This window comes from Neorhizobium sp. DAR64872/K0K18 (assembly GCF_050500175.1).
GTDB lineage: Bacteria > Pseudomonadota > Alphaproteobacteria > Rhizobiales > Rhizobiaceae > Neorhizobium > Neorhizobium soli.
Genome location: NZ_CP191445.1, coordinates 863,401 through 921,071, shown reverse-complemented (window position 1 = coordinate 921,071; position 57,671 = coordinate 863,401). Strand labels below are relative to the sequence as shown.

52 protein-coding genes (2 of these 52 only partly in view) are annotated in these 57,671 nt (G+C 61.1%); 19 read left to right on the top strand and 33 right to left on the bottom strand.

Features of this window, described 5'->3' with window-relative positions:
• The 7 genes from ACQY1P_RS04080 to ACQY1P_RS04050 all read left to right on the top strand — a co-directional run.
• Positions 1 to 698, top strand: partial view of an ABC transporter permease gene (locus tag ACQY1P_RS04080; RefSeq protein ID WP_430253035.1) — the 3' portion only. It extends 127 nt beyond the left edge of the window; the window shows 698 of its 825 coding nt (coding positions 128-825); the start codon falls outside the window, past its left edge; it ends in the stop codon at positions 696 to 698.
• A gap of 4 nt (positions 699 to 702) precedes the next feature.
• On the top strand, positions 703 to 1,491 hold the full coding sequence (locus ACQY1P_RS04075; protein ID WP_430253033.1) for an ABC transporter permease: 789 nt from the start codon (positions 703 to 705) through the stop codon (positions 1,489 to 1,491).
• A gap of 16 nt (positions 1,492 to 1,507) precedes the next feature.
• On the top strand, positions 1,508 to 2,566 hold the full coding sequence (locus ACQY1P_RS04070) for an ABC transporter ATP-binding protein (protein WP_430253031.1): 1,059 nt from the start codon (positions 1,508 to 1,510) through the stop codon (positions 2,564 to 2,566).
• A 121-nt stretch (positions 2,567 to 2,687) separates the two neighbouring features.
• Positions 2,688 to 3,629 carry a 2-dehydro-3-deoxygalactonokinase gene (locus ACQY1P_RS04065; RefSeq protein ID WP_430253029.1) on the top strand — a complete coding sequence of 314 codons (942 nt, stop codon included), beginning with the start codon at positions 2,688 to 2,690 and terminating at the stop codon, positions 3,627 to 3,629.
• Positions 3,630 to 3,633: 4 nt separating this feature from the next.
• Positions 3,634 to 4,254 carry a 2-dehydro-3-deoxy-6-phosphogalactonate aldolase gene (locus tag ACQY1P_RS04060; protein WP_430253027.1) on the top strand — a complete coding sequence of 207 codons (621 nt, stop codon included), beginning with the start codon at positions 3,634 to 3,636 and terminating at the stop codon, positions 4,252 to 4,254.
• 80 nt (positions 4,255 to 4,334) lie between these two features.
• The gene (locus ACQY1P_RS04055) at positions 4,335 to 4,592 is read left to right on the top strand and encodes a hypothetical protein (protein WP_062576720.1); all 258 of its coding nucleotides are present in this window, start codon (positions 4,335 to 4,337) and stop codon (positions 4,590 to 4,592) included.
• 34 nt (positions 4,593 to 4,626) lie between these two features.
• Positions 4,627 to 5,796 (top strand): pyridoxal phosphate-dependent aminotransferase, encoded by a 1,170-nt coding sequence (locus tag ACQY1P_RS04050; protein ID WP_113165003.1) that lies wholly within the window; start codon positions 4,627 to 4,629, stop codon positions 5,794 to 5,796.
• 79 nt (positions 5,797 to 5,875) lie between these two features.
• Here ACQY1P_RS04050 and ACQY1P_RS04045 read toward each other — a convergent pair whose 3' ends face one another.
• From ACQY1P_RS04045 to hutI, 5 genes are all read right to left on the bottom strand, one after another.
• Entirely contained in the window at positions 5,876 to 6,379 is a 504-nt protein-coding gene (locus ACQY1P_RS04045; protein ID WP_062576716.1) for an invasion associated locus B family protein, read from the bottom strand.
• Between the two features lie 236 nt (positions 6,380 to 6,615).
• The gene (locus tag ACQY1P_RS04040) at positions 6,616 to 7,209 is read right to left on the bottom strand and encodes a HutD/Ves family protein (protein ID WP_430253025.1); all 594 of its coding nucleotides are present in this window, start codon (positions 7,207 to 7,209) and stop codon (positions 6,616 to 6,618) included.
• A 5-nt stretch (positions 7,210 to 7,214) separates the two neighbouring features.
• Positions 7,215 to 8,900 carry a urocanate hydratase gene (hutU, locus tag ACQY1P_RS04035; protein ID WP_430253023.1) on the bottom strand — a complete coding sequence of 562 codons (1,686 nt, stop codon included), beginning with the start codon at positions 8,898 to 8,900 and terminating at the stop codon, positions 7,215 to 7,217.
• 28 nt (positions 8,901 to 8,928) lie between these two features.
• On the bottom strand, positions 8,929 to 10,464 hold the full coding sequence (gene hutH / locus ACQY1P_RS04030; protein ID WP_430253021.1) for a histidine ammonia-lyase: 1,536 nt from the start codon (positions 10,462 to 10,464) through the stop codon (positions 8,929 to 8,931).
• Entirely contained in the window at positions 10,461 to 11,708 is a 1,248-nt protein-coding gene (gene hutI / locus ACQY1P_RS04025) for an imidazolonepropionase (protein ID WP_430253019.1), read from the bottom strand. The genes hutH and hutI overlap by 4 nt, the downstream gene beginning before the upstream one ends.
• 105 nt (positions 11,709 to 11,813) lie before the next feature.
• Between hutI and ACQY1P_RS04020 the strand changes: the two genes are divergently transcribed.
• The 5 genes from ACQY1P_RS04020 (at position 11,814) to ACQY1P_RS04000 (ending at position 16,436) form a co-directional block, all read left to right on the top strand.
• Complete coding sequence (locus ACQY1P_RS04020) at positions 11,814 to 13,163, top strand: formimidoylglutamate deiminase (RefSeq protein ID WP_430253017.1); 1,350 nt, start codon at positions 11,814 to 11,816, stop codon at positions 13,161 to 13,163.
• 77 nt (positions 13,164 to 13,240) lie between these two features.
• Positions 13,241 to 13,957: a histidine utilization repressor gene (gene hutC / locus ACQY1P_RS04015; RefSeq protein ID WP_430253914.1), complete on the top strand. Its 717-nt coding sequence runs from the start codon at positions 13,241 to 13,243 to the stop codon at positions 13,955 to 13,957.
• A gap of 296 nt (positions 13,958 to 14,253) precedes the next feature.
• On the top strand, positions 14,254 to 14,541 hold the full coding sequence (locus ACQY1P_RS04010) for a DUF1488 domain-containing protein (RefSeq protein ID WP_371816237.1): 288 nt from the start codon (positions 14,254 to 14,256) through the stop codon (positions 14,539 to 14,541).
• Positions 14,542 to 14,634: 93 nt separating this feature from the next.
• Positions 14,635 to 15,531, top strand: coding sequence for a transglutaminase family protein (locus ACQY1P_RS04005; protein ID WP_062458480.1), 897 nt, complete (start codon positions 14,635 to 14,637; stop codon positions 15,529 to 15,531).
• Between the two features lie 74 nt (positions 15,532 to 15,605).
• Positions 15,606 to 16,436 (top strand): transglutaminase-like domain-containing protein, encoded by an 831-nt coding sequence (locus ACQY1P_RS04000; protein WP_209898645.1) that lies wholly within the window; start codon positions 15,606 to 15,608, stop codon positions 16,434 to 16,436.
• A gap of 58 nt (positions 16,437 to 16,494) precedes the next feature.
• On the opposite strand, the gene ACQY1P_RS03995 is transcribed toward ACQY1P_RS04000, so the two are convergent.
• The 13 genes from ACQY1P_RS03995 to ACQY1P_RS03935 all read right to left on the bottom strand — a co-directional run bounded on the left by ACQY1P_RS03995 (position 16,495) and on the right by ACQY1P_RS03935 (position 32,369).
• Complete coding sequence (locus ACQY1P_RS03995) at positions 16,495 to 18,591, bottom strand: hybrid sensor histidine kinase/response regulator (protein WP_180215569.1); 2,097 nt, start codon at positions 18,589 to 18,591, stop codon at positions 16,495 to 16,497.
• The gene (locus tag ACQY1P_RS03990) at positions 18,533 to 20,041 is read right to left on the bottom strand and encodes an ATPase domain-containing protein (RefSeq protein ID WP_062458489.1); all 1,509 of its coding nucleotides are present in this window, start codon (positions 20,039 to 20,041) and stop codon (positions 18,533 to 18,535) included. Before ACQY1P_RS03990 ends, ACQY1P_RS03995 begins: the two co-directional genes overlap by 59 nt.
• A gap of 112 nt (positions 20,042 to 20,153) precedes the next feature.
• On the bottom strand, positions 20,154 to 21,554 hold the full coding sequence (locus ACQY1P_RS03985) for an FAD-dependent oxidoreductase (protein WP_430253015.1): 1,401 nt from the start codon (positions 21,552 to 21,554) through the stop codon (positions 20,154 to 20,156).
• The gene (locus ACQY1P_RS03980) at positions 21,551 to 22,165 is read right to left on the bottom strand and encodes a cysteine hydrolase family protein (RefSeq protein ID WP_430253013.1); all 615 of its coding nucleotides are present in this window, start codon (positions 22,163 to 22,165) and stop codon (positions 21,551 to 21,553) included. The genes ACQY1P_RS03985 and ACQY1P_RS03980 overlap by 4 nt, the downstream gene beginning before the upstream one ends.
• Positions 22,162 to 24,258 carry a hydantoinase/oxoprolinase family protein gene (locus tag ACQY1P_RS03975; RefSeq protein ID WP_430253912.1) on the bottom strand — a complete coding sequence of 699 codons (2,097 nt, stop codon included), beginning with the start codon at positions 24,256 to 24,258 and terminating at the stop codon, positions 22,162 to 22,164. Before ACQY1P_RS03975 ends, ACQY1P_RS03980 begins: the two co-directional genes overlap by 4 nt.
• A gap of 5 nt (positions 24,259 to 24,263) precedes the next feature.
• Positions 24,264 to 26,030 (bottom strand): hydantoinase B/oxoprolinase family protein, encoded by a 1,767-nt coding sequence (locus ACQY1P_RS03970; RefSeq protein ID WP_430253011.1) that lies wholly within the window; start codon positions 26,028 to 26,030, stop codon positions 24,264 to 24,266.
• The gene (locus tag ACQY1P_RS03965; protein ID WP_430253009.1) at positions 26,027 to 26,920 is read right to left on the bottom strand and encodes an isocitrate lyase/PEP mutase family protein; all 894 of its coding nucleotides are present in this window, start codon (positions 26,918 to 26,920) and stop codon (positions 26,027 to 26,029) included. Before ACQY1P_RS03965 ends, ACQY1P_RS03970 begins: the two co-directional genes overlap by 4 nt.
• A gap of 49 nt (positions 26,921 to 26,969) precedes the next feature.
• A complete protein-coding gene (locus tag ACQY1P_RS03960; RefSeq protein WP_430253007.1) occupies positions 26,970 to 27,671 on the bottom strand; it encodes an ABC transporter ATP-binding protein in 702 nt (233 codons plus the stop codon).
• Positions 27,664 to 28,410, bottom strand: a complete 747-nt coding sequence (locus ACQY1P_RS03955) for an ABC transporter ATP-binding protein (RefSeq protein WP_430253911.1) — start codon at positions 28,408 to 28,410, stop codon at positions 27,664 to 27,666. Before ACQY1P_RS03955 ends, ACQY1P_RS03960 begins: the two co-directional genes overlap by 8 nt.
• Before the next feature lie 11 nt (positions 28,411 to 28,421).
• Positions 28,422 to 29,396, bottom strand: coding sequence for a branched-chain amino acid ABC transporter permease (locus ACQY1P_RS03950; protein WP_430253005.1), 975 nt, complete (start codon positions 29,394 to 29,396; stop codon positions 28,422 to 28,424).
• Positions 29,393 to 30,265: a branched-chain amino acid ABC transporter permease gene (locus ACQY1P_RS03945; RefSeq protein ID WP_113165016.1), complete on the bottom strand. Its 873-nt coding sequence runs from the start codon at positions 30,263 to 30,265 to the stop codon at positions 29,393 to 29,395. Before ACQY1P_RS03945 ends, ACQY1P_RS03950 begins: the two co-directional genes overlap by 4 nt.
• 80 nt (positions 30,266 to 30,345) lie before the next feature.
• Positions 30,346 to 31,572, bottom strand: coding sequence for an ABC transporter substrate-binding protein (locus ACQY1P_RS03940; protein ID WP_430253003.1), 1,227 nt, complete (start codon positions 31,570 to 31,572; stop codon positions 30,346 to 30,348).
• A complete protein-coding gene (locus ACQY1P_RS03935; RefSeq protein ID WP_244473911.1) occupies positions 31,569 to 32,369 on the bottom strand; it encodes a GntR family transcriptional regulator in 801 nt (266 codons plus the stop codon). Before ACQY1P_RS03935 ends, ACQY1P_RS03940 begins: the two co-directional genes overlap by 4 nt.
• Positions 32,370 to 32,519: 150 nt before the next feature.
• Between ACQY1P_RS03935 and ACQY1P_RS03930 the strand changes: the two genes are divergently transcribed.
• Both ACQY1P_RS03930 and ACQY1P_RS03925 read left to right on the top strand, forming a co-directional pair.
• Positions 32,520 to 34,505 (top strand): FAD-dependent oxidoreductase, encoded by a 1,986-nt coding sequence (locus ACQY1P_RS03930; protein WP_430253001.1) that lies wholly within the window; start codon positions 32,520 to 32,522, stop codon positions 34,503 to 34,505.
• A 22-nt stretch (positions 34,506 to 34,527) separates the two neighbouring features.
• On the top strand, positions 34,528 to 35,499 hold the full coding sequence (locus tag ACQY1P_RS03925; protein ID WP_430252999.1) for an NAD-dependent epimerase/dehydratase family protein: 972 nt from the start codon (positions 34,528 to 34,530) through the stop codon (positions 35,497 to 35,499).
• 1 nt (position 35,500) lies between these two features.
• Here ACQY1P_RS03925 and ACQY1P_RS03920 read toward each other — a convergent pair whose 3' ends face one another.
• Positions 35,501 to 36,247: an SDR family NAD(P)-dependent oxidoreductase gene (locus ACQY1P_RS03920; protein WP_430252997.1), complete on the bottom strand. Its 747-nt coding sequence runs from the start codon at positions 36,245 to 36,247 to the stop codon at positions 35,501 to 35,503.
• A gap of 125 nt (positions 36,248 to 36,372) precedes the next feature.
• Between ACQY1P_RS03920 and leuC the strand changes: the two genes are divergently transcribed.
• Positions 36,373 to 37,791 (top strand): 3-isopropylmalate dehydratase large subunit, encoded by a 1,419-nt coding sequence (gene leuC / locus ACQY1P_RS03915; protein WP_430252996.1) that lies wholly within the window; start codon positions 36,373 to 36,375, stop codon positions 37,789 to 37,791.
• On the top strand, positions 37,788 to 38,408 hold the full coding sequence (leuD, locus tag ACQY1P_RS03910; protein WP_430252994.1) for a 3-isopropylmalate dehydratase small subunit: 621 nt from the start codon (positions 37,788 to 37,790) through the stop codon (positions 38,406 to 38,408). Before leuC ends, leuD begins: the two co-directional genes overlap by 4 nt.
• An 80-nt stretch (positions 38,409 to 38,488) precedes the next feature.
• Here the strand turns inward: leuD and mce are convergent, their stop codons facing one another.
• The 4 genes from mce to denD all read right to left on the bottom strand — a co-directional run bounded on the left by mce (position 38,489) and on the right by denD (position 42,988).
• Positions 38,489 to 38,890, bottom strand: a complete 402-nt coding sequence (gene mce / locus ACQY1P_RS03905; protein WP_430252992.1) for a methylmalonyl-CoA epimerase — start codon at positions 38,888 to 38,890, stop codon at positions 38,489 to 38,491.
• A gap of 6 nt (positions 38,891 to 38,896) precedes the next feature.
• Positions 38,897 to 41,041, bottom strand: a complete 2,145-nt coding sequence (gene scpA, locus ACQY1P_RS03900; protein WP_430252990.1) for a methylmalonyl-CoA mutase — start codon at positions 41,039 to 41,041, stop codon at positions 38,897 to 38,899.
• A gap of 82 nt (positions 41,042 to 41,123) precedes the next feature.
• Positions 41,124 to 42,008, bottom strand: a complete 885-nt coding sequence (locus ACQY1P_RS03895; protein WP_430252988.1) for an NAD(P)-dependent oxidoreductase — start codon at positions 42,006 to 42,008, stop codon at positions 41,124 to 41,126.
• Complete coding sequence (gene denD / locus ACQY1P_RS03890) at positions 42,005 to 42,988, bottom strand: D-erythronate dehydrogenase (RefSeq protein ID WP_430252986.1); 984 nt, start codon at positions 42,986 to 42,988, stop codon at positions 42,005 to 42,007. Before denD ends, ACQY1P_RS03895 begins: the two co-directional genes overlap by 4 nt.
• A 173-nt stretch (positions 42,989 to 43,161) precedes the next feature.
• On the opposite strand from denD, the gene ACQY1P_RS03885 reads away from it, so the two are divergent.
• Both ACQY1P_RS03885 and ACQY1P_RS03880 read left to right on the top strand, forming a co-directional pair.
• On the top strand, positions 43,162 to 44,598 hold the full coding sequence (locus tag ACQY1P_RS03885) for an FAD-binding oxidoreductase (RefSeq protein WP_113110146.1): 1,437 nt from the start codon (positions 43,162 to 43,164) through the stop codon (positions 44,596 to 44,598).
• 26 nt (positions 44,599 to 44,624) lie between these two features.
• Positions 44,625 to 45,344 (top strand): FadR/GntR family transcriptional regulator, encoded by a 720-nt coding sequence (locus ACQY1P_RS03880; RefSeq protein WP_430252984.1) that lies wholly within the window; start codon positions 44,625 to 44,627, stop codon positions 45,342 to 45,344.
• Between the two features lie 54 nt (positions 45,345 to 45,398).
• On the opposite strand, the gene ACQY1P_RS03875 is transcribed toward ACQY1P_RS03880, so the two are convergent.
• From ACQY1P_RS03875 to repA, 10 genes are all read right to left on the bottom strand, one after another.
• Positions 45,399 to 46,313, bottom strand: a complete 915-nt coding sequence (locus ACQY1P_RS03875) for a TIM barrel protein (protein WP_430252982.1) — start codon at positions 46,311 to 46,313, stop codon at positions 45,399 to 45,401.
• 14 nt (positions 46,314 to 46,327) lie between these two features.
• Positions 46,328 to 47,086 carry a glycerophosphodiester phosphodiesterase family protein gene (locus tag ACQY1P_RS03870; protein ID WP_430252980.1) on the bottom strand — a complete coding sequence of 253 codons (759 nt, stop codon included), beginning with the start codon at positions 47,084 to 47,086 and terminating at the stop codon, positions 46,328 to 46,330.
• Positions 47,087 to 47,106: 20 nt separating this feature from the next.
• A complete protein-coding gene (locus tag ACQY1P_RS03865) occupies positions 47,107 to 47,988 on the bottom strand; it encodes an ABC transporter permease (protein ID WP_430252978.1) in 882 nt (293 codons plus the stop codon).
• A gap of 14 nt (positions 47,989 to 48,002) precedes the next feature.
• Entirely contained in the window at positions 48,003 to 48,929 is a 927-nt protein-coding gene (locus tag ACQY1P_RS03860) for an ABC transporter permease (protein ID WP_062458560.1), read from the bottom strand.
• A gap of 11 nt (positions 48,930 to 48,940) precedes the next feature.
• Positions 48,941 to 49,939 carry an ABC transporter ATP-binding protein gene (locus ACQY1P_RS03855; protein WP_430252976.1) on the bottom strand — a complete coding sequence of 333 codons (999 nt, stop codon included), beginning with the start codon at positions 49,937 to 49,939 and terminating at the stop codon, positions 48,941 to 48,943.
• Positions 49,936 to 50,949: an ABC transporter ATP-binding protein gene (locus ACQY1P_RS03850; protein ID WP_430252974.1), complete on the bottom strand. Its 1,014-nt coding sequence runs from the start codon at positions 50,947 to 50,949 to the stop codon at positions 49,936 to 49,938. The genes ACQY1P_RS03855 and ACQY1P_RS03850 overlap by 4 nt, the downstream gene beginning before the upstream one ends.
• Positions 50,950 to 51,021: 72 nt before the next feature.
• Positions 51,022 to 52,656 (bottom strand): ABC transporter substrate-binding protein, encoded by a 1,635-nt coding sequence (locus tag ACQY1P_RS03845; RefSeq protein ID WP_325264336.1) that lies wholly within the window; start codon positions 52,654 to 52,656, stop codon positions 51,022 to 51,024.
• Between the two features lie 333 nt (positions 52,657 to 52,989).
• Positions 52,990 to 54,318, bottom strand: coding sequence for a plasmid replication protein RepC (repC, locus tag ACQY1P_RS03840; RefSeq protein WP_430252972.1), 1,329 nt, complete (start codon positions 54,316 to 54,318; stop codon positions 52,990 to 52,992).
• 157 nt (positions 54,319 to 54,475) lie between these two features.
• Entirely contained in the window at positions 54,476 to 55,495 is a 1,020-nt protein-coding gene (repB, locus tag ACQY1P_RS03835; protein ID WP_430252970.1) for a plasmid partitioning protein RepB, read from the bottom strand.
• Between the two features lie 3 nt (positions 55,496 to 55,498).
• On the bottom strand, positions 55,499 to 56,695 hold the full coding sequence (repA, locus tag ACQY1P_RS03830; protein ID WP_062458574.1) for a plasmid partitioning protein RepA: 1,197 nt from the start codon (positions 56,693 to 56,695) through the stop codon (positions 55,499 to 55,501).
• A gap of 385 nt (positions 56,696 to 57,080) precedes the next feature.
• Here repA and ACQY1P_RS03825 point away from each other — a divergent pair, with 385 nt between their 5' ends.
• A protein-coding gene (locus tag ACQY1P_RS03825) for an RHE_PE00001 family protein (protein ID WP_430252968.1) crosses the window boundary here: on the top strand, positions 57,081 to 57,671 show its 5' portion. It continues 498 nt past the right edge of the window; only the first 591 of its 1,089 coding nucleotides appear in the window; it begins with the start codon at positions 57,081 to 57,083; its stop codon lies beyond the right edge, outside the window.

Genomic DNA, 57,671 nt, shown 5'->3' with positions numbered 1-57,671 from the left:
ACACCGCCTTCTTCAACAGCGGCTTCCGCACCAATATCCTCTACCGTACGCTGCGTATCGCCCTCATCACCACCGCGATCTCGCTGGTCATCGGCTTTCTGACGGCTTACGTGATCGCCCGGATGCCGGGGCGGCTTAAGTCGATCGCGATCATCGCTGCGGTCTTCCCGCTTCTGACCGGCGTCGTGGTTCGCTCATTTGCCTGGCTGATCATCCTTGGCAAGAACGGAATCGTCAACGACACGCTGCTTTCGCTCGGCATCATCTCCGAGCCCTTGTCCATGCTCTACACCGAGGGATCGGTGATTGTTGCCATGGTCTATCTGTTCGTCCCACTGATGATCCTCACCCTGACCGGTGTGCTTGAGGGCATTCCGCGCGAAGTCGTCGAAGCCTCAACCTCCCTGGGTGCCACGCCGATTGCCACATTCTTCCAGGTCATCCTGCCGCTTGCGGTGCCTGGCCTCATCGTCGGCGCTGTCCTCGTCTTTACCGGCAGCTTTACCTCCTACGCAACGCCGCAACTGCTGGGCGGCGAGCAGATGATGATGATGGGAACGCTGCTCTACCAGCGCGCCATGGTCACCTTCGACTGGGTGGGCGCCTCCACCATCGCAGCGATCATGGTGGTCATCACCATCGCCGTCGTGACAATCATGAGCCGCATGGCGCGGCGCCTCAACCCGATGGCGGTATGACACGATGACCACACGCATCCATCCCGTTCTCGGCGCCTTCGCCGCCCTCGTCTTCCTTTTCCTGCTCGCGCCACTCGTCATCATCGTCGGCGCCTCGCTTTCCGACACATCCTACCTGACGTTTCCGCCGCAGGGCCTGACGCTGCGGTGGTTTGCCAATATCTTCGAGATCTCCGCCTTCCGGAACACGGCGATCACCAGCTTCCAGGTGGCAATCCTCGGAACGTCCCTGTCGCTTCTGATGGGCATTCCCGCAGCCTACGCGCTGAACCGATACCGGGTCGAACTGCCGAAATGGCTTTCCACCCTGTTCGTCCTGCCGATCCTGGTCCCGGAAATCGTGTTCGGCTTTTCGCTTCTAAAATCGATCACCATCGGCGCTGGCCTGCCGGTCTATCCGAGCCTCATTTTCGGTCATGCGCTTCTGGTTCTGCCCTATTCCGTGCGCGTCGTCGGTGCGAGCCTTGCCGCCTTCGACTTCTCCGTGGAGGAAGCGGCAATCAGCCTTGGTTGCCCGCCGCTCAAGACCTTCCTGACGGTGGTGCTGCCGAACATTCGCGCCGGCGTCATTGCCGCCTTCATCCTCGCGTTCATCACCTCGATCAACGACGTGTCCATCTCGGTGTTTCTGACCGGTCCCGGCATTTCCACGCTGCCGATCCAGATTCTCGCCCATATGGAGCAGTTCTTCGACCCCACCATCGCCTCCGTCTCCGTGCTTTTGATGCTGGTGACGGTTGGCGTGATGGCCATCGTCGAAGCCACGCTCGGCCTCACCTTCCTGACCAAGTAAGACGAGTAGAACCCTTTTGACCGTATCGCTCACCATCGAAAACCTTTCCGCCCATTACGGATCGACACAAGTGCTTAAGGACCTGTCGATCTCGGTCGCGGCCGGCGAACTCGTCTCGCTGCTCGGCTCATCCGGCTGCGGCAAGACGACGACGCTGCGGATCGTCGCAGGCTTTCTGGAGCCGACCAGCGGCCGCGTGCGGCTTGGAGATCGCGATCTCACCACGCTTCCGGCACATGCCCGCGATATCGGGCTTGTGTTCCAGAACTACGCGCTCTTTCCTCACCTGACCGTGATGGAAAACGTCGCCTTCGGTCTGAAGCAGCGCGGCATTGCCAAACCCGATCGGGCCAAGCGCGCAGGAAGCATGCTCGACCGCGTCGGCCTTTCGCACCTGGCCGACCGGCTGCCGTCGGCACTGTCAGGCGGCCAGAAGCAACGCGTGGCACTGGCCCGTGCGCTCGTCATCGAACCACCGCTCCTGATGTTCGATGAGCCGCTTTCGAACCTCGATGCCAAGTTGCGCGTGGACATGCGCGTCGAAATCCGCCAGTTGCAGAAGGCGAACGGTACGACATCGCTTTATGTCACCCACGATCAGGAAGAAGCCTTCTCGATCTCCGACCGCGTGGCGATCATGAATGCAGGCCGCATCATGCAGCTCGACACGCCCGAAGTCCTCTACCGCAAACCGGCCAACGCCTTCGTCGCCAGTTTTGTGGGCTTCGAGAACCTCATTCCGATGAAGGTGGTCTCCCGCGACGGCGCAACCGTCACAGCCGAGGCTGCCGGCGGCGCGAAACTGTCGTTCTCGCAGGATGTCTTCGGTGCGATCAAGGACGATTTCGTTCTGGCCACCCGCGCCGACGGCCTTGTCGCCCGGCGGTCCGGCGAAGGCATCCCTGCGACCCTTGGCACCCGCACCTATCTCGGCCGAGCCTACCAATACAAGTGTGTGACCGTTGCCGGCGAGATCACGGCGAATGGAGCACTGTCCGAACCATACGACCCTGGCACGAGCGCTGTTCTGGTGCCTGTACCGGAACAGTGCTGCATCCTCGATCCCGAAGCCTGAGCCTCGATTTACAAACCTCAAGCCCCTCCTCAAAAGTATGACTTTTCGCGGCACTTGCTCTCGACAAGGCAGCCCTGCCCGCGCTATCGAAGGCCAAAATGTTCGGGGAGGAAACCGAGAGATGCCAGAGCCTAAGTCGATCATTCTAGATTGGGGCACGAGTTCGCTTCGCGCCGCGCTCGTATCTGAAACGGGCGAAACGCTCGATACCCGGGATACGACAAGCGGCGGCATCCAGTTCGTCAAGGATGGAGCCTTCGAGGCCGCCCTGATGGAAACGGTCGGGGCATGGTTCGACGCGCACGGCGCAATCCCAGTCCTCGCGAGCGGCATGATCACCAGCCGCAATGGCTGGATCGAGGTGCCCTACGTCGACGCGCCCGCGGGTCTTGCGGAACTGGCAGCCGGCACGCGGCAGATCACGCTTGCCAACGGCGCCATCGTCACCTTCCTGCCCGGCATGCGCGATCCCGCGGCACAGCCGTTTCCGGACGTGATGCGCGGCGAGGAAACGCAGATCGTCGGCTTCGGGCTGGACAAGAACCGGACCCTGGTTCTGCCGGGCACCCACAGCAAATGGGCGCGGGTCGAGAACGGCCGCATCGCCGGTTTCCAGACCTATGCGACGGGTGAAATCTTCGCATTGCTGACCAAGCATTCCTTCATCGCCAAGGCATCGGAGCCGGCACCCGGCTCCGAGCCGCGCTGGGAGGCATTTGACCGGGGTGCCGGGTTTGCCGCAAGCGACGCGCGTGCCGCCGACGCATTCCTGTCTGCCGTCTTCAGCGCCCGCACGGGCGTGCTTGCCGGCGTTCTGGCGCCTGAAGATATCGGCGATTACGTTTCCGGTCTTGTCATCGGTTCGGAGTTCCGTCAGGCCCGCGCGGCAGGCTGGCTGAAACCCGGTGAAGCCATCGGCATTGTCGGCAACAACGTGCTGAACAGCCGTTACAGCCGCGTCGCGCCGCTGTTTGATCTCGAAATAGAGCCGGGCCCGACAGACGCCGCCAAGCGCGGCGTCCAGTTGATCGCCGGACAATTGCAACTGACGAATGAAGGATAGTTCGATGACGTTCCAAGACGCGCTGCAAGCCTGCAATCTGGTTGCCATTCTGCGCGGTATCACGCCTGACGAGGCCGAGCCGATTGGCGAGGCGCTGATCGAAGCCGGCTGGCGCATCATCGAAGTCCCGCTCAATTCGCCGGAGCCGCTGAAGAGCATCGAGAAACTGCAGAAGCGGTTCGGTGACAGGGCGCTGATCGGTGCGGGAACGGTGCTGACGACCGCTCAGGTCGCAGACGTTGCCTCGACGGGTGCAACTGTCATCATCTCGCCGAACGCGAACCTCTCGGTCATCGAAGCGAGCGTTTCGCGCGGCATGATCAGCCTGCCGGGCGTCGCAACGCCGTCCGAAGCCTTTGCGGCGATCGGCGCCGGTGCGACCGGCATCAAGGCCTTTCCGGCGGAGGCGATCCCGCCCATGGTCATCAAGGCCTGGCGGGCGGTTCTGCCCAAGGATATGCCGGTTCTGGCCGTTGGCGGGATTACGCCTGACAACATGAAATCCTTTATCGACGCCGGCACGAACGGCTTCGGCATCGGCGGATCGCTTTACAAGCCGGGTGACGATGTTGCGTCGGTGGCGGCCAAGGCCGAGCTATTTATCGAGGCGATGCGCCGCAGCTGATACCGAATCAACGCCATGCGCCAATCCGCGCATGGCCTTTTTCGACCAATCGGCGTAAAGCAGCGGTTCTTGAATCAGCAATGCACCGCATCCTTATGAAAATCCTTCCTGAAGAGCAGTTTTCCGAAGACGAACCGCAGTTCGAGGATGACATGGGCGAAGACGAACTTGTCCAATCTGCGTATTTCCTGATCGAGGCGCTGACCTTCGCCCCGGTGGCGAAACCGGGCACGCCCGAAGAGCCGTCGAAACCATCGCCAAATCAACGCTTTCGGACCGAAGGTTCCGTGTCCGATGCGGCCTGCAACCGGTTGACCGTACGTCGGAACTTGGCCTAGGCATAGTTCCCCGCCATACTCAGCCGAGGTTCGCATGACGATCATCCGACCCGACATCAGCGCCCGCGCTGCGGCCGCTCCGCGTAGCGGTATTGGCGAAATCGTCACCTATGCACGCGGTCGTGACAACCTCATGCCGCTGTGGATCGGCGAAGGCGACCTTGCGACGCCCGACTTCATCACCCGGGCTGCCAGCGACGCGCTTCTCGCAGGCGAGACATTCTATACCTGGACGCAAGGGATCCCGGAGCTTCGCCAGGCAATCCTGCGCTACTACCAGCGCCACTACACGGCCGATCTCTCAGTCGACAACATCTATGTCACCGGATCGGGCATGCAGTCGATCGTGCTGGCGATCCAGACGGTCGCATCGGCCGGCGACGAAGTGATCTATTTGTCACCGGCTTGGCCGAACGCTGCCCATGCCGCGAGTGTTTCCGAAGCAAAGGCCGTACCTGTCGTCCTCGATTTCATCGATGGCAGGTGGGTGCTCGATGCGGGCCGACTGGAAGCTGCGATCACGCCGAAAACCCGGGCGCTGTTCATTAATACCCCATCCAACCCGACGGGCTGGACGGCAACGAAGGATGATCTCGAGGCGATTCTCGGCCTTGCGCGCCGCCATGGTCTCTGGATCATCGCCGACGAAATCTACGGGCTCTACTATTTCGAAGGCACGCGGGCACCATCGTTCATGGATGTCATGGACGCGGAAGACCGCATCATCTTTGCCAATTCCTTCTCGAAGAACTGGTGCATGACCGGCTGGCGTATCGGCTGGGTGGTGGCGCCGGCGGAGATCGGCCAGACGCTCACCAATCTCATACAGTATTCCACGTCAGGCGTTGCGCAATTCATGCAGAAGGGCGCGATTGCGGCACTCGACCTTGGCGACGAGTTCATTCGCTCCAATGTCGAGCGTGCCCGAACCTCGCGCGACATTCTGTGTGACGCGCTGGTCGCCACCAACCGTGTCGAAACGCGAAAGCCCGAAGGCGCGCTCTACGCGTTCCTGAAGATCGACGGCGTAACAGACAGCCGCGCCGAAGCCTTCAGGATTGTCGATGAAACCGGCGTCGGCATGGCGCCGGGCACCGCATTCGGCCCCGGCGGCGCCCCCTTTATGAGAGCATGCTTTCTGCGCGACCCGAAGCAGATCGAAGACGCGGCCGAGCGGCTCTTCGCCTATATCCGCCGACGTTGACCGGACGAGCTTGTCAAGATCGGCGATGGGCGAATGCCGGTTTCGAACTCCACCCATCAGAGATCTTAAGAGATCGACGTCAGTTGCACTGACCGGCCTGGTTGAGGGCTGCGGTCACGCCGCTGAGCGAGAACGTATAGGATGTGCGGGTGCCTCTCCCCGAGACCGCCTGAAGGGTCATATTGCTTCCCGTACGCATGGCGTCAATCATCGCGGAATCATTGCTTTCCTGCTGCGTCCAGCCGGAGTTGCCCCGCGGCGTCATGGCAAAGGATTTGCCATCGATCGTGACCGTTATCTGTGAGCTGTTTTGAAGATCATATCCCATGATTGCCTGCGGATAATATCCGCTGCCCGAAGGCTTGGGCGCCACGAGGAAGAAGTTATCGCCGTGGTTGACGCTTGCGGGCGTCGCCTGTTTCGGAATGGTCAGGACGTAGCAGCTTTTCGAAGCTCCCGCCTGATAGGAATAGACGTTCCAGTCGCCGAACTGCCTCAGCATCGTCGGGCTCGGCTGGGCAAATGCCGGCAGGGCAATCACGGCTGCAAAGAGAGGCGCAAGGGCGAAAGGTTTGAAGGACATCTCGTCTCCTGTTGGGAATGGCAAGGGAAATACGGGTACGAATGCATCCGTAAGTGATCCCATAGGGGGAGGAGGCGGTTACCGGAAAGTTAAAACTTTCACCTTCTGCGCCGTCGCCTCCGCCAAACCCGGTCTGGAACCGGTCAGATGTGATCAACCGAAAGAGACGAAATATCGCGTTTCCGGTTCTTTAGCGCGATCGCTGCGGCCAGCCTCACGGCATCTTCACAAATGCGTCAAACCTGTAACGAAACCGAGGCTTTTTGCCGTGAGGCGATGCGGACAAGAAAAGTCCGGCTTGATGGCGCCCGACTAAGTTCGATCTCCGAATCGCCCGGATGCAGCAGGATCGCATCATAGGCGGCAAGCAATGTGCCGTCTTTCAGCACCAAATCCGACGTCGGCAGAACCAGGGTCACGTCCGAACCGTTCGACGTAATGACGCGTTCACTGGCGGGGAGCATCGTCACGCCGTGAATAAACTTTCCGCGCCGGGTCATGACATTGAGATCGGTGATCGGGCCAGAGAGTAGCCTTGCGCTGGTCACTGCATCGGCCGGAAACGCGTGGGGCGGCGTGTCGGGGCGCAGGACACGATCGGGCTCGCCCTCGACCGAAAGCTCGATCCCGTCGCCCGTCAAAACGCTGAGGGTCCGGTCTATGTCCGCGAACACAGAGAACGGGCCGTCCTCGGCCACCGTCGCCATGCTGATACGCCAGTCGAAATCATCGACCGACGCAGCCTCGGGAAAGACGGCGATCTCCACCGTCTCGCCCTTACCGTTCTTCCAGGGCATCCGCTTATGGTCCGGTGCACGCAGGATGCGCATGCACATCAGTTCCCGAGGATGCCAGGCAGCCGAAGACCCTTGTCTTCGGCGCAGTCGATCGCGATCTCGTATCCCGCATCGGCGTGGCGCATGACGCCGGTCGCAGGGTCGTTCCACAGGACACGTTCGATCCGCCGGGCTGCATCATCCGTTCCGTCGGCGCAGATGACCATGCCGGAATGCTGCGAATATCCCATGCCGACGCCGCCGCCATGATGCAGCGACACCCAGGTGGCACCCGATGCGGTGTTGAGAAGCGCGTTGAGGAGCGGCCAGTCGGACACGGCGTCCGAGCCATCCTTCATCGCTTCCGTCTCGCGGTTCGGCGAGGCGACGGAACCGCTGTCGAGATGGTCGCGGCCGATGACAACAGGCGCGGACAGTTCGCCGCTCCTCACCATCTCGTTGAAGGCGAGACCGAGCTTGTGGCGATCCCCCAGACCCACCCAGCAGATCCGCGCCGGAAGTCCCTGGAAGGCGATGCGTTCTCGCGCCATGTCCAGCCAGTTGTGCAGGTGGGTGTTGTCGGGCAGCAGTTCCTTCACCTTCGCATCGGTCTTGTAGATGTCCTCAGGATCGCCTGACAGGGCCGCCCAGCGGAACGGGCCGATGCCGCGGCAAAACAGCGGACGGATATAGGCCGGGACGAAACCCGGAAAGGCGAAGGCGTTTTCCAGGCCTTCGTCCTTGGCGACCTGGCGGATGTTATTGCCATAGTCGAGCGTCGGCACGCCGGCATCCCAGAACGCAACCATGGCTTCCACATGTGCCTTCATCGATGCGCGGGCCGCCACCTCCACGGACTTGGGATCGCTTTCGCGCTTCGCTTTGGCTTCCTCAACCGTCCAGCCGATCGGCAGGTAGCCGTTGCGCGGGTCATGGGCGGAGGTCTGATCGGTGACGATATCCGGACGCGCGCCGCCAGCTTTCATGCGGGCGACCAGTTCGGGGAAGATTTCGGCGGCATTGCCGAGGAGGCCCACCGATTTCGCTTCGCCCGCCTTGGTCCACTGGTCGATCAGCGCCAGTGCTTCATCCAGCGTCTTCGCCTTGGCATCGACATAGCGGGTGCGCAGACGGAAATCGATGCGGGTCTCGTCGCATTCGACCGCAAGGCAACAGGCGCCTGCCATGACGGCTGCGAGCGGCTGTGCACCGCCCATGCCGCCGAGGCCACCAGTCAGGATCCACTTGCCTTTGAGGCTGCCGTCGTAATGCTGGCGGCCCGCTTCCACGAAGGTCTCGTAGGTGCCCTGAACGATGCCCTGCGTGCCGATATAGATCCACGATCCGGCGGTCATCTGGCCGTACATGGCCAGACCCTTCTTATCCAGTTCGTTGAAGTGATCCCAGGTTGCCCAATGCGGCACGAGGTTCGAGTTGGCGATCAGCACGCGGGGCGCATCCTTGTGGGTGCGGAACACGCCGACCGGCTTGCCGGACTGCACGAGAAGCGTCTCTTCCTCCGTCAGCGTCTTCAAGGTCGCGACGATCTTGTCGAAGTCGTCCCAGGTGCGGGCGGCCCGGCCAATGCCGCCATAGACGACGAGTTCGTGCGGGTTTTCCGCCACATCGGGATCAAGGTTGTTCATCAGCATCCGAAGCGGCGCTTCGGTCATCCAGCTCTTGGCATTGAGCTCATTGCCTCTGGGCGAGCGGACATCGCGGATGTTATGGCGTGGATTGGTCATGACGTAGCTCCCCAATTTCTTCTGATCATCAAACTTCAAGCACTGGCAGGATGCCCGGCGAGATGGCTTTGGCAAAGGCGCCGGAGGCCACAAGTTCGCTTGCGGCCGCAAGATCCGGCGCCATGTAGCGGTCATCCTCAAGCGAGGGCACCGCTGCCCGCAGCACGGCAACGGCTTTTTCGAGCTCGGGACTGGTCTTGAGGGGCCCGCGCAATTCGACGCCCTGGACGGCTGTCAGCGCTTCGATGCCGAGAATGCCGAACAGGTTTTCAGTCATGCCGAGCAGGCGTCGCGCGCCGTGGCAGGCCATCGACACATGGTCCTCCTGATTGGCGGAGGTCGGCGTCGAATCCACTGAAGCCGGATGCGACATCTGCTTGTTCTCGCTCATCAGCGCGGCCGACGTGACTTCGGCGATCATCAGGCCCGAGTTGAGACCGGGCTTCTTCGAGAGAAATGCCGGCAGGCCGTAGGAGAGGGCAGGATCGACCAGAAGCGCGATACGCCGCTGGGCGATCGCACCGATCTCGCAGATCGCGAGCGCCGTCTGATCGGCGGCAAAGGCAACCGGCTCGGCATGGAAATTGCCGCCGGAGACGACGGAATTGTCTGACAGAACCAGCGGATTGTCAGTGACGGCATTTGCTTCGACTTCCAGCGTCCTTGCGACGGACCGCAACAGATCGAGGCAGGCGCCGTCGACCTGAGGCTGGCAACGGATGCAATAGGGATCCTGAACGCGCTCATCGCCTTCAATGTGGCTCGCACGAATTTCGGAGCCTTCGAGAAGGTTGCGAAGCGCAGCACCGGCATCGATCTGGCCCTTGTGGCCGCGCAGGGTGTGGATGTCAGGGTGAAACGGCGCTGATGACCCCATCGCGGCGTCTGTCGACAGGGCGCCTGTAACAAGTGCCGTCTGGGCTGCGCGATGGGTGCGAAACAGACCCGAAAGAGCCAGTGCCGTGGACGTCTGGGTGCCGTTGATCAGCGCCAGCCCTTCCTTGGCGGCAAGAACGACGGGTGTCAGCCCCACCTTGGCGAGCGCATCGGCTGATGCCAGGCGTTCTCCGTGGAGGAAGGCCTCGCCTTCGCCCATCATGGTGGCCGCCATATGGGCAAGCGGTGCCAGATCGCCGGATGCGCCGACCGAGCCCTTTTCCGGAATGACCGGGATGACGCCCTTTTCCAGCATGCCTTCGATCAGGCGGATCAACTCGAGACGGACACCGGAGGCGCCGCGGCCGAGCGAGATGAGCTTCAGCGCCATGATCAGCCGCACGACATTTTCCGGCAGCGGCGCGCCGATGCCGCAGCAATGCGACAGGATGAGATTGCGCTGCAGGGTGGCGAGATCGGCACTGTCGATCTTGATCGAGGCAAGCTTACCGAAGCCGGTGTTGATGCCGTAGACCGGTGCGTTTCCGGCAGCGATTTCCGCAATGCGTCGCGCCGCCTTTTCGATGCCGGCATCGAAGGAGCGATCGAGAACCGCCGAACCATTGTTCCAGTAGAGATCGGAAAGCTCGGCCAGAGTAACGCTGCCGGGCTGAAGCGTGATCGTCATAGCTGTTGACCTCTAAAGACGTTCGAATGAAGCGGGTTGAAGCCGATGCGGTAAACCAGCTCGGCCGGTCGCTGGATGTTCCAGATGGCGAAGTCCGCCGATTTTCCGGCCTCCAGCGTGCCGGTTTCGGAGAGAAGACCGAGCGCCCTCGCCGCCTCGCGCGTCGCACCGGCGATGCATTCTTCGACGGTCAGCCGGAAAAGTGTCGCCGACATGTTCATCGTCAGCAGCAGCGAGGTGAGCGGCGACGTGCCGGGATTGCAATCGGTCGCAATCGCGATCCTAACGCCGGCATCGCGCAGCAGCTGCACCGGCGGTTTCTGCGTTTCGTTGATCGCATAAAAGGCGCCCGGCAGAAGAACCGCAACCGTGCCCGACGCCGCCATCGCAGCAGCGCCCTCGGCGTCGAGATATTCGAGATGATCGGCGGACAAGGCACCGTAGGATGCCGCCGTCGCGGCACCACCGAGATTGGAAAGCTGTTCGGCATGCAGCTTGACGGGCAGACCGAGCGACGTTGCGTGATCGAACACCCGCCGCATGTCCGCAACCGAAAACGCGATGCCTTCGCAGAACCCGTCGACTGCATCCACAAGGCCTTCCGCATGGGCAAGGTCCATAGCGGGCAGCACCACGTCGGTAATGTAGTCGCCGTTGCGTCCACGGTATTCGACGGGCGTTGCATGGGCGCCGAGGAACGACGTGACGACGCGGACCGGGCGGATCTTTTCGAGCGCCCGGGCGGCGCGCAGCATGTTCAGTTCGCCCTCGATCGATAGGCCGTAACCGGATTTGATCTCGAGCGTCGAAACGCCTTCTGCGAGCAGCGTATCGACCCTTGGCAAGGCCGCCTGTACGAGACCGTCGACGGAAAGGGCATTGGTCGCCTTGACGGAGGAGACGATGCCGCCGCCGGCGCGCGCGACTTCCTCATAGGTCGCCCCTTCGAGCCGCATTTCGAATTCCATGGCGCGATCGCCGCCGAAGATCAGATGCGTATGGCAGTCGATCAGGCCGGGCGTGATCACCCTGCCCTCCACGTCGATGATCTCGTCGGCTTCGAGAAATGATGAAGGCAGATCGGACTGGGGACCGGCGAAGACGATCCGGCCATCCTCTACGGCAATGGCACCGTGCTCGATGAGAGCAAGCCCTCGCGCCTCGTCCGCAAGCGTGAGAAGGCGGGCGTTGCGCCATACCGTTCTGGTTGGCACCACCGGTGAATTATCACTATTCTCGACCACGAAGCCTTCCTCTTTTTGTTTTAATGTATATACATAAAAACCCATGGCAAGAAGAATTTGCAGGCGCCTGCTGGACGCAGACGGGACCGACGAGTGGAGTTGGCAGTGAACACCATTTTTGCAGAAAGCGCACTGATCGGCGGGGAATGGGCGAGCAACACTCGCCTGAAGATCGAGCATGGCACCGTGCAGTCGATCGAACGTGACGCGATGCCTGCGGCCACCGACGAGCGGCACCGGCTGATCGGGCCCGGCATGGCCAATCTCCACAGCCACGCTTTCCAGCGCGCCATGGCGGGACTGACGGAGGTTCGCGGATCAACAAGCGACAGCTTCTGGAGCTGGCGCACGCTGATGTACAAATTCGCCCTGTCGATGACACCTGACGATATCGAGGCGGTCGCCGCACAGCTCTATATGGAAATGCTGGAGGCGGGCTTTACCCGCGTCGGCGAGTTTCATTACCTTCACCACGACCGCGATGGGCGCCACTATGCCAATATCGGCGAGCACGCGGAGCGGATTGGTGCGGCAAGTGCTGCCACCGGGATCGCTCTCACCCTTCTGCCGGTCTTCTACGCCCGCTCCGGTTTCGGGGGAATGGCACCGACGGAGGGCCAGCGACGCTTCATCAACTCGGTCGAAAGCTTTTCCACGCTGATGGAGGAATGCCGGAAGATCACGTCTGCGCTTCCCGGCGGCCAACTCGGCATCGCGCCGCACAGTCTGCGGGCCGCGACGCCGGAAGAACTGCGGGACGTTCTGCCGATGGCAGGTGGAGGCCCGATCCACATCCATATCGCCGAGCAAACGAAAGAGGTCGAGGACTGTATCGCGTGGTCGGGCGCACGTCCCCTCGAATGGCTGCTCGCCAACATGCCGGTCGATGAGCGCTGGTGCCTGATCCACGCTACCCATATGACCGAGGCGGAAACGCGCGACATGGCACGCCGAGGGGCCATTGCCGGTCTCTGCCCCATCACGGAAGCCAACCTCGGCGACGGCATATTTCCGGCGCCGGCATTTCTCGAGGAAGGCGGCCAGTTCGGCGTCGGCTCGGACTCGAACATCTCGATTTCGGTCGCGCGTGAACTTCGGCAGCTCGAATATTCGCAGCGTCTCGGACTTCGCTCGCGAAACGTCGTGGCACTACCGCAGCGATCGACGGGTGCGCGCCTGTTCCAGGAAGCGCTGAAAGGTGGCGCCCGCGCATTGCAGTCGCAGGACGACATCGTATCAGGTGCATCGGCGGATTTCGTCTCGCTCGACCTTGAGGCCGCCCCCTACCTTTCGGCAGATCAGGTTCTCGACCAGTGGATCTTCGCTGATACGATCAAGGTGGATTGCGTCTGGGCGGCGGGCAAGAAGCTGGTGACGGGCGGTCGGCATGTGAGCCGAGAGACGATCCTGCCGAGGTTCCAGGCCGTGATGGCCGCTCTGCTTGACGCCGGCTGACCGGATATGGTGGAGAAGCCGTTTGATGCAGAGAGCCGAAGGACTTCGCCTTGACCGGAGAAAAAGACATCAAGGCGATGCGTGCGGTGGGCACACTGCACCAGAAGATCCTGGGCGACATCGAGAACAATATCGTCAGCGGCGAATGGCCCCCGGGCTACAGGATCCCTTTTGAGGTCGAGCTCGCCAAGCACTACAATGTCTCGCGGATGACCGCGAACAAGGTTCTGACCCAGCTTGCCAATGCCGGGCTGATCGAGCGGCGCAAGAAATCGGGCTCCTTTGTTGCCCAGCCGCGCAACCAGGCTGCCATTCTTGAGATCTACGACATCGAAGATGAAGTCCGCGCGCTGAACAAGGACTACCATTTCCGGATGGAGGAATGCCGGGAGCGGAAGACTGTGGCAACGGACCGGCTGCGCCTGAGCGTCGCCGGCAAGGAAAAATCCATCTACGTCGTCTGCCTGCATTTCGCCGACGGGAAGCCGTTCTGTCTCGAGGAACGACTGATCAATCTGAAGACCGTGCCGCAGGCAAAGGACATGGATTTCTCGACGGTTTCACCGGGCAAGTGGCTGATCGCGCAGATACCATGGACCGCTGCGGAACATCGGATCTCGGCCCAGCTTGCGGACGAACAGCTGGCAAGGCGGCTGGAAATCACGCCGCAGTCTGCCTGCCTCGTGGTAGAACGCAAGACCTGGGACGTTTCCGGCCCGGTGACGTCGGTGCGGTTCAGCTACCCTTCCGACAGCCATGCGATCACTGCGCGCTTTGCTCCGGCCTCGAGCTGAGACCGGCTTGCCCACCCCAAGCATCCCTCGCCAATTCAGGCTTAAAATGCGGTCTGTCGCAGCAGGCTCGCCATTTCGCGTTGGACTTCGGGGGCTCAACGTGACCTAGTCATATGGTTCGTCGGCGTAGAATGCCATCGATCCGGCGTTTGGAAAATTGGCGGCGCTGCCTCAATACGGACTGCGGGACCAAAAAGCCGGTTACCTGCGAAACGTCACTGGGCTTGCTATCATCGACTAAGCGGATGGCAGCAAGATACCCGACATGCAAACGTGGTAGTCCGACATTCGGAGCCATGCTGACGACAGAGGCTGCCATGACACTTTCTTTCCCAAATCCCGCGCGCAGTTACGATGAATCGAAAAGACGCGTCCGCTTTCTGGGTCATGACGGCATGTTCGAGGTTCGGTTCTTCGTTGCTGCTGAAGTTCTCAGCAGCAACCTTGTTGAAAGAACTGCCGTCAGCGATGATTATCTTGCCTCTTTCGATGCGCTACGACCGAAGATCCTGAAGGCAGCCCAAGCTGCCTACAAGGCGAAAAACGCACAATCCATCATGCTAGATCTCGAGAACTTCAAATGAACAGACTTCTGCTGAGCGTGATCGCTCATCGTCCCGACATGATGTATTTATCCGATCTGACCCAATGTCAGTCGAACTCGGCTCGGTGATCGCATGACGATCTTTTCGGTTCGTCACCTTACGTCCTACCAGTATCATAAGCCGGTCGAGTTCGGCGAACACAGGCTGCTGTTCCGACCAAGGGACAGTTTCGATCAGACGCTGCTCGTGTCGCGCCTCGAGGTTTTTCCAAAGCCTGCCTATGTTCGCTGGATCCATGACGTGTTTGGCAACTGCGTGGCGCTGGTCGGTTTTGAGGGTGCGTCTCAGAAGCTCCAATTCGAAACGACTATCAGGCTCGATCATACGCCGCAGCTCGCGATGGATTTTCAGATCGACGAGGAAGCCCTCACCTATCCCTTCACCTATGACCCGGTGGAAGCGTTCGATCTGGAATGCACCATCCGTCGCCATTACCCGGATGCCAACGACGAGGTTGGCAAATGGGCGCGGCAGTTCGTCAAACCCGGCCAGCCGACCGAGACCGGCCGATTGCTGATGACGCTCTGCTACGCGATCCGTGAAAGCTTCGTCTATGCCCGTCGCCACGAACATGGCACCCAGGCTCCGCTCGAGACGCTGCAGCTGCGTCGCGGGACCTGCCGCGACTTTGCGCTTTTGATGATGGAAGCCGCACGGGCCCTTGGCCTCGCTGCACGTTTCGTCACCGGCTATATCTACGTTCCCGATCGCGACGGATCGACGACGCTTGGAGGCGGGTCTACCCACGCGTGGTGCCAGGTCTACCTGCCGGGAGCCGGATGGGTGGAATTTGATCCGACCAACGGCATTGTCGGTAACCGCGACCTCATTCGCGTCGGCGTCGCCCGCGACCCGAAACAGGCTATCCCGCTTCGTGGCAGCTATGACGGTGAGGCGGAAGATTTCAAAAGCATGTCAGTGCAGGTCAACGTCACGACCGACGAGTTCCAGGCCAAACTTCATGGCTAAACGGAACCGTATCAACGCCCGGGCATTGCCGCATTGCTGCCATCTCGTCAACGGTATTTAGGAGACATCGCTTCATGAGGATACGCGCCGGTTTTCATCTGGGCTATGAATGCCAACAGCCGACTGCCATGCTTCTGGCGTTGAATATCCACCCCTCCCGTCGCGTAGATCTATTGACCGAACAGGTGCTGACCTTCGACAGACCGATCGAGGCCTGGGGTTATCAGGATGTCTTCGGGAACGCCTGCAGCCGCATCGTTGCACCGCCCGGCCTGACGACGATCTCGACCGAGTTCGAGATCTATGACACCGGGCTTCCGGACCCGATCCCGGAAGATGCGCAGCAGCACCTCATCCAGGATCTACCCGACGACGTTCTGGTGTTCCTGCTGGGCAGCCGTTATTGCGATACGGACCGTCTGTCAGACTTTGCCTGGAACACGTTTTCCTCGACTGATCTGGGCTGGCCGCGCGTCAAAGCCATTCTTGATTTCGCGCATAACCGCATTGCGTTCAACTATCAGAACGCCGATTCGCTGCGGACCGCGTTCGGCGGCTTCAACGACCAGACGGGCGTGTGCCGGGACTACGCGCATCTGGCGATCACCCTTTGCCGGTGCATGAACATTCCCGCACGCTACTGCACGGGTTATCTCGGCGACATCGGTGTTCCCAAGGATCACAATCCGATGGACTTCAGTGCATGGTTCGAAGTCTATCTCGGCGGACGCTGGCACACTGTCGATGCCCGTCACAACAAACCTCGTATCGGCCGGATCCTGATGGCGACCGGTCGCGATGCGACCGATGTCGCGTTGTCGACGGCCTTCGGCCCGGCGATCCTGGCAAGGTTCGAAGTGATCACGGATGAACTGCCGCTGGGTGGCGACGGGCAGGCGGAATAGCCGCGCCGAGTTTCTGACCCTTTGAGCTTTATGACGTCGCGCCCGGTTGCGAGAGCAACTAGCGCGGCGACGTAAGCTTGCCGATCTGTTCCGCCAGCTGTGCCTGCGTATACGGCTTTCCGAGCCGCGCAACCTCGAGATCAACGCCAGGCGGAAGATCCGCGTAGCCGGAGGCGATCAGGATTGGCAATTCGGGCAGCAAGGCTCGTGCAGCCTTCGAGAGTTCGCCCCCGGTCATGCCAGGCATGGAATAGTCGGTGATCATCAGATCGAACTTTGGTCCTTTACCCAGATGCTCCAGCGCCTCCTTGCCGGAATGGGCTTCGACCACGTCGTGTCCGAGATCCAGCAGCATGTCGGCGGAACTCATGGCGATGAGGACGTCGTCGTCGACAAGCAGGATACGCTTGGGACCACCCTGATATTCTGCCGGAGGCGATGGTGCCTCGGCCTGCCTCGGCTGCTCGGCAGCGGAAGAGACCGGAATCCACAATTCGGCGGTGGTGCCGGAACCGATCCTGCTCGACAACTTCAACTCTCCCTTTAACTGGGACGCCAGGCCGTGGATCATCGACAATCCGAGGCCCGTTCCCTTGCCCAGTTCCTTCGTTGAGAAAAACGGTTCGATGGCTTTCTGCAGCGTCGCCTCGTCCATGCCTTGGCCTTCGTCCTTGACCGAGAGCACGACGTAACGCCCGGCTGCAAGCGTATCGTTTGAGAACCTCTGCTCTTCCTGGCTGAGGCTGATCCGCAGCGTGCCACCGTCGGGCATGGCGTCACGCGAGTTGACGGCGAGGTTGAGAAGCGCCAGTTCGATCTGGTTGGCATCTGCCGAAACCTTCGGCAGATGATCCGGTATCGCGGTTTCGACGAGGATGGTCGACCCGACCGAGCGTTCGAGAAGGTCGCGCATGCCACCGATCAGGGCGCCAAGGTCAACCGGACCGATCTGCAAATCCTGGCGGCGGGCAAAGGCGAGCAGCCGCTGGGTCAACGACGCCCCGCGTCTTGCACCCTGAAGGGCGCCATCAATCAGCCGTTCGGCTTTCGGATCGCCCGCAACGAGCTTGCGGAGCAGTTCGAGATTGCCGAGCACTGCCATCAACAGGTTGTTGAAATCGTGGGCGACGCCGCCGGTCAGTTGGCCGATCGCCTCCATCTTCTGCGCCTGGCGCAGTTGATCTTCCGCCCGCTCACGTTGCGACACCTCGTCCATCACGACCGAATGGGCCTGTTCAAGTTCACGCGTCCGCTCGGCGACACGCTCTTCAAGCAGTTCGTTGATCTGCCGCTGCTGCTTCTCGTTGATGACCCGGTCGGTAATGTCGGCGGATACGCCGACCAGCTTGACCGCCTTGCCCGAGTGGTCGCGGTAGAGCTGTGCCCGCACCTCTGCCCAGCGCACGGTGCCGTCGCGCCAGACGGTGCGGTATTCGACAGAATAATCCTCGCCGCTCTCGGCTGTTGCCGTATGAGCATCCTGCACGCGTTGTCGGTCATCGGGATGGATACTGGCAAAAAGGTCCTGATAGGTGAACGCCTCTTCCGGACCGCGTCCGAAAATGCTCTTGCAGGTCGCAGACGTGCTCAGGACATCAGTTGCAAGATCCAGTTCCCAAGCGCCGAGGCGACCGGCTTCGAGCGCTGTCTGCAGGCGGCGCTCTCCTTCGTCGAGAGCTTCCATCCGCAGACGTGCATCGTATTGGCGCCGACGCCCGCGTGCGGCAGAACGGGCAACGCTGATGAATGTCGTTGCGTGGAAAGGGCGCTCGATGAAGCTGACATTGCCAAGGACTTCCGACAGCCGCGCAGCTGCGGGATTACGCTCCGGACCACCGCCGCGGTTTGTCAGAATGACGAACGGTAGATCCGACCAGCTCGGCTGGTTCTCGATCCACTGGGAGATGGCGCGCAGGTCGGCGGAGCGTAGAGCTTCCTCGGTGATGACAGCGAGCGCGATGTTGTCGTCAAGGCTGTCGACGAAACCGGACAGGTCCAGGGCCGCCTTCGAAGCGATACCGGCTTCCTTCAGGAGGGATGCCGCAATCTGCGCATCGCGACCGTGTGGGGCATGAATGAGGCCGACGGCATCTCTGTTAGGAATGGCTTTCGTCCTCGTTTGAAAGCTCCAGCAGTTGCTGCTTTTCGCCGACAAGCGTCGGTACACCGCGCAACACGCCCTGGAAACCGGAAAGCGGATCGCCCAGTGTCAGCCCCGCATCGGTGATGCGAAACTCGCGGATGGTTTCTTCGTGCCGACCGGTTCGCTTCTTGATGACCGAGACTGCACGCCGAACCCTGCCCAGTGCCTCGAAATAGCGCAGCAGGATAACTGTATCGGCGAGGTAGGTGACATCGACCGGGGATTTCATGTCTCCGACGAGCCCGTGCTGGGCAACTGTCAGAAACGTATTGGCTCCTTGCCGATTGAGGTATTGCAGCAGTTCATGCACGTGCAGGATCAGCGCGTTTTCCTCGGGCATCGACGCCTGGTAGCCGTTCACGCTATCGATCACGACTGTCCCGGCCTTGAAGGTCGCCACGCGATCCCGCACGCGTTGCGAAAATTCCCCCGGCGAAAGCTCGGCCGCATCCAGCTGCTCGATGTGAATAGCGCCGTCGTCGCGCATCTTCTCGAGGTCGATCCCCATTGCTTTCGTACGCGAGAACAACAGGCCGAGCTCCTCGTCGAATATGAAGACGGCTGCTTTCTCACCGCGCTTCACGGCAGCTGCTACAAACTGGAGCGCGAACAGGCTTTTGCCGGTACCGGCAGGTCCGATGAGCAGCGTGCTCGACCCGCGCTCTATACCACCGCCAAGAAGATCGTCGAATTCGGCAATGCCGCTTTTCAAAATAGCTCGGTCGAATGCCGTCTTGTGCTCGATCGCACGCAGCCGCGGAAAGACCGAGACGCCTCCGGTCTTGATGACGAAATCATGATAGCCGCCGCGGAACGCCTGGCCGCGATATTTGATCACCCGCAGGCGGCGGCGTTCCGAACCATAGTCGGGAGCCAGCTGCTCGAGATGAAGAACGCCGTGAACGACGCTGTGGACGGTCTTGTCGAGATTGTCCGACGTCATGTCGTCGAGCAAAAGGACTGTGGCGTCGGATCGAGAAAAGAAATGCTTCATGGCCAGGATCTGGCGGCGGTAGCGGAGAGAACTCTGTGCCAACAGACGGATTTCCGACAAGCTGTCGATCACCACACGCTGCGGTTTCAGACGCTCGAAGGCCTCGAAGATCAGCTTGGTCGTCTCGCCGAGCTCCAGATCTGAGGAGTAAAGCAGGCTTTGCTGCTGGTCTGCGTCAAGCAGGCTTTCCGGGGGGACGAGCTCGAAGATTTCGATCGAATCCCCGAATTCGATACCGTGCGAAAGCGCGCTTTCCCGCAGTTCTTCTTCACTCTCCGACAGGCTGATATAAAGACAGCGCTCCTTGAGTGTTGCGCCTTCCAAAAGAAATTGCAGGGCAATCGTAGTTTTGCCCGTGCCCGGCGTCCCTTCGAGCAGGAAAACATGGCGGCGAGTCAAACCGCCCGATAATACATCGTCCAGTCCCCGAACGCCTGTCCTCGCCTTTGTACTCAAGCCGTCGATCATGTTTTTTCCTTTTGCGACTTTTGACTTAGCGCAAACTGGCGTGGAAACAAGAGATGGACGGGTTGGGTACGGTAACTGTGACGAACGAGATGTTTCCGGCTGTCCTTCGATTCTAGCAGTTGCGCAGGTAAGCGGCGGCGCGAAGACCCGAAATGCGTCCGAGCGCCACTGCAGTCAGGAGACCGTTCCCGGACAGGTAGCCGCTCGCTTTGCTGCCCGATACGCCACAGGCGGCGCCTCCGGCGGCAAAAAGGTTTGCGATGGTCGAACCGTCGCGTCGAACCACGCGTGCCTCGCCGTCAACAACAAGCCCGCCCTGGGTGTGGAAGAGTGCGCCGGTGACCCTTACCGCTTTGAAGGGCGCTCGAAGTGGCGGCACGTCTGCCAGAGAACGGCCGAACGGGTCCGCCCCACCCTCGGCTTTGCAATTCTCGAAAGCACGGAAGCTTGCCGTCAGTTTCTCCGGCGAGACCTGCATCCGGCCCGCAAGCGCCTCGATCGTATCGGCCTCTATGATGGCATGCATACGCTCGGCGCTTCTGAAATCCTCGAACTGGGCGGCGATCGCGGCGATCCGCGTGTCGAACACGGTCCATGCGATGCCTTCCGGCTGAGCAAGCACGTTGGACGCCTGCTCCGAATACCCCTTCGCCTCGTTGGAAAAGCGCTCGCCTTCGACATTCACCTGGAAGCCGCCCTCCATGACCGTCGCCCAGGTGATCAGGATCCCGGCAGGATGGGCGACCGATCCATGGCCCTGATGACCACTCAGATGCCGCGTCGCAGCACCCAGCGCCTCACCCCACACGATCGCATCTCCCTGGTTGCCCGGGTGGCCGAAATAAAGAGCATCCCGCATCTCCGAAATGTGGTCGGCCACCAGTGCCGGATTGCCGCCATAACCATTGCAGGCTAGGATCAACGCCTCACAGCCGATGTCTTCGCGGGACCCATCCGGTCGCGACAGGGTCATGCCGCGCGGCTTGCCGTCGGAGCCGACGACAAGCGTGTCCACATGGGCTTCCGTCAGGATATCGATGCCGGCTTCTTCCGCGGCGTCGCGCAGACGATCGATCAACTCCTCGCCGGACCGGGAGGGAAGACCATGCATTCGAAGGTGCGAGTGACCGGGATACCGGAAGTTATCGACCAGCGAAAACGCCAGGCCGTGGTCCTCCGCCAGCCATTCCAGCGTTGGGCCGACCGTTTCGGTCACCAGCCGCACGAGACCCACATCCGGCTCGTCATCCGCCTTGTGGAGGATATCTGACCCGAAGGCCTCCGGCGTGTCCTCGACGCCGATCTCGCGCTGCCAGCGCGTGCCTGCTGCCGGAATGAGCCCGGCCGACAGCGCCGTCGAACCGCGCGGCAGCGGATCGCGCTCCAGCACAAGCACATCGACGCCTTCCGCCTTGGCGGAAAGTGCTGCAACCATACCGGCGGCACCGGCGCCGATCACGACCAGCGGCACCGTCACCTCGAATTCCCGGTCTGAGACTTCGACCTTGCTCATTCGGCGTCGAACTCGGCGATCATGTCTGCGATCGTCGCGATCCGGCTGACCGGTTTCAATGCTGCGATCGCAGTCTCGTGCGTTTCCTGCGAAAAGGCGGCCGAACCATCCGCCAGAGTGATCGTCTCGAAATCGCGGACATGAGCATCGCGAACGGTGGACGCGACGCCGCCATTGGTGACGATGCCGCCGACCACCAGCTTCTCGATGCCGCATTTGCGCAGGACCCATTCGAGCCGGGTCATGTAGAACGCCGAATAGGCGACTTTCTCGACAATGAGATCGGCCGGCGCCAGGTCATCGATCAGGCTGTTGCCCCAGGTACCGGGCGCAAAATCACCCTTGCCTAGAAACGGACGAAGTTCCTTCAGATGTGGTGAGATGATCGGCTCGCCACCCTTAGCAGGCACCAGCGTGAACTGGGCCGAGATGATGTAGCCGCCTTTTGCGCGCATCACGTCCACAAGAGGCTTGATGCGCGCGGGCAATGCCGCGATCTCGGGCGCCCCTTGCCCGGCCCGGCCATAGGCGCCGTCGGGGGCCAGAAAATCATTGGTCAGATCGACGATGATCAGGCCGGTCTTTTCGATGGGGATCGAATGTCCGCTCATGATTTCCGCTCCACGATGATATTTCCGTAGAGATCGACGCGCGCCTTGAATTCCGGCGACACGACTGTCGTGGCATCCGGCTGTTCGAGGATCGCCGGGCCCTGGATTTCGGAACTCTCCGGCAGTTGCAGGCGATCGTAGATCGTCGTTTCATGCCAGGCCCCGTCGAACCAGACCTGTCGCGAGCCGGTCGTGGCAGATTCTACCGTCGTGTCGACAGGTGCAGCCAAGGCCTTCAGATCGAAGCTCGGACGAATGCCGATCGCGCTGGTGCGAAGATTGACGATCCGCATCGGGACACCCGGCAGAAGCCGGCTGAAACTTGCCTGATAGGCATCCTCGAAAGCCTGCTGGATCATCGCCTCGCTGACATCGGTTTGGCTCCCGCTGATCGTTGCCGGCAGTGTGACCCGAACCGTATGGGTCTGACCGACATAGTGCATGTCGAGCTCGAACAGCGTATCGATCCGCTCGACCGTCAGATGCGCATCCTCGACGACGGCGCGCGCCTTGCCCGCCTCCTCGACCATGCGGGCGTCGATCGCCGCAACGTCGATGCCCTCGAGCGAGAGGTTCAAGGTCTGGACCTGGTCGTGGCGGATGTCGGCGATGACGCAACCCAGCGCAGATGTCACACCCGGGTAACGCGGCACAAGCGCCGCCTTCAGCCCGACTTCGCGAATCAGCGCCGAGACATGCAATGCCCCGCCGCCACCGAAGGGAACGGCCGCGAACTTCTGCGGATCGTGACCGCGCTCGATCGACATCAGCCGGATCGCGCCGGCCATGCGGCTGTCGGCAATCTTCACGATCGCTTCGGCCGCTTCCATCACACCGAGGCCGAGCGGCTTTGCGACATGCTGGTCGATCGCGGCCTTGGCGGCCTCCACGTCGAGACGGGCAAGCTTGCCGCCGATCGGCCGGTCGGCATTGATGCGGCCGAGCACGACGTTGGCATCCGTCAGCGTTGGCCGGGTATTGCCCTGACCGTAGCAGACCGGGCCGGGCCGTGAACCGGCACTTTCGGGGCCGACCTGCAGCAGGCCGCCGGCATCCACATGCGCAATCGAACCGCCGCCGGCACCGATCGTGGTGATCTCGATCATCGGTGTTCGGATAACGAGGCCGAAATCGATCGTCGTCTGGGCCGCGAGCGCTGCCTTGCCGTCGGCAATCAGCGAGACATCGAAGGACGTGCCGCCGAGATCGCCGGTGATGACGTTCGGAAAGCCTGCCGCCTTTGCGATCGCAGCTGCGGCGATGACGCCTGCCGCCGGACCGGACAGCGCTGTACGGGCCGGAAGCCTGCGCGCTGTCTCCGTCGACATGACACCGCCGTTCGACTGGACGATATGGAAGCGGCCGGCGAAGTCGTCGCTTGCCAGTGCCGTTTCCAGCTTGCCGAGATAGGAGCCGACCACCGGCTGCAGATAGGCGTTGAGGACGGTCGTCGACGTGCGCTCGAATTCACGGATTTCGGGCAGGATCTGCGTCGAGCAGGCGAGGTTCTCGTTGTCCCAGACGGCACGGGCGGCTTCCACCGCACGCTCCTCGTTTTCGGGATTGGCATAGGCGTTGACGAAAACGATCGCGAGCGCTTCCGCACCCATCGCCTTCAGCTTTTCGGCAGCGACGCGCACGGCAGCGACATCGACGCCCAGACGGATCGTACCGTCGGCAAGCGTGCGTTCCGCCACTTCCAGACGCATGTCGCGTTCAACGACGGGGATGAAATCGCCCCACAGGCCCCAGGTATTGGGCCGGTCCCGGCGTCGCATTTCCAGTACGTCACGAAAGCCTTCGGTGGTGATCAGACCGACCCTGGCGCCCTTGCGCTCAAGAAGAGCGTTGGTGCCGACGGTCGTGCCGTGCACGATCGAGGAGAGGTCAGCGATGGCGCCGAAACCCTTCAGACCATCGAGGAAGCCCACAGCTTCATCGCCGCGGTTGGAGGGGACCTTGTTGGTGCGGAATTTCGCCGAAGCTTCATCGAAATAGAAGAGATCGGTGAAGGTACCGCCGACATCGACGCCAACGATCCTGCCCAATCCCGACTGGCCCAGTTTTTCATTTTGTTGTTTTGTTGTTCCCAGATCGCTCACGCGGCCACTCCCTTGCGCAGCTTGTCGGTTGCTTCGTGATCGATCTCGCCATCTGCGCCGATCACCACGCCGTACAGGGCTTCCGCCTGACTGGTGCTGACGAAGCCGAGGCGCACGTCATGTAGAACCTTGTCCGGGTCGCGCCCATGCGGATCGCCCCAGCCGCCACCTCCCGGCGTTTCCAACCGGATCCGCTTGCCGGGCTTCAGCCTCAGATCGGTGATCTTCGACGCCATCGGCGGAACGGCTTCGCCGCCGTCTTCCGTCTGCCAGGAGAACCGGTTCAATGCCGCTGACTCTCCGCCGACGACGCCGAACGGCGCGCGTCTGCCGCGTTCGCCGAGCAGCGCCACGTCGCCGCCGGTGAGAAGCTCCAGTTCATAGATAGAACCGACGCCGCCACGATGGGTGCCGGCACCGGCCGAATCCGGCCGCAGTGCCCATTGCGTGAACATGACGGGATAGGCCGCTTCCAGGATCTCCACCGGCGGAATGGTCGCGGTCGAAATCGGGTTGTTGGCGTGGTTCAAGCCATCCGACATCGGATTGCCGCCGAGACCGCCACCGAAGAACGAGAACATCACCCATCGCTTGTGGTCTGCCCTGTAGCCGGCGAGCGACAATGCGTTGATCGTGCCGAACGGGGCAGCAGTAGCACGCGCCGGATCAGCCTGGGCGATTGCGCCAAGAACGACGCCGATCAGCCGCAGGATGGTTTCCGTATAGCCGGCAACCGGCTTTGGAGCATTTGCGCCGAGCAGCGAATTGTCGACGATGGTGAAGGAGATCGGGCGAAGGCAACCCGCATTCGCCGGAACTTCGGTAAAGATATGCTTCAGCGCCACGTAGCAGGCGGCGATCGTCGTCGAGCGCGAGATATTGATCGGACCCTGGGCCGACTGGGTGGAGCGCGAAAAATCAAGCGCCATCGTGTCGCCGGCAATCGTCAGGTCGAGCGCCACCGTCAGCATCTCGTCGATGATGCCGTCATTGTCGAGCACGTCTTCGAACGAATAGGTACCATCCGGGATCGAAGCGATCGCTGAGCGCATCAGCGCTTCGGCGCGGTTCGAGAAAGCCTCGAACGCCGCATCGACTGTCGCTGGACCATATTCGCCGAGAAGAGCGCCAAGCCGTTTCTCGCCGAGATCGAGCGCATTGAGCTGACCGTTGAGATCGCCCCAGTTCGACATCGGAACGCGGGAATTGGCGGACAGGATTTCGATGATGTCGTTGTTCATCTTGCCCGCGGAGATCAGCTTGACGACCGGGATCCGCACGCCTTCCTGGAAGCTTTCTACCGCCTTCGGATTGTAGCTGCCGGCGACATTGCCGCCGATGTCGAGCCAGTGACCGACCGAGGCCATCCAGCAGAACAGCTTTCCATCGCGGAAGATCGGCCGCACCAGACGGAAGTCGTTCAGATGCGTCCCGCCTTCGTAAGGATCGTTGAAGATGAACGTATCGTTCTCCTGCAGGCCCCCTTCCCGCTCGACCTTGGAGATGACGGCGCGCACGGCAAACGCCATCGCCCCGACGAAGATCGGCAGGCCGGATGTGCCCTGCACCAGCGTATCGCCGGTCGTGGCGTGATAGATGCCGTGGCAGGCATCCTTGGCTTCGGCAATTGTCGGGTTGAAAGCCGAGCGATAGAGCGTCGCGTCCATTTCGTCTGCAATCTGCTCCAGCCGGCCCTTCAGAACCGCCAAAGTCACGGGATCAAGCGTCACGGCATCGGTCGTGACGGTAGCTTGCGAGCTCATGCCGCATCCTCTTCATGTCTGTCTTTTCCATCGGCATCTTCGTAGGTTCTGCCGAGCGCGAGCATGTCGGGCGTGCCGATCAGCGCATTGAGCCCGTTGAAATCGAACATCCGGTCGGCGAACGGCGCGTTGGATCCGGCAGCTGCCAGCGAGGCGTAATAATCGACCGCGGTCTTCGCCATTGCCCGGACGATACCGCCCGGGAAGATGACGATCTGGAAGCCGAGATCGGACAATTCAGCTGCGTTGTGGATTGGCGTCGTGCCGCCCTCGACCATGTTGGCGACCAGCGGCTTGACGCCTTTCAGCGCGCTTGCGATGTCGCCCAACTGCTCGCCGCTTTTCGGCGCCTCGACGAACAGGATGTCGGCACCGGCTTGCGCATAAAGATGCGCGCGTTCAAGCGCCCGATCGATGCCTTCCATCTGCAGTGCATCGGTGCGCGCGATGATCAGCGTCTGCTCGTTGGCGCGGGCGTCGACGGCCGCCTTGATCTTTCCAACCATCTCTCCGGTGGAGACGACCGACTTGTCGTTCAGGTGACCGCAGCGCTTCGGCGTGGTCTGATCCTCGAGCTGGATGCCCTGGGCGCCCATCTTTTCAAACAGCCGCACCGTGCGCTGGACGTTGAGCGCATTGCCGTAGCCCGTGTCAGCATCGACGATGACAGGCACGGTCATCCGGTCGCAGATCATCGCGATCCGGTCGGCCACTTCCGCCATCGACACGAGGCCGATATCGGGTCGCCCAAGATGGGTGTAGGCGATGGCCGCGCCGCTCAGATACACTGCGCGAAAGCCGGCGCCCGCTGCGATCGACGCCGTGAGGGCGTCAAACACTCCAGGCGCGACAATCGGAATGCCGCTCTTCAAATCCTGGCTGAGACTCATGGTATGTTTCCTTGTTCTTGCCGGCCTCTCTGGGCCGTGTTCTTGTCGCTCAAAGGCCGAGATAAGCCCGTTTCAATTCAGGATTGTCGCGAAGTTCGGCGGCATCGCCTGATAGTGCGACCGAACCGTTCTCCAGGATGTAAGCCCGGCTCGCGAGGTCCAGCGACTGCATGACGTTCTGCTCCACCAGCATGATCGGCAGGCCATCGTCGCTCAGGCGGCGGATGAGCGAGAACATCTCCTCGACCAGAAGCGGCGACAGGCCGAGCGAAGGCTCGTCGAGGATCAGCAGCTTGGGCTCGCTCATCAGGCCGCGGCCGATCGCCAGCATCTGCTGCTCGCCGCCCGACAGCGTGCCGGCGAACTGCCGGGTCCGCTCTTTCAGCCGCGGAAAGATCGAGAACACCTTTTCGATATTGCCGGCCCGGCCCCGCTTCGGCCGGCAATAGCCGCCGAGTTCGAGATTTTCGAGAATGGTGAGGTTGGGGAAGATCTTGCGACCTTCCGGCACGTGGATGAGGCCCGATGCGACAATATCGCGGGCGCTGGTGCCCAGTATTTCACGGCCGTCAAAACGTACAGAGCCGCTGCGGGCGGGCTGTACCCCTGACAGCACCTTGTTGAGCGTGGTCTTGCCGACGCCGTTCGAGCCGAGCACGGCGACTACCTCGCCCTTCCCGACGGAAAGGCTGAGGCCTCGAAGGACTTCGGTTCCGCCATAGCCGGCGCGCAGGTCTGCGATCTCAAGCATGGGCTGCCCCTTCCGCCTTGATACGCGCTGCAGCGCCGTGGCCGAGATAGGCCTCGATGACAGCCGTATCCGTACACACCAAACGCGGCTCGCCGCTTGCAATCATCTTGCCCTGAGAGAGCACGTAGACGGTGTCGCAGAGGTTCATCACCGCCTGCATGATGTGTTCGATCATCAGGATCGTCACGCCCTCCTCGCGGATCTGCCGGATGATTGGCAAAACGTCACGGATTTCGGATGGATTGAGACCCGCCAGCACCTCGTCGAGCAGCAAAAGCTTCGGCTGCGTCGCCAGTGCCCTTGCCAGTTCGAGCCGCTTGCGGCCGGCGATCGTGAGGCCCGAGGCAAGCTTGTCGAGTTCGTGGCCAAGACCGACTTTCTCGGCCGTCAGGGTCGCAAGACGTCTCGCCTCGGCCGGATCCTTGGTGTGAAGGAAGGCACCGACGGCGATGTTGTCGCGAACGTCGAGACCCGCAAAAGGCTGGACGATCTGGAACGTCCGCGCCAGTCCGCGGCGCGCTCTCAGATGCGGTTTCTCGCCGGTGATATCCTCATTCTGAAATGTGACAATTCCCGCATTGGGGTTGAGGAAGCCGGCGATCATTGCAAACAGGGTCGTCTTGCCGGCCCCGTTCGGACCGATCAGCCCGGTGATCGACCCCTCCGCAACGTCGATCGTCGCATCGTCGACGGCGAGAAGCCCGGAAAATCGCTTGGTGAGATTGTGCGCTTTCAACATGGTCATGCCCCTCACATCGCCTTGCCGCGGCTCTTGCGCCGATACCAGAGATCCGACACGAAGCCCCTGATCCCGTTCGGTGCGAAAGCGACGCAGAGAATGAGAATGATGCCGAAGACGACAAGATCGACGCCGGCGATTCCGCCCGAAAACGACTTGGTGATTTCGCCAAGGCCCAAAAGCAGAACCGAGCCGATCAGCGGCCCGAGCATCGTGCCTGCGCCACCGACGATCGCCGCAAACAGCGCCTCGATCGAGATCCATGAGCCGTAGGCGACATTGGCATCGATGAAGAGGAAGTTCTGCACGTAGAGGCAGCCGGCAAGCGCGGTGATCGCGGCAGACAGCGTGATCGCCTGCATCTTGATCTTGAAGATATCGACACCGAGCGCCTGTGCCGCTTGGTCGTTTTCACGAAGCGCGATGAGATAGGCGCCAAAGGCGGACCGTTCCAGCCAGCGGGTCAGAAGCAGGCCGCCTGCCACGAAGCCGATGAGGATCAGCAGGAACCAGCGGCGGTCGGAAAACTGCAGGTACGCGAAGCCGTTGTTGATCGAGACCAGCATGCCGGCAGCGCCACCGGTGAAATCCCAGCTGTTGGCGAGGATGCGCAGCACTTCCGCAAATGCCAGCGTGATCAGCGCGAAATAGGATCCTTTCAGGCCTGCCCGGAAGCTCAGAAAGCCGATCATGGCGCCGACGGCCGCACCGAGAATGACGCCGCAGACAAGGCCGACCCAGGCATTGATGCCGAAGCTCGTCTGCAGGATCGTCGTCGTATAGGCGCCGGTACCGAAAAAGGCCGCGTGTCCGAAGGAGGAGAGCCCGCCATAGCCGCCGAGAACATTCCAGCCCTGCGCCGTGAGCGCGATGATCATCATGAAGATCAGGAGATTGAGAATGTTGCCCGGCAGCCCGGCAACGGCTGCGATGCCGACCACGCCGAGAAAGGCAAGGGCCGCGATGAATTCAAAATTCTTCTTCATGCGCGTGCTCCAAACAGGCCGGTGGGCTTCACCAGAAGCACGAGAATGAAAATGAGGAAGATGCCGATCTGGCCGAGGCTATCGCCGAGGAAGAGGCTGGAAATGGCTTCGACGACGCCGATCAGCAGGCCGCCGATCAGGGCGCCGGGGATCGATCCCATGCCGCCGAGAACGACAATGGTGAAAGCGACGAGAACAAAGGCCGCCCCTGTGGTGGGGCTGACATAGAACGAGGGCATCAGCAGGCCGCCGGCAATCGCCAGACAGGCGGTACCGATCGCAAACGTCATGGCATAGACATGCGCGACATTGATTCCGACAAGGCTGGCGCCGAGTTTTTCCTTGGCAACGGCGCGGATCGCCTTGCCGATATCGGTTCGGTTGAGGATCGCCCACAGAAGGACGGCGGTCACGACCGAGACTACGAGCCCGATCACCCTCGGCAGCGAGAGAAGGAGCGGACCGAGCGGCACGATCTCGAACGCGTAATCTGTCGCAATGGTGCGGGTGTCGGAATTGAACCCGGCGAGAAGCAGGTTCTGGATGACGATCGACAGACCAAGGGTGGCGAGCAAAATACCGTTGTCCGAGCCGCGGCTGGCCGGACCGATAATGAAGCGCTGCAGACAATAGCCGATCGCGAACATCATAGGCGTGACGACGAGGATGGCCACGTAGGGATCAAGGCCGAACCTGTCTGAGGCCAGCCAGACGAGATACATCGCGACCGTCAGCAAGGCGCCGTGGGCGAAGTTGACGATGTGCAGCACGCCATAGATGAGGGTGAGCCCGAGGGCGATCAGCGCGTAGACGGCACCGAGCATCAGGCCGTTCATCAACGCTTCGAAAATGATTGTCGGCGAATACATGATGTTCCTTCTAAGAAGGGCTTGCCGGAATGGCCCGGGACAAAACGCCGCCCCGGGCCTGCCGCACTCGCTGGTATGGATTAGCCGTTGGCCGGGAACTTGGGCTTGGCTTGGGCGAACTTGTCCGGATAGATGACCTTGATCTGGCCGCCCTGAACCTGGGTATTGAGCGGAAGCGCGTTGACGTTCTGGCCGGTCGCATCGAACTTCGACTTGCCGTACGGCATCACACCGCTGTCGAACTCGTTCTTCTGCAAGGCTTCGATGATCGCGCCGCTTTCGGCACTCTTCGCAAATTCCAGCGCCTGCGCTGCGACCTTGACGACCGAGTAATTGATCGGCGCGTTGTAGGCGTAGAACTTGCCGGCGGCCTGAACGGCCTGCATCAGCTTGTCGTTGGTCGGGTTCTTGGGATCGCCCCAGTGGTTGACGTCCATCACGCCTTCAGCCGCTTCCGGGAATTCCTTGACGAACCGGTAGCTGGAGGCCGCACCACCGAAGAGAGCATAGATACCGCCCTTCGGCTTGACCCGCTGCTGTTGCAGTGTGCGGGCGAACAGCACAAATTCGTTGAAGTAATGCGAGGGAATAATGAGGTCGGGCTGCAGCGAACGCAGGCGCAGAACGACGTTCGACATGTCACGCGCCGGTGTCGGGTGCGAGATCGCCTCGACCACTTCGAAGCCGAGGGCAGGCAGGCGAGCCTGCATCAGCTTGGCGAGGCCCGAGCCGAGAAGACCGTCTTCGTGGACGATTGCCACGGTCTTTGCAGCCTTGCCGGAAGCGTCGTTGATGGTCACGAGGTTCTTCAGCGCGACGTCGGCCGCCATCGAGAAGCTCGGGTTGAAACGGAAGACGTTTTTCAGGTTGCGGGTCATCAGCGCGTCGGAGACGGCGCAGTCGATGATGAAGGGAAGCTCGTAGCGGGCCGCGGCCTGGGTCGCGGTCATGGAAATGCCGCTGGCAAAACCACCGACGACGATCGCAGCGCCATCCGCCTTCAGCTGTTCGGTCGCCTGGGCGCCGGCTTCGGCATTCGAACGGCTGTCGCCGATCAGAAGTTCGAGCTTGGCGCCGCCGAGCGACTTGATGCCGCCGGCATCGTTGATTTCCTTGATCGCATATTCCGCGCCGATCCGTGCCAGATCGCCGTCTCCGGCAAAGCCACCGGTCATCGGCTGCAGCAGACCGATCTTGACCGTCGGTGCCTGTGCCCGGCTGAGACCGGGTGCCGCAAGGACCATCGCCGAGACACCGCCAACTTTCAGCACCGTGCGCCGGGAGACCGAGTTCGTGAGCTTCTTCATTCCTTCACCACCCTCTTAGGATTGCGGGGGCCGGATGCCCGCTCGTTACGGTAGACCTCGGACGTAGGGCTCCAGTGCCGGCTCCCTTCAGTGCCCTTGCGTACGAGGTTCATTTGCAGGCTGTATCTATCGGGACGGTAGAGCGCTTGGAGATACTCCATGCCGCGCCCTCCCTTGCCGTAGACGACGCGGGTCAGCGCGATGAGGGGCGAGCCCACACCGATACCCAGCGCCTCGGCCACTTCCGGATTGGCAAGAACCGCACCCACTTCCTGCCACGCCGTTTCAGCACGCAGGCCGGCTCTCTCCATCAGCTCAAGGAGAGCCATATGGGCAAGGTCTTCACGCGAATATTCTCGACCGACACGTTCGGGCACGTAGGCTGTCAGGTACGAGAAGGGAAGGTCGTCGAAGGAGCGCACGCGCACCGACTTCTGAACCCGCTCGTCGTCTTCGAGATGCAAGGCCTCGGCAACCTTCTCGGGCGCCTCGATATAGTCAAAAGAGATCAGCTTGACCGCCGTTGTCCGCCCCATTTCAATGAGGTGCGCAAAGGCATTCGACAGGTCGGCCGTGGCCATCTGGGCAAAGTTGGAGCCCCGCACATAGGTGCCAGATCCGACCCGCTTGTCGACCAGGTCTTCGGCGGAAAGTAGATCGAGCGCGAGCCGGACTGTGACCCGCGAAACCCCGTATTGTTCAGCCAACGCAAGCTCGCTCGGCAGGCGCATGCCGGCCTTCAGCTCGCCCGAAACGATCTTGTCCCGCAGCAGAAGATAGACCTTCTGAGTCTTCAAGGGTTCGGTCGCCGGCCTCAACGTGAGCTCCCAATCTATCTTATTTTTAATACAGGTTTTGTATAAAACGGCTGACAGATCTCGTCAATGCCCATATAACACTCAGCAGACGTATTTGCCTATATGCAGTGCAACATGCGAGATTGTGCGATGCAAGAGAGATCTGCCGGAACCGAGTTTTCACGTGCGATGGCGCCGCTTGCCGTGGGCAATCTCACGTTTCGCAACCGCATTCTCGTTCCGGCGCACACGACCAATTTCGGCGAAAACCACCTGCCGAGCGAGCGCCACCTTGCCTATCACCGTGAACGTGCGAGGGGCGGTGTCGGTGCGATCATCTTTGAATCCATCCGCGTTCACGCGAACTCGCTTGGCCGGCCGCAGGCCGTCTGTGGCTTCGACCCTGCCTGTATCGAACCGTTCCGCAGGATTACCGAGGCTGTCAAAGCCGAAGGCGCGCGGATCCTTGGCCAGATCATCCATCTCGGCCGGCAGGTTGAGGGCGATTTTGAGCGAACGGTCTCCTGGGGCCCATCGCCGATTGCGTGGGCGACATCCGCGCTGCCGCCACGCCCGATGGATCGCGCCGACATGGATGCGGTGATCGAAGGGCATGTGCTGACCGCGCGCCATCTCATGGCGGCGGGCTTCGAGGGGATCGAGCTGCAGATGGCACATGGCCATCTTCTGCAGCAGTTCCTTTCACCGCTTTCGAACAACCGTGACGACGCGTATGGCGGCTCGGCGGAAAACCGGATGCGCTTTCCGCTTGAGGTCCTGCAGGCTGTCCGCGCGGAAGTCGGTCGCGATTTCTGTCTGGGCATTCGCCTCAGTGGCGATGAGTATGTCGAGGGCGGGATCACCATCGATCAGGCCGAGAGGACCGCGGTGTCACTTGCGGCGGCCGAAAAGATCGACTTCTTCAATGTCTCGCATTCCGCCTATCACGCCTCCTATTCGCTCGCTTCGCAAATGGCCGACATGGCAATCGATCCGGAACCATTCCGGTCGTTGCCGGCGCGGATCCGCATCGCTTTGCGCGACGAAGGCCACGACATTCCCGTCTTCGCCGTCTGTCGGTTCAACACACTGGCGGAGGCCGACGCGATCATTGCGGCCGGCGGCGCGGATGCGGTTGGTATGGCGCGCGCCCATCTTGCCGAGCCGGCCATCGTCAACAAGACGGTCGAGGGACGGATGAACGAAATCCGCACCTGCATTGCCTGCAACCAGGGTTGCGCCGGCATGCTGGAAAAGAACCTGCCGATCCGCTGTCTGGTCAATCCGCGTGCCGGGCTGGAAGGCGTATGGCCGGAGCTTGCCACGACCGGCACGCGACAACCCAAACGCTTGCTCGTGGTCGGCGGCGGACCGGCAGGACTGGAGGCGGCCCGGACGGCAGCGGAGCGCGGCCATATCGTGACGCTGTGGGAAAAGCAGGACGATCTCGGCGGGCAGTTTCGCGACGCGGTGAAGATGCCGAAGCGCGCTGAGTTCCGAACGCTGATGGAAGAGCAGATTGCCGATCTGGATCGGTTCGGTGTGACGGTGATAACAGGCAAGCATGCCGATGCTGGATCGATTTCCGATTTTGCGGCCGATGCGGTGTTTCTGGCGACCGGTTCGACGCCGGTTCGCACAGAATTTGCCGGTGGCGGAAAGGCCTTCACGATCGTCGAGGCGCTGGACGATCCGGCAGCCCTCGGAAGCGACGTGGCGCTGTTCGACCGCACCGGCGAATGGGCCGCACTGACGCTTGCGGAACATCTCGCCGACCTCGGCAAAAAGGTGACGTTCTTCTCGCCGGCCGGCGGCATCGCCTGGCGCACGACCATCTACTCGACACTCGCAAACCTGAAACGGCTGCGCGAGAAAAAGGTGAGGATCGCAACGCTCCGGAAGGTCACAGCCTTCGACGGCAAGACCCTGGCGGTCGAAGATCTTTCGACCGGCGAGAGTGAGTTGCATATGGGGTTCACCGGTGTCGTCGCCGCCGAACACAATTTCGCGGACCATTCCCTGTTCCAGCAGCTCCGTCATCTCGCCGTGCCCGTCCGACAGATCGGCGACAACCTTGCGCCCCGCACGGCCCTTGAAGCCGTCTATCACGGCCATCTTGCCGCTCGAGACCCATGAGATCTGGAAGGAGTAAAACTTGATGAGCATTCTGATAACGGGTGCAGGCGGCTTCCTCGGGCTTAACCTGATCGAGGTCATGAATGCCCAGAGCCAACCAGTCGTTGCCCTCAACGATCGCCCTCTGCCGGCAGCCTTTGCCGCAAAGCCGGGTGTCACGGTCGAATTGGCGGACGTGCGGGATCGCGTGGCGATCGCCGATATTCTTTCGCGCCACGACATTACCTGCATCATCCATGCGGCTGCGATTACCCTTGGGCCAAAGAGTGCCATCGCATCGGCAAGCGACGCCTTCGACGTCAATACGGTCTCGGTCGCGATCCTGCTTGAGGAGGGTCGGAAAGCCGGCATCCGCCGCTTCGTCTACCCGAGCTCCTCCGCCGTCTACGGCGCGGCGCCCTTCGATGGCGCAGCCGTGACCGAAGAGACGAACCCGATGCCCACGACGCTTTACGGCTTTACCAAGCTTGCCAGCGAAAGACTGGTTGTCGAAGCGGGGAAAAGTTTTGGCATATCCACTGTGCGGGCGCGCATCACCGCGGTGTTCGGGCCGCACGAGCATGAAACCGGCGTGCGCGAAACGATGAGCCCGCCCTTCCAGATCGCCGCCAAGGCGATAGCGGGTGAGGATATTCTCCTGCCCGCGGGAGGCGCCCGCGACTGGACGAGCAGCCGAGACATCGCGAAAGCGCTTGCGCTGCTTGCAACACGGGAAAGCCTCCCCTCGGATCTCTACAATCTCAGTGTCGGCGAAACCTGGCATGTGAACCGCCTCAGTGCGCATCTGGCGAAGGCCTATCCCGGCTGGCGCTTTGCTGAGGGAAAGACCGATGGGAGCGACAGCGCGATCGCCTTCAACGACGACCTCTCCCGACGTCGCCATGCGGTCTCGGCCAAGAGGTTCGAAACGGATTTCGGCTTCCGCTTCATGGCGCCGGACGAGGCCTGCGCAGACTATGGCGGCTGGCTTGCCGATCAGACCCATGCCTCGTGACCTACCGCGCCGTATAGCCGCCGTCCGCCAGCACGTCGGTGCCGGTGATGAAGCTTGCGTCGTCCGAGACGAGAAAAAGCGCCGTCGCTGCAATATCCTCCGGTGTGCCGATCCGGCCGATCGGATGAAGAGGAGCGAGCATTTCGATGACCGCCGCCTCGCTGCCGGCCTGTCGGGTGACGCGGCTCGTCAGCACAGCTCCCGGCGAAAGACTGACGGCACGAATGCCTTGGTCAGCGTGATCGAGCGCGAGACTGCGGGTGAGCGAATGCAGCCCGGCCTTGCTCGCCGAATAGGCGGCACGCCCGGGCGTCGTCACATGTCCGAGCTGGGACGCGATATTGAGGATGACCCCACCCTGCCTGCCGAGATGCGGCACGCCGTATTTGCAGATCAGGAAAGCGCCCGTGAGATTGACATCGAGTGTCTTGCGCCAGCTTTCGAACGGTATGTCGCAGACGGTGCCAAGCGGGGTTTCGGTTGCGGCGTTGTTGACGAGAATGTCGATACGGCCAAAGCGGCTCGCGACCGCGTCGATGCAGGCCTCGACCGAAGCCGGATCGGCAACATCGCATGGCATGGCAAGGCAGCGATCCGGGTCAAAGCCATCGGTTGGAACGGCGTCGAGATCGAGCATCGCGACGCTTGCGCCAGCGGAGGCGAACCTCTTGGCGATCGCCCGCCCGATATCGCCGCCCGCGCCGGTGATGATGGCGACGCGGCCTTCAAGGCATTGAGGAGAAAACATGCATCACCCTTCAGGAGAGTTCGAACGCTTCGGATCGTCTGTCATCATCGCTTGATTTGCAAATTGAATCTGTCTTAATCTCAATACAGATTTTGAGGGCCTTCGCGGGCCTTGAGGAGTTGATAATGCTGAGGGAACACCGTCCACAGACACTGTTCGACAGGATCTGGCAGAACCACGTGATCGCATCGCAGAGCGATGGTCAGCAGTTGCTGTTCATCGATCGGCACCTGGTTCACGAAGGATCGTTCCACGGTTTCAACAAGCTGAAGGACAAGAACGCGCGGGTTTCGAGGCCAGACCTCACCTTCGGCATCGTCGATCATTACGCGCCGACGCGGATACGCGACATTTCGAAGATCGATGCCGCCATCGCTGGGATGATCACCCAGCTGGAGGAGAACTGTCTTGCCAACGATGTCCGCATCTTCGGACTAAACGACCCGCGCCAGGGCATTGTCCATGTGGTCGGTCCGGAGCAGGCGATCACTCTGCCCGGCGCCACCATCGTATGCGGCGACAGCCACACCTCGACGCATGGTGCTTTCGGTGCGATAGCGTTCGGCATCGGCGCTTCGGAAGTGGCGCATGTCCTGATGACCCAGACCCTGTGGCAGAAAAAGACGAAATCGATGCGGGTCCGCTTCGACGGCAAGCTTGGGCCCGGTATCACCGCCAAGGACATGGCACTGGCGATGATCGCCGCAATCGGTGCCGATGGCGCTCAGGGTCATGCGATCGAATATACCGGCTCGGCGGTCGAGGGGCTGTCGATGGAAGGTCGGCTGACACTCTGCAACCTCTCGATCGAAAGCGGCGCGCGTTGCGGCCTTATCGCCCCCGACATGACGACGGTGAACTTCCTGCGCCACCGGCCGCTCGCACCGAAAGGTGATCTCTTCGAGCGTGCAGCCGAAGCCTGGCTTTCCCTGCGCGGCGATGGCGACGCCCCCTTCGAGCGCGAGCTGGTGATTGACGGCAGCGAGATTGCACCTGTCGTCACTTGGGGTATCAGCCCCGAAGACGCGCTGCCGATCACGTCCGCGGTGCCGTTGCCCGACGACATGACCGACGAGTCACGCGCGGCCCATACGCGCGAAGCGATCGACTATATGGGTCTGAAACCCGGCATGCCGTTGACGGATATTCCGGTCGACCGCGTCTTTATCGGTTCTTGCACCAACAGCCGCATCGAAGACCTCAGAGCCGCAGCCGCCGTGCTTTCCGGCCGCAAATCTGCCGTTCCAGGTCTGGTGTCACCAGGCTCGTCGCTTGTGAAACAACAGGCCGAGCAAGAGGGCCTCGACCGGATCTTCGTGGATGCCGGATTGGAATGGGTCGATTCCGGTTGTTCGATGTGTGTCGGCATGAATGGTGATCTCGTTCCGCCCGGTGAACGCTGCGCCTCTACCACCAACCGAAATTTCAAAGGCCGACAGGGGCCGAAGTCACGCACGCACCTGATGTCGCCGGCCATGGTCGCCGCGGCAGCGGTGACCGGTCACCTGACCGATGTTCGTGATCTGATGGGAGGCCGCAGTTGAGACCGTTCAAGACCCTCGACGCAAAAGCCGCGCCACTGCCCTTTGCAAGTGTCGATACCGATCAGCTGATACCGGCGCGCTTCATGAAGCGCTCGCGATCGGAGGGATACGGCCAGTACCTCCTCTACGACATGCGGTTCGACGGGGAAGGATATCCGATCCAGGATTTCCCGTTGAACAACCCTGCCCGCGCAGGCGCCGAAATTCTTGTGGGACGCCGGAATTTCGGCGCGGGTTCCTCACGGGAGGCCGCCGTTTACGCGCTTGTCGACTACGGTTTCCGCTGTGTGATCGCGCCAAGCTTCGGCGACATTTTCGCATCGAACTCGGTCAATAACGGCCTCTTGCCGGCACAGGTGACGGAAGAGGATACGGAGACCCTTCTCTCGCTGCTCGAAAATGGCCAGGACCGTGCCTTTGTCGATCTCGACACCTGCGAGATCCGGCTCGCCAACCATGTCTTCCGCTTCGAGATCGAGCCCGTCTGGCGCACCAAGCTCCTCAACGGCTGGGATGATCTCGACCTCACGGCAAGCTATGCCGACGACATTGCCCGCTACGTGGTCTCGGACAGAGAACGCCACCCGTGGCTCCAGGAGATCCCGGCTTCGGTATGAGCGACTGCCTCAACTTCGGCACATGATCTGGATTGGTTCGTTGCGTTGGGTGGCGCTCGCAGGCAGCCAACAGTTACCCGTCAGGCCTGCTCGAACTCGATCAGCGTGCCTTGAAAATCCTTGGGGTGAACGAAGATCACCGGTTTTCCGTGGGCGCCGATCTTCGGCTGGCCGTCGCCCAGAATGCGTGCGCCCGTCTCGACGATCCTTGCGGAGGCGGCTTTGATGTCGTCGACCTCGAAGCACAGGTGGTGAATGCCGCCGGACGGGTTCTTGTCCAGGAAGCTCGTGATCGGTGACGTTTCTCCGAAGGGGTGGAGAAGCTCGATCTTGGTGTTGGGCAGTTCGACGAACACGACAGTCACGCCGTGCTCGGCCAAATTCTGCGGTGCGGAAACAGACGCGCCGAGGCCGCTATACTGATCGGCGGCCGCCGCCAGATCCGGCACCGCGATCGCCACGTGATTAAGCCTCCCGATCATTGTGCGTCACACATTTCGGCGTTTTCCTTCGAGGAGATCGATCACGGCGTTGGCAGCATCGAGGACGTTTGTGCCGGGCCCGAACACGGCAGCGACGCCGTTTTCGAGGAGGTAGTCGTAGTCCTGGCGCGGAATGACGCCGCCGACCACGACGATGATGTCGTTTGCGCCCTTGCGCCTGAGCGCCTCGACCAGTTGCGGAGCAAGCGTCCTGTGACCGGCTGCCAGCGACGACATGCCGACCACCTGAACCTTCTGCTGGATTGCCAGATCGGCGGCCTCATCCGGCGTCTGGAACAGCGGGCCGGCCAGAACCTCAAAGCCGATATCGCCGAATGCCGAGGCGATGACCTTGGCGCCACGATCGTGGCCGTCCTGGCCGAGCTTTGCGACCATGATCCTCGGCTTTGCCTTGGTCGACGTGTATTCCGCAAGGCGCTTCGTCAGCGTTTCGTATTCCGGGTCGCCCTCGTAGGCAGGGCCGTAGATATCGCTGACCACATCCGGCATGGCCGCATGATCGCCGAATGCCTTGCGCATCGCATCCGACATCTCGCCGACCGTGGCACGCGCGCGCGCCGCCTCGACGGCCGCCGCCAGAAGATTGCCGCGGCCCGACGTCGCCACCTCGCCAAGGGCTGCAAGTGCCGTTGCCACCTTGCCGGAGTCGCGCTTGCGGCGCACCTCTTCCAGCCGCTCGATCTGGCCGTTGCGCACGGCCGTATTGTCGATGGCAAGGATGTCGATATCGTCTTCTGTCTCGAGCCTGTATTTGTTGACGCCGACGATGATCTCCTCGCCGCGGTCGACCTTGACCTGGCGCAGTGTTGCGGCCTCCTCGATCAGACGCTTCGGAAGGCCGTCGGCGACGGCCTTGGTCATGCCGCCGAGCGCCTCGATCTCCTCGATCAGGGCCCAGGCCTTTTCCGCGAGCTCGCTGGTCAGGCTTTCGACATAGTAGGAGCCGGCGAGCGGATCGACGACTTTGGTGACGCCGGTTTCGTGGGCGAGGATTAGCTGGGTGTTGCGCGCGATGCGGGCGGAGAATTCGGTCGGCAGCGCCATCGCTTCATCGAGCGCGTTGGTGTGCAGCGACTGGGTGCCGCCGAGCACGGCCGACATTGCCTCGTATGCCGTGCGGATGACGTTGTTGTACGGGTCCTGCTCTGCAAGAGAGACACCTGACGTCTGGCAATGGGTGCGCAGCATCAGCGAGCCCGGCTTCTTCGGCGCGAACTCCTCCATGATCCTCGACCATAGAAGACGGGCGGCGCGCAGCTTCGCCGCCTCCATGAAGAAGTTCATGCCGATGGCGAAGAAGAAGGACAGGCGTCCGGCAAACTCGTCGACATCGAGGCCCTTGGCGATCGCGGCGCGCACATATTCGCGACCGTCGGCGAGCGTGAAGGCCAGTTCCTGGACCAGCGTCGCGCCCGCCTCCTGCATGTGATAGCCGGAGATCGAGATCGAGTTAAAGCGCGGCATTTCTTTCGCGGTGTATTCGATGATGTCGGCAACGATCCGCATCGAGGGTTCCGGCGGATAGATATAGGTGTTGCGAACCATGAACTCCTTGAGGATGTCGTTCTGGATCGTGCCCGAGAGCTGCGAGCGCTCGCAGCCCTGTTCCTCGCCGGCGACGATGAAGGCGGCAAGGATCGGGATCACCGCGCCGTTCATGGTCATCGACACGGACATGTCTTTCAGCGGAATGCCGTCAAACAGGATTTTCATATCCTCGACGGAGTCGATCGCCACACCGGCCTTGCCGACATCGCCCTCGACGCGCGGGTGGTCGCTGTCATAGCCGCGGTGGGTGGCAAGGTCGAAGGCGACGGACAGGCCCTTCTGGCCGGCGGCAAGGTTGCGCCGGTAAAAGGCATTGGAAGCCTGCGCCGTCGAAAAACCGGCATATTGCCGGATCGTCCAGGGTCGACCGGCATACATCGTCGCCCGCGGACCGCGAACGAAAGGCTTGATCCCCGGCATCGTATCGAGATGCGAAATACCCTCGAGATCATCAGCCGTATAAAGCGGCTTGATGTCGATGCCTTCCGCCGTGTGCCAGACCAGCGTGTCAGGTGAAGCCTTCAGCTCCCGCTCCGCAAGGGCTTTCCAGGCCTGGGTCTTTTCCCCGTTATCTTTTGACAAAAGCATCCCCCTCAGCGCTTCGTTTCAATCGACAGCCTATCAGGTATCGCCTCAGCCAGCCGGGTCAAGCCTTTCCAAAGAACTACGGGTTCAGCTTTTCGAGATGAAGAAGCAATCCGCTGTGATCGAGCGGCCCCCCGCCGCCCTCGACGAAATCGGTGAACTCCGCCCTCACTCCACTGGTCAGAGGCAGCGTGAGGGAGAGGGCGTCGGCCACGTCCATGACGGCGTTAAGGTCCTTCAACTGGTTCTTCGCCGTACCACCCGGCTCGAACGTCCGCTCCACCATGCGGCGGCCATGGATTTCAAGGATGCGACTGTCGGCAAAGCCGCCGCGGATGGCATTGCGGAAGGCTTCGCGGGAAGCGCCACCGGCTTCGACAAGGATCATGGCCTCGGCCACCGCGCCGATCGTGACCGCAACGATCTGCTGGTTGGCGAGCTTGCAGATCTGTCCCGCGCCGCTCGGGCCGACATGCGTCACCCGACCCATGGCCGAAAACACATCGTGGAGGCTTGCGACCACATCCGCATCGCCGCCCGCCATGATCGCCAGCGTGCCCGCCTCGGCACCGACCACACCGCCGGACACCGGCGCGTCCACATGGGCAACGCCGAATGCCTCAAGCTTTGCTGCGTGCTCCCGGGCAATGGCAGGCGCAATCGAACTCATGTCGACCACCCTGGCGCCCGCAGCCAGACGTTCGGCACAACCGCTCCCGAACAGGACGTCGCCAACGGCCTTGCCGTCCGTCAGCATGGTGATGACGATATCTGCGCCATCGACGGCCTGAGCAGGTGATGCTGCGACGGTAGCGCCATCGCTCTCCAGCGCTTTCGCCTTATCCGGATTGCGGTTCCAGACAAGAAGCGAATACCCGGCCTGAAGCAATCGGCGCGCCATGGGTGCACCCATCAGGCCTGTTCCGAGGAAGGCAATCTTTTCCGAGGGGTTTGCGACAGTCATGGCAGCTTCCCTCCAAGTTCATCCTCGATATGAACCTGGATGATCTCGTCGAAGTTCTTCTCGGCCGTAAACCCCAGTTCGATCGCGCGTTTTGCCTCGAAACCCGGTGCCCAGCCTGCGACCATCTTCATGATCATCTCGTTCGGCTCGCGCCGGATGAGATTGACCGCCTTGTCACCCGCAATGCGCCGCAGCGCCTCGATCTGCTCGCCGACCGTGGCGCTGACGCCTGGCATCGAGAGGCTTCTCTGCGCCCCAAGCTGCGCCAGATCGAGACCCGCTGCGTGGACAAGATACCCGACCGCCGAGCGCGGCGACGTGTGCCAGTGGCGCGTGCTTTCCGGCACCGGCAGAACGGCCTCCTCGCCGATCAGCGGTTCGCGCAGGATGTTGGAGAAGAAGCCGGATGCCGCTTTGTTCGGCTTGCCCGGCCGGATGCAGACGGTGGGCAGGCGAATGCCGATCCCATCGAAAAATCCCCGACGCGAATAGTCTGCCAAAAGCAGTTCGGATATCGCCTTCTGGGTGCCGTAGCTGGTGAGCGGCGTTAGGTGGAAATCATCAGGGATCAACAGCGGCAAGGGCGCACCGACCACGGCGATGGATGACGTGAAGACCACGCGCGGCTTGTAGCCGTCGGCTTGGTTTGCAAGGCGGATTGCATCGAACAGATAGCGCGTGCCGTCGAGATTGATCCGGTAACCCTTGTCGAAATCGAGTTCGGCTTCGGCCGAGACGATGGCCGCGAGGTGATAGATCAGATCCGGGCGACCTTCGACCAGGGTTTCGGCAACGCCCGGCGTCGACAGGTCCACCGCAAAACTGTCGACCGCTATGGCCGTTTCTGGCTTTTCCGGACTGACCACATCGACCAGCGTCAGTTTTTCAATCGCATGGCCACCGACCGCTCCCTCCCGAAGCAGCCGCGTCGTCAATTTGCGCCCGACCATTCCGGCCGCGCCGATAATCAAGATATGCATGGAACCTCCCTTTTCCGAAGAGTTCGCAGAGCGTTGCGAACCCGGCATGATTTTTCTTGTACGGTTGTCTGATAACCTTATATGGTTTGTCCAGCCTTACCGGGTGAAAAAGAGGTTATCAAGAAGCCGCGCCTTTCCAAAGAGCGGACGGATGAGCCCAAGGGAGAGACACCATGGCATTGGATCTTGAGGATAGCCCGGCCATGTCGCTGACCGCCTCGTTGGGCAGCGACATCGTGATCCGCGACGAGACCGAAATTGCGCGCTACTGCCGCGACTGGCACGGCGACGTTTCCAGCAGCGCCGTTGCAGTTCTCCGGCCGCGCTCGACGCAGGACGTCGCCGCCTGTGTGAAGGCCTGTCACGCGTTGAACCTGGCGATCGTTCCGCAGGGCGGCAATACCGGGCTCGTGCTCGGCGGCATACCGGACGATCCGGTACGCCAGGTCGTCATCAGTCTCGAGCGGATGAACGCGATCCGCAATATCGACGCGGACGATTTTTCCGCCGTCGTCGAGGCCGGGTGCATCCTCTCCGAACTCAAGGACGCGATCGCCGACAAGGCGATGTTCTTTCCGCTTGCGCTTGGCGCGCAGGGCAGCTGCCGGATTGGCGGCAACGTCTCGACCAATGCCGGCGGCATCAACGTGCTGCGCTACGGCATGACCCGCGAGCTGGTGCTTGGGCTTGAGGTGGTGCTGCCCGACGGCTCGATCCTCAACGGGCTCTCGACCCTGCGCAAGGACAACCGCGGCATTGACCTCAAGCAACTGTTCATCGGCGCCGAGGGCACGCTCGGGATCATCACCGCCGTCTCGGTAAAGCTTACCCCCTACCCCGATCAGGTTGCGACTGCGCTGCTCGGCCTTGCCTCACTTGAGGACGTCATTACGCTTTACCGTCGCGCCCGCCGGGATTGCTGCGACCTGATGTCGGCCTTCGAATTCATGCCGCCTCTCGCCTTGACGCTCGCGAGAGAAGCGATCCCCGACCTGCCGTTGCCGATGTCGGGCGATTATCCGGCCTATGTCCTGATGGAGATATCCGGATGCGGCCTTGTCGACATCCAGGACCTGATGGAGCGCTTTCTGGAAGGCGTGATGGAGGACGGTCTCGTCCTCGACGGGACACTCGCATCCTCTCAGGCGCAGGCAAAAAACCTCTGGCTGATCCGCGAGGGCATGAACGAGGGACAGGCAAAGCGGGGCGCACATATGCGAAGCGATGTCTCCGTGCCACTGTCGCAACTGCCGGCCTTCGTCCGTGATGCGGAAGACGCGATCCATGCCGCCCTGCCCGATTGCATCTGCGTGTCCTACGGACATGTCGGCGATGGCAATGTTCATCTCAACTGTTTGCCGCCTTCGGATCTTTCGGCAGCGGACAAAGCTGAACGGATCTATCGGTCGAAGACCGTGCTCAATGAGGTGGTGGACCAATATGCCGGCAGCATCAGCGCCGAACACGGCATCGGCCGCCTGAAGCAGATGGATTTCGATACCAGACTGCCCGAGGTAAAACGCAGGTTGCTGACTGCGATCAAGCGGGCGATCGATCCCGACCTCGTGATGAACCCGGGATGCCAGTTGAATTTATCGGCAGAGTCGTAGAAACCATCCGGAACAGGAAGGCGGCCTTGGCTTTGACGGACTTCAACCAGATCAGGCGCAACGCGCATCTACCGGCCCGGATCGCCGCGGAAATCGGACGCGAGATCGTCGAGGGGCGGATCGCTTCCGGAGAAAAGCTGCCGACCGAACATCTGCTTGCCCAGACATTCGGCGTCAGCCGATCAGTCGTTCGCGAAGCCATTGCACAGTTGCGCAACGAAGGATTGGTGGAGACCCGCCAGGGCGTCGGTGCCTTTGCAACGGAAAAGGATCGTCGCCAGATGATCCGCGTCGAGCCGGCCGACCTGTCCGATCCGGAAAATTTCCGCGACCTGTTCCAGCTGCGTCTGGCGCTCGAAGTCGAGGCGGCGGCGCTTGCGGCCGTCAGCCATACGCCCGACGATCTGAAGCGCCTCGACGAGGTTTTGGCACAGATGACCGGTGCCGCCAAATGGACCGAGGAAGGCATCGCTGCCGATCTCACCTTCCACCGCGCCGTCGCCGCTGCCACTCGCAACGATTATTTCATCCAGTTCATCGGCTTCATCGCCGAGCGTATCCAGCTCACCATCAACGCCGCGAGGGCGAAGGCCGTGCTGGAGGAGATCGTGGAAGTCACGATCGCAGAACATGTGGCAATCCGCGACGCGATTGCGGCCCGAGACCCATCCCGGGCACGAAGCGCCATGCGCGATCATCTCGATGGCGCGTCCGGCCGTCTCAATCTGGAACTCACCGTTCCCTGAGGCCAGACCTCACGACTAAAGAGCGGGGAAGTATCCCTCCCCGCCCTGCCGACGTTATTCTGCCGCGATAGCTGCGCTGCGTCCGTTCAAGGCCATGAGGCCCTTTGCCCGTTCCAGACTTGCAGGCTGTTCGGCATGGTAGCGCCGTCCGATTTCCATCATCAGCACGGTGCCGGGCAGGAAGGTGAGTTCGGAGAAGATGTCTTCCCAGTCGATATCGCCCCAGCCGAGCGGCATGTGCAGATCGCCGATGCCGAGCGCGGTATTTTCCTGCACGTGGAAACCCTTGTAGAAAGCCTGCGGGCGGCCGAAGCTGTCATGGACATGCAGATGACCCGCAACAGACGCCATGGCCCGCAGTTCCTCGCGGAAGTTCAGGCCGCGATAGGTCGATTCGATATAGGCGTGGCTGAAGTCGATCAGTGCCACGAGGTTCGGATGCCCGATGGTTTTGACCGTTTCGGCGATCTGGGTGGGCGTCTGGCGATACTGGCCGGGCTCCGTGGTGAAGATGTTTTCAAACGCGACCCTAACACCGTAAGGCTTGCAGAATTCGGCGAGTTCGAACAGCGCTTCGCGTTCGCGGGCGTCGGCCTCGGCACGCTCCATGATCTGTTCGGCGCGGAGATTGCCGCCGTGCTGCACCAGGATGCCGGCACCGATCCGATCGCAGATCTGCGCAAGCGCCTTGGCGGCGTCGAGCTGGTAGCGGCAGGTTTCCGGCTCCATGAAGTTCGAGGAGACAAGGCCATGAACCGTGTAGCGGAAGTCGAACTGCTTCGTCAGCGCCACGAGCCGCTCGGCGCGTTCTTCGATGATCCGGCCGCCCGAGATCAGATCGAGGCTGGTCAGACCGAGTTCGACGGTATCGACGCCGATCTCGCTCAGGATGCGAAGTTCCTTTTCTAGGCTTTCAAGTTCTCCATTGGTGGAGCCGGCATTGAAGCCTGTGCCGATGATGTTGCTCATTGTCGTATTCCCTTTCAGGCAGGTTCGGATTGGAACTGGGTTTCGCGTCGCAGATCGAGCGCGAGGTCCGGGCTGTCGGAGGTCAGGTGACCGATGCCGCGGTCAAGCCAGCGCCGGATCAATGCTTCGTCGTTCAGTGTCCAGACACAAAGGTTTTCGAGCGGAAGTTTGCCGGTGATAAGCGCCCATTCGGCATCCATCAGCTCGTGGTGGATGGCAACGATATCGGCGAGGCCGTCGACCTTCTCGAGGAAGCGTTCGAGACCGCCCTCTTTGTCAGCCCATTCCGCATTGACGGACACGAGGCGCGCAATATGCGGAGCAATGCGCTGGCATTCGTCGAGAACGGAGAGGTCGAAGGAGGTCAGATGGCAGCGATCTGCCAGACCGAACTGCTCGATCTCCGCCACGACTTTTTCGGCAATGCCCGGATAGGGTTGCTTCGCCTCATCCGACTTGATTTCCACATGCAGTTGCTTGCCCTCGGATGTCGCAAGGACAGCGAGGACGTCAGCCAGCGTCGGTACCGTGTCATCGGAACCGTCGAGAAGCGTTTCGCCACGCATCTCCGGCGTCAGCGAGCGGACCGGGCCGGTCTTGTCCGTCGTGCGATCGAGCGTCGCGTCGTGGATGACGACCAGTTCGCCGGTATCGGTCAGGTGCACGTCGAATTCGATCGCATCCACACCCAGATCCAGCACGTTGCGAAAGCCGGTCATGGAGTTTTCAGGCCAGAGATTGCGGGCTCCCCGGTGGCCGGTGATCTTCGTCATTGTCGTCTCCTGAAGTGTCATCAGCGAAGTGTCGGATCGAGCTTGTCGCGCAGCCAGTCACCGACGAGCGAGATGGAAAGCGTCGTCACCATGATGACGAAGGCCGGCGCCAGCATGATCCACGGCGCCCGTGTCAGGTATTCGCGGCCGAAGCCGACCATGTTGCCAAGGCTGGTTTCCGGCGGCTGCACACCGAGGCCCAAAAACGAGAGCCCGCTTTCCATCAGGATGATTTCCGGAAAGGTCAGCGTCATCGAGACGATCAGGGTCGAGGCAACGTTCGGCAGGATGTGGTGAAGATAGACGCGGCCAGGCGTGGCGCCGAGCTGCACAACGGCAGACGCATAGCCTTGCGCGCTGGCCGAGATCGCGAGGCCGCGGGCGATGCGGGCATAGCGCTCCCAGCCATAAAAACCCATCAGACCGATCAAAAGCGGCATCGACGAACCGAAGAAGGCGAGGACGGCGAGCGACATGATCAGGAACGGGAGGGCCGCCTGGAAATCGGCGAGCACGAGGACGAAGTGCTCGACCGCTCCCCGGAACTTTGCCGCGGCAAAGCCGAGCACGGTGCCGAACACGGCAGAAATGATCGTTGCACCAAAGGCGATCGCCAGCGATACGCGGATCGACTGCAGCAGGCGCGACAGGACATCGCGGCCGAGCTCATCGGTACCAAGCAGATGCGCTGGATTGCCCGGCAGCGACAGACGGGCGCGCAGATCCATGGCGGTAATGCCATAGGGGCGGATGATGTCTGCGAACACGGCAACCACCACCATTCCGATCAGCCAGACGATGCCGAAGGTAACCGAGAACGGGACCTTGCGGACCTGCTTGATGAAGCGGGTGAAGAGAGACAGGTTGGGCGATTGTGGGCGGGCGATATCAGTAACAGTCATGACCGGCCTCCTCTCTAGTGAGCGCTCTGGGCGCGAAGCCGTGGATCGAGAAAGCCGTACAGCAGGTCGACGATAAGGTTCGACACGACCATGGTTGCGGCGACCAGGAGCAGGATGCACTGGACCACAGCGAGATCCCGGTTGCTGACCGAGACGACGAGCAGGCGACCTATGCCGGGCCAGGAGAAGATCGATTCCACCACGACCGCGCCGGCGATCAACGTGCCGACCATGAACCCGACGATGGTGACGATGGGAACTGCCGCATTCGGCAGCGCATGCTTCCAGACGACATCCTGCCACTTCATTCCCTTGGCAGAAGCCGTGCGGATATAGGGCTGGCCCATCACCTCGATCATCGCACTTCTCGAAAAGCGCGCGAGAATGCCGATACCGCCGATGCTCATCGTCAGCGTCGGCAGGATGCCGTGCTGCCAGGTGTCCTGACCGCCGGATGGAAGCAGCCCGAGCGTGATCGAAAAGATCAGCACCAGAAGCAGGCCCATGACGAAGGACGGAATGGTGAAGCCGAAGATGGCGGCGAGGATAACGCCGCGATCGATCGCGCTCTGGCGATGCAGCGCGGCATAGACGCCGGCCGGGATACCGATCACGACCTTCAGGAACAGTGCCGGGATCGTCAGCTGCAGGGTCGCCGGAATGCGCTCGATCACCAGCTGCATGGCGGAAGCCTTGTCACGCATGGAGACGCCGAAATCGCCGGTGAAGATCGCCCGGATATAGGACAGGTACTGGATCCACAGCGGCTGATCGAGGCCCCAGGCCTTGCGGAAGGCATCGACGGATTCCTGCGGAACGTCAGGACCGAGCATGACCTGCGCCGGATCACCCGACAGCCGCAACACGACGAAGGCAAAGGTGATGACAGCAAGGATGGTGATCAGCGCGCGAAGGAGGCGGATGGAAGCGAAACGAAACATCGGGAATTCCTTTAGGCCGCAACCGACGCCTCGGCGCGGGTCACCATGTGACAGGCCGCGGTTCGGCCATCGGCAACCGACAGAAGCTGCGGCACGCTGGTACGGCAGATATCGGCGGCAAGCGGGCAGCGGGGATGGAAGGCACAGCCGGATGGGCGGTTGGCAGGGTTCGGCGGCTCTCCCTGCAGGATGACGCGGCCTTGAAGTAGCTTGCCCGGCACCGGCACACTGGAAACCAGCGCCTTGGTATAGGGATGCAGCGGCGTCTTGAAGATGACGTCCGAGGATGCTTCTTCGACGATACGGCCGAGATACATGACGGCGACGCGGTCGGCGATATTGCGGACCACCTTCAGATCATGGCTTATGAACACCATTGCGATGTGGTTTTTCTCCTGCAGGTCGCGCAGCATGTTGACCACCTGCGCCTGGATCGACACGTCGAGCGCCGAGACAGGCTCGTCGCAGACCAGAAGCTTCGGCCGCGATGCAAGCGCCCTGGCAATCACGGCGCGCTGACGCTGACCGCCCGAAAGCTCATGCGGGTAGCGACCCGCCTGATCAGGCCTCAATCCCACGGCCGACATCAGCTCGGCAACGCGCGTTTCCCGATGGGGCTTCGGCACGAGATTGTGGATGGCGAGCGGCTCGCCGATCTGCTCGGCAATCGTCAGACGGCGGTCGAGCGCTGCCAGCGGATCCTGATAGACGAACTGCATTTTTGCCCGCAATGCACGCCATTCCGGCGTTGCGAGCTTCGGCATCGGCTTGCCTTCGAAGAGAGCCTGCCCTTCCTGCGGCGGATCGATACCCAGCAGCATGCGGCCGAGCGTCGACTTGCCGGAACCGGATTCGCCGACGATGCCGAGCGTCTCTCCGGGCATGACCCTCAGATCAATGCCATCGACGGCGCGCACCGGTGTCGCGCGTCCGAACATGCCCTGGCGAACTTCGTAGGTCCTGACCAGACCTTTCGCTTCGATGAGCGGCGTTTTGAGAGTGTCGCTCATGACAGCGCCTCCAGAACGCGAGCCTCAACCGGGTGCGTAACGCCGATAGGAGGATGGGAACCGACGGGATGGTGACAGGACAAAAGCCGCCCATCGTCCCTGGACTGAAGAGCCGGCATGCGGGTCCGACAGTCGATTGCGGCATGCGAACAGCGCGGCGAGAAAGCGCAGCCTTCCGGCAGCTCACGTGGATTGGGAACGGTCCCGGGAATGGGGATCAATCGGTCGCGCGGACCATCCAGACGAGGAATGGCATCGAAGAGACCGCGCGTGTAAGGATGGCGCGGGTTGTCGAACAGGGCCTGGATTGTCCCCTGCTCCACGATACGGCCGGCATACATGACGCAGGCGCGCTCGCAGACCTGCGAGACAGCGCCCAGATCATGGCTGATAAAGATCGTTGCCATGCCGGTTTCGGCGCGCAATGCGATCAGAAGATCAAGGATCTGTGCCTGGATCGTGGCGTCGAGAGCTGTTGTCGGCTCGTCGGCAACCAGCAGATCGGGCTCGCCGGCAAGCGCCATGGCAATCATCACGCGCTGACACTGGCCGCCGGAGAATTCGTGGGGAAAGAGATCGATGCGTCGGCGTGCATCCGGAATGCCGACCATGTCGAGCAGCCGCAGCGCTTCGGCCTTTGCAGCCTCCCCGTGAAGGCCGCGATGGATCGCCAGTGCTTCGGTGATCTGGCGACCGACGCGCAGAACCGGATTGAGCGAGCTGGACGGATCCTGGAAGATCATTGCGATCCGCTTGCCGCGCACGCCTTCGAGCACGTGTCGTGGCTGTGCCAGGATTTCCTGTCCGTCGACGCGGACTGATCCGCTGACCGTTGCTTTTCCGGGCAGAAGCCCGAGTGCCGCGAGCCAGGTGACGGACTTGCCGCAACCGGATTCACCGACAAGGCCAATCGCCTCGCCGCGGGTGATATCGAGATCGATACCATGCAGTACCTGAACGCCGTCGAAAGCGACCTTCAGGCCGCGCAGTTCCACAAGGTTTTTCACCATGGAACGCACCTCCATTTTATAAGCAGATGCGCCGGCCGCGAATTCCGCGGCCGGCGTGAGACATCAGAACGATCAGGCGTTCCAGTTGGCTGTGCGGAAGTCCATGGCGAAGGCAGGTGCTGCCTTCCACTTCAGAGACTTCTTCATGCCGGTAAAGACGGCGTTCTGGTGCAGGACCTGATAGGCGGGGTCTTCGCGTTCGCAGATTTCCAGCATGCGGGCAAAAGCCTTGTGGCGCTGGGCGCGGTCAGTCGAGGTTTCCATGATGACGGAAAGCTTGTTGACCTCCTCGTTCGTCCAGTCCTTCTTCTGCTGCGCTTCGCCGTTTGGTCCGAACTGGACGACGAGTGGCGTGATCGGATCGTTGATCGAGTTGGAGGCCGACCAGTCGCGAACACCCTTGACGCCTGCCGGATCGTGGATCTGCGCCCAGTTTTCCTTCATCTGGATCTCGACGTTGAGGCCAACCTGCTTCCACATCTCAACCATGATCTGCGCGTTCGCAGTCTGGTTGGTGTAGTAGTTGTTGAGAAGGCGATACGGGATGGCGTCGCCCTTGTAGTTGGCTTCCTTGAGCAGCTTCTTGGCTAGATCCGGATTGAATTCCGGGGCAGCCCAGCCTTCGACATACATGTTGGATGTTTTGAAGGAGTCGAATTGAAGACCGGCTGGAACGACGGTCTGGCCTGCCCACAGCGCTTCCACGATCGCCTGACGGTCGATCGAGTGCGTCATCGCGCGACGGACGAGCGGGTTGGCGAGAACCGGGTTCTGCGTGTTGAAGGTGGAGATCCGGTGGTTCCAGATCGTCGAGCTCTGCACTTCGAGGCCCGGAGCGGCCTTGATTGCGGAGATCTGATCCGGCGGCAGGTCGCAGGCGAAGTCGTATTCACCGGAGAGCAGGCCGTTGACGCGGGAAGCGACTTCCGGAACCTCGACGAAGCGGATCTGCTGCAGCGGCGGACGGCCACCCCAGTATTCGTCGAAAGCGACGAGCGTCAGCGACACGTCTGGCTTGAATTCCGAGACCATGTAAGGACCGGTCGTGACCGGCTTGCGGGCCCAATCCGTATAGCTCTTGGCTTCGTCCCAAGCGCGGCGGTTGGTGATCTGGCTGCCGAAGGAATAAAGGCGGCCTTCGAGCGTGATGTCAGGCGTTGCATTGTGGAAACGCACGGTGTGCTTGTCGACGACTTCGACACCGGCCAGCGCCGGCCAGAGGCGACGAGCGACACCCGGAACGATCGCCGGAAGTTCTTTCACCGTCGTGGGCTTGTTGTCGGCTTCGAAGACGGTCTTGCCGCCCTTTGGCTCGGTATTGCCGAACAGGCGTTCCTTGGAGAAGGAGAACGCAACATCTTCAGCCGTCAATTCGTCGCCGTTGTGGAATTTCACGCCCTGACGCAGCTTCAATTCTAGCGTCTTGTCGTCGATGCGCTTCCATTCGGTGGCGAGACTGGCAACAGGACCCTGATTGCCCATCCAGTCGCGGCCGATCAGGCCTTCCCAGAGGTTCGGGAAAAACACGCGTTCGCCGACGTTCGACTGCTCGTTCCAGACGTCCAACGTGTTGTTGTTGGTGATCTTCTGAACGGCAATCGTCACCGATGGGCGTGTCGACTGGCTGAAGGACATGCGCGGAAGAACGATGGTGCCGGCTGCAGCTGACATCAGCCCCAAAGCGTGGCGACGGTTGATAGAAAGCATTGGATCTCTCCTGTGGGCGAGTGAATGCATTCACGGAAAACACAAGGGTTTCCGCGTCAGATGCCACTCGAAATCGACAAACAAATTTGAGCCGGCTGGCCGCGTGTTTCGGGAGGACCCTCAACCGCGCCGCTGACTTGGCGTAGCTCTAGGGGACCAATGTTACGCGGATGTGACGTTTGTCTGTGTGTTCGATTTCCACTTGTTGACGCGATCTCCAGACGCGCTGGCCTTCAGGAAGGAGAGGTTTCTCTTTGTTTCACAAACTCCGAACGATGGTTCCGCGGACCTCTTTGTCGACGGGGATCGAGCGAAAATTCCCCGATGTCATCATCAGCAAACCCAAGCGGTTTTGGTCGGGCCTTGTTGGGGTGAGGTCGTGCCTGGGTATGTTTCAGGCTTCGATCGACTGCCTCTCATCAGAGCCATCAGCATCGGCGCGGTCGCGAATTCACCCTTCTCTGCCCGGCGGGTCAGGTCTCTCAGATAGCCTCCAGCAGACGTGATATGCTCAGCGCGTTCGAGCATGCAGGCAAGCACTGTTGCGGCGTTCTCAGGCCCCATCACGATTGCTGCGCGTTCATAGACAGCTGGCGTGATGTCGAGAGTGGAACGAACAACATAGGCTGCCGTAATCAGATCCCTCCAGGACGCGATCCCACCTCTTGGCCCATAATCGTTGATCTGGGTGCAGGCTTGCAGGACGAATGGGAGTGGTAGAGCTTTGTGTGTGGTGATCGAGCTCAAACGAGGGCGCTTTTGCCGAGTATCGCGTTGATCGTCAATCTCTTCGATTGCTGTGCCGTTCGCCAAAGTGTGTTCCGGTGCTCGTTCGGTTGAAAGCCCTTTCGACACCGGTTCAGATTCAGAAATGATATTTGTTTTTGAATCCTGTATGTGGCGCTCACTTTGAGATTCATTGGCGCTCATCTCTGGTGATTTCATATTTAATTTCAATTGGTTGACGACTTCTTCACGAAGTACCGAGAGTTTTGTGAGTAGCGGCTCTGCGATATCGAGAGTGAGGACGCGCGGAATTGCCTGTAGGACGCATTGAAGATTTGTCTGTGCCTGCTCCCAGTCACCGGAAATCTTTTCATCCACGGCAAAAGTAATCAGCTTTGCGAGATCTCTTCGGCAAAGAGTAATTCTCTCTTTTGCAGCCTTGAGTTGTTCACGGCTAAGAGCGATCTCCGCTGCCATCGTTTCGATCTCTCGTGCGCGTGCCAGAAGTGGTGCGAGACTGAAGCCGAAAGCATCATCGAGTTTGCCACCTGAACTGCGGCGCGCATAGCGTTTGCCGTTCGGGCTGTCCTTGCGCAGGATTAGTCCGGTTTCCACCAGCACCGAGAGATGGCGCCGAAGTGTTGCCGGTGCCATTCCACGCGCTCGAAGCGACAACTGGGCATTGGACGGGAAGACGATGAGATTGCCATCTTCGCAAAGTTCATCGCCCGGATAGAAGGTCAGGAGCGCGTCGAGCACAGTCAGTGCCCGGTCACTGATCCCGAGGGATGACCGTGATTCGCAGATCGATCGAAACAGTTTCCACTTTGATCTCTTGATTCCGGATCTGATTTCGCTGGCTTTTTGTTGGTTTGCCAACAGCCCATACGACATAGCCCGCCGCCCAAAGGGCGTCGTGACAGTTCCACTCTCCATTTTCTCTCACCTTTTTTCAGGCAAAAGAAAGCCGCTCACCGAAACGGTGCCAAAGACTCTTGACTGTGATTCATGGAAGTGCGATTCTCGATCTTGCTAGAAATCGGAGAGAGGCTTCCACGACCTTGGTCGTTCGGGGGCCTTTTTCTTTTGCTGATCAAACTCCCTTGTTGCGTTTAAATTCTGCGAAAAGCTCTGTGAGCCGTTCGCTGACGAAGTCGTCAAAACCCGGCGCGCTTTTCGCATCGAACACGAATGTCGACCGGTTTCCCGATTTGCGCATGACAACCGGCAGACCGCTCAGCTGTGCTTGAGCCGGCTTGCCACTATCCTCAGGTTTCGCGGACAACTGTGTAAAGGCGAGCTGGAAACGCTCGTCGCTTGTCTTACCCTCTGCCCTGCCCTTCTGAAGCGACGAGAGCAGCCTTGGAATGTTTCCGGCATTGAGCTTTTCCGACAGCTCCGTCCACCGCCTGCGGCCAACCTCAGGTGCCGGACCGACCGCATCGATGATTTCCATCGGAATCGCCCGGACCAGGCTGATCATTTTTGACAAGGCTGCCTTGTCGACGCCAAGCGCTGCCATGATGATATCGCGCGTGAACGAACGATCCTCGAGACGGGTGGCGAACAAGGCGCGTTCGATATGCGAGAGGTTCGTGCGGGCGTTGTTTTCCTGGCCCTGGCTGACGACCAGCTGGTCATCGGTCAGAACGCGGACAACCGCCTTGACCTTGAGGCCCAGCTGTCTGACGGCTGCAAGTCGGCGGTGACCGTAGGCGACCTGGAACCGGCCCGACTGGTCGGGATGAGGCCGCACGAGGATCGGCACCTGCTGTCCATGCTCGCGAACCTGCTCGACCAGCTGGGACAGCGCTTCGCCATCGATCAGCATACGGTCGGAAACAAAGGAACTGTCGATCAGCGATGGATCCAGTTCAACGACGGAAAGCCCTTCCGAAAGCTGCCGCTCGAGATCCTGCGCCCTTTCCATCTTCTGCGTGATGCTGCCAAGCGTTCTCGTGATGCCACCAACGGGGACACCGCTGCGCACGGCCGGTGCCATTCCGGCCAATGGACGTGACGATTGAGCAGCCGGGGGTGCGGCAGGTGTTGGCGCTGAACTGTTGTCCGGCGCCGGAGGCTCGAAGATGCCGATCAGGTTTTTACGTGCCATCTGTTAGCGCCTCCCCCACACGGACCGGATCAATTCTTCAATCTCGAGGTTCACGGCATTGAGCGAATCCATCGCGCGGTCGTAAGTGCCGCGGGTGAACTGGTTGCGCTCGACCTCATACAGTGTCTGTTTCGTGACGCCGGCATCGGAGATCGCCGTCGACTTCAACATAGCGTTGTGAAGCATACGATTGCCGAAGATGGCGCGCATAAAACCCGTCATCTGGCTCTGTGGGCCGTCATTGGGTTCAAACCGCGTCACAAGATAACGCATCCAGTCATAGCTTGTCCGCCCCCCTGCCCGCTCAACGACCGACATCAGTTCGCTGGTCATCGAGAGAAACTGCGACATCGACATGACGTCGAGCATCTGCGGGTGAACGGTAATCAAGGTCGATGTCGAGGCGCAAAGCGCCGACATGGTCAGGAAGCCGAGCTGCGGCGGGCAATCGATGACGACGACATCGTAAAGGTCTTCGATATCGGCAAGAACTTCGCCGATGCGGGCAAAGAACATCGTCGCAACCTGTCCCGACGCCATGGCCTTTGGTGTTTCGTGCTCGAACTCCATCAGCTCGAGGTTGCCCGGCAGAATATGCAGGTTCGGTGTGTAGGTGGAGCGGACAATTTCCGAAATAGGGCGCGGATCCTCATAGCGGATCGCACCATAGAGCGTCTCGCCTTCGCCCACATCGAGCTCGGGTTGATGCCCGAACAACGCCGACAGAGACGCCTGCGGATCGAGATCGATCGCGAGCGTCTTGTAACCACGAAGGGCAAGATACTGGGAGAGATGCGCGGACGTCGTCGTCTTGCCGCTTCCGCCCTTGAAGTTCATGACGGAAATGACCTGCAGCTTTTCGCCAGGACGGCGGGCCGGTACGTATTTCGCCACGCCGTTCTTTTCGTCGAGAACCTGACGAATACGATCCATGTCGGTCGGTAGGTAAACACGCCGGCCGTTCGCCAGCGGCTCGGGTCCGTATCCTTCTGCGGCAACCTGACGGAGATAGCCTTCTCCGATGCCGATGAAGCTCGCGGCTTCGGCTGGCTGGAAGGGCCGGATCGTCTTTTGAGATGTCGGTGCGAAGATTTTCGCTTGATGCATCTGAAGTTGATGCGCAAGCTCCTGGGCATCTGTTGCCAGAGTCGTTGGCAAGTGCTCCTGAGGTTCGTCGACTTTCAAGCTTGGCTGCGGCATCTTTCTCTCCAACTGCGCAATTGGCGAAGTTCTTCGGAAAACTGCGCAGTTGAATATGCCCCGATTCGCACGAGTTGTACAAATGATTCAATGCAGATGAATTTTGCGCCTGTGGAGAGCAAAAGTCGCGCTCGTTGTCCGCGGACAACGAGAAGTGGGGCAGGGCTAAGGTATCAGATTTTGCTGAGTGGATCGCTAAACGTTTGCCATCTTTAACCTGTCTATAAGCGTTTATGGTGCTTGCTTATCTCCATACAGATGCTAGCTTGATCCATCACGCCAGAGGCTAAACGGTTCCATCTCACGGACGCATCCATCTTGTGTCCGGTAGCGAAACCGAACGTGACGCTAGCTTTCACAACGGCATTGAACTATAACGCTTTCAATGCGTTACGATCTCTCAAAAATAGACTTTGGTGAGTTGTTCGGACCGATCTCCGCAGCGACTGCCGGCGTTGTACGACTCGATGAGCGGATCGCTAGTTCCCCCGTACGGCAAGGCTGGATCGATCGCGCCCAATTCTTGGAAGCCTGCTCGTCCCTGTGGATCGATGGGGAACTTGTCCATATCGAAGACCTTGTTCTCCATGACGCAGGGATGGCAGTTCGAGCCTCCACTCACGAATTGACAGTTGCCCATGACGTACTGCGAACGCGCCGGCGAATTGCGGCGAGCGAACCGGAATGGGCCTTGAGCGCCGCTGGTCTTGCCGCGCTGAGGTCTGGTCGTCATGACGAGGCTCAAGACATTGAGATCAAGGCGGCACCGAGAGGGCTCGCAACGCTCTCGCGTGACGATGATTTCGAGGATCCCTTAGCAGCTATCGATGCTGTTCTCGCGCGAAGCCAGGCGTTGCTTGCGGACGCCGTAAGCGTTCGTTCGATGAAGATACCAGGCCGGGACGCTCTCATCTATGACGAGGACTGGGACGAGGACGCTCGTCTGTCGGAATGGCGGGTGGTGTTGGACGAAACG

Coding starts and splice junctions, on each gene's coding strand:
- ACQY1P_RS03990 (WP_062458489.1), bottom strand. CDS start 20,041: ATGATCGACGGCTTGAGTACAAAGGCGAGGACAGGCGTTCGGGGACTG.
- ACQY1P_RS04060 (WP_430253027.1), top strand. CDS start 3,634: ATGACGTTCCAAGACGCGCTGCAAGCCTGCAATCTGGTTGCCATTCTG.
- mce (WP_430252992.1), bottom strand. CDS start 38,890: ATGATCGGGAGGCTTAATCACGTGGCGATCGCGGTGCCGGATCTGGCG.
- ACQY1P_RS04050 (WP_113165003.1), top strand. CDS start 4,627: ATGACGATCATCCGACCCGACATCAGCGCCCGCGCTGCGGCCGCTCCG.
- ACQY1P_RS04065 (WP_430253029.1), top strand. CDS start 2,688: ATGCCAGAGCCTAAGTCGATCATTCTAGATTGGGGCACGAGTTCGCTT.
- ACQY1P_RS03930 (WP_430253001.1), top strand. CDS start 32,520: ATGCAAGAGAGATCTGCCGGAACCGAGTTTTCACGTGCGATGGCGCCG.
- ACQY1P_RS03955 (WP_430253911.1), bottom strand. CDS start 28,410: ATGTTGAAAGCGCACAATCTCACCAAGCGATTTTCCGGGCTTCTCGCC.
- ACQY1P_RS03920 (WP_430252997.1), bottom strand. CDS start 36,247: ATGTTTTCTCCTCAATGCCTTGAAGGCCGCGTCGCCATCATCACCGGC.
- ACQY1P_RS04040 (WP_430253025.1), bottom strand. CDS start 7,209: ATGCGCATCCTGCGTGCACCGGACCATAAGCGGATGCCCTGGAAGAAC.
- ACQY1P_RS04005 (WP_062458480.1), top strand. CDS start 14,635: ATGACGATCTTTTCGGTTCGTCACCTTACGTCCTACCAGTATCATAAG.
- ACQY1P_RS04010 (WP_371816237.1), top strand. CDS start 14,254: ATGCTGACGACAGAGGCTGCCATGACACTTTCTTTCCCAAATCCCGCG.
- ACQY1P_RS03960 (WP_430253007.1), bottom strand. CDS start 27,671: ATGCTTGAGATCGCAGACCTGCGCGCCGGCTATGGCGGAACCGAAGTC.
- denD (WP_430252986.1), bottom strand. CDS start 42,988: ATGCATATCTTGATTATCGGCGCGGCCGGAATGGTCGGGCGCAAATTG.
- ACQY1P_RS03850 (WP_430252974.1), bottom strand. CDS start 50,949: ATGGTGAAAAACCTTGTGGAACTGCGCGGCCTGAAGGTCGCTTTCGAC.
- ACQY1P_RS04000 (WP_209898645.1), top strand. CDS start 15,606: ATGAGGATACGCGCCGGTTTTCATCTGGGCTATGAATGCCAACAGCCG.
- hutU (WP_430253023.1), bottom strand. CDS start 8,900: ATGACCAATCCACGCCATAACATCCGCGATGTCCGCTCGCCCAGAGGC.
- ACQY1P_RS03950 (WP_430253005.1), bottom strand. CDS start 29,396: ATGAAGAAGAATTTTGAATTCATCGCGGCCCTTGCCTTTCTCGGCGTG.
- ACQY1P_RS03980 (WP_430253013.1), bottom strand. CDS start 22,165: ATGAGCGGACATTCGATCCCCATCGAAAAGACCGGCCTGATCATCGTC.
- ACQY1P_RS03925 (WP_430252999.1), top strand. CDS start 34,528: ATGAGCATTCTGATAACGGGTGCAGGCGGCTTCCTCGGGCTTAACCTG.
- ACQY1P_RS03895 (WP_430252988.1), bottom strand. CDS start 42,008: ATGACTGTCGCAAACCCCTCGGAAAAGATTGCCTTCCTCGGAACAGGC.
- leuC (WP_430252996.1), top strand. CDS start 36,373: ATGCTGAGGGAACACCGTCCACAGACACTGTTCGACAGGATCTGGCAG.
- ACQY1P_RS04075 (WP_430253033.1), top strand. CDS start 703: ATGACCACACGCATCCATCCCGTTCTCGGCGCCTTCGCCGCCCTCGTC.
- ACQY1P_RS03845 (WP_325264336.1), bottom strand. CDS start 52,656: ATGCTTTCTATCAACCGTCGCCACGCTTTGGGGCTGATGTCAGCTGCA.
- ACQY1P_RS03945 (WP_113165016.1), bottom strand. CDS start 30,265: ATGTATTCGCCGACAATCATTTTCGAAGCGTTGATGAACGGCCTGATG.
- ACQY1P_RS03985 (WP_430253015.1), bottom strand. CDS start 21,554: ATGAGCAAGGTCGAAGTCTCAGACCGGGAATTCGAGGTGACGGTGCCG.
- ACQY1P_RS03865 (WP_430252978.1), bottom strand. CDS start 47,988: ATGACTGTTACTGATATCGCCCGCCCACAATCGCCCAACCTGTCTCTC.
- repC (WP_430252972.1), bottom strand. CDS start 54,318: ATGGAGAGTGGAACTGTCACGACGCCCTTTGGGCGGCGGGCTATGTCG.
- ACQY1P_RS03970 (WP_430253011.1), bottom strand. CDS start 26,030: ATGAGCTCGCAAGCTACCGTCACGACCGATGCCGTGACGCTTGATCCC.
- hutC (WP_430253914.1), top strand. CDS start 13,241: ATGCGTGCGGTGGGCACACTGCACCAGAAGATCCTGGGCGACATCGAG.
- ACQY1P_RS04055 (WP_062576720.1), top strand. CDS start 4,335: ATGCACCGCATCCTTATGAAAATCCTTCCTGAAGAGCAGTTTTCCGAA.
- ACQY1P_RS03885 (WP_113110146.1), top strand. CDS start 43,162: ATGGCATTGGATCTTGAGGATAGCCCGGCCATGTCGCTGACCGCCTCG.
- ACQY1P_RS03870 (WP_430252980.1), bottom strand. CDS start 47,086: ATGACGAAGATCACCGGCCACCGGGGAGCCCGCAATCTCTGGCCTGAA.
- ACQY1P_RS04045 (WP_062576716.1), bottom strand. CDS start 6,379: ATGTCCTTCAAACCTTTCGCCCTTGCGCCTCTCTTTGCAGCCGTGATT.
- repA (WP_062458574.1), bottom strand. CDS start 56,695: ATGCCGCAGCCAAGCTTGAAAGTCGACGAACCTCAGGAGCACTTGCCA.
- ACQY1P_RS03860 (WP_062458560.1), bottom strand. CDS start 48,929: ATGTTTCGTTTCGCTTCCATCCGCCTCCTTCGCGCGCTGATCACCATC.
- repB (WP_430252970.1), bottom strand. CDS start 55,495: ATGGCACGTAAAAACCTGATCGGCATCTTCGAGCCTCCGGCGCCGGAC.
- hutH (WP_430253021.1), bottom strand. CDS start 10,464: ATGACGATCACGCTTCAGCCCGGCAGCGTTACTCTGGCCGAGCTTTCC.
- ACQY1P_RS03855 (WP_430252976.1), bottom strand. CDS start 49,939: ATGAGCGACACTCTCAAAACGCCGCTCATCGAAGCGAAAGGTCTGGTC.
- ACQY1P_RS03965 (WP_430253009.1), bottom strand. CDS start 26,920: ATGAGTCTCAGCCAGGATTTGAAGAGCGGCATTCCGATTGTCGCGCCT.
- ACQY1P_RS03940 (WP_430253003.1), bottom strand. CDS start 31,572: ATGAAGAAGCTCACGAACTCGGTCTCCCGGCGCACGGTGCTGAAAGTT.
- ACQY1P_RS03875 (WP_430252982.1), bottom strand. CDS start 46,313: ATGAGCAACATCATCGGCACAGGCTTCAATGCCGGCTCCACCAATGGA.